Below are 55,856 nucleotides of genomic sequence, written 5' to 3'. Positions count from 1 at the left end.
ATCATTGCGGGTAGAGCAGTTGGCGTCAAAACGTTAGATGAATTACTTGCAGCTCCTTTAGAGTCTGTTACACACACAGCAAGAGATATGGGAATAACAGAGGGAATGACTGGAGAACAAGCATTACGCAAGATGATACATTAGTATTTTTTTCGTTTTCGTAGTTTTCGTAATACGATTGGTAACACATATTTAGCAGCGAAGCGAACAATATTTGATATCATCCGTTTTTTACTCATCATGAACCTCCCATTTCTATTCGATTTCTATCTTTCTTCTAGTATAAAGCAAAAAGAAAAGGAAGCACAAATTTGTGCTTCCTTTTCTTTTTATGTGATTATTATCCGTTTACACGAACAACGTTAGCAGATTGAGGACCACGATCGCCGTCAACGATTTCAAATTCTACAGCTTCGCCTTCTTCTAAAGTTTTGAAGCCATCGCCTTGAATTGCGGAGAAGTGTACGAATACATCGCCACCATCTTCACGCTCGATAAAACCATAACCTTTTTCTGCGTTAAACCATTTTACTTTACCCTTCATTCTCTTGGGCCTCCTTTTGTGTATTAAAAAGCGGATCCTAAGAAACTGGATCGATGAACCTACTTACAAGAGGCCACAAGACCATACTTGGGTATTCCACTTTTTAATTCTGATACCTATTATGCCACAAAGAGGATCAATCTAGCAAGTGTCCATAAGGTTTTAGATCAATGTTTTTCTTTTGTAGCGTTTTCAAAAGCCACTTATGATCACGTTTTGGAGTTGCAAGAATGTATCCCTCTATAATATATGCTTCTGTCATTTTATTTGCGTTATGTTGAAGTGCGATTTCACCAATTTTGCCAGCAATTTTTTGTTTCGCTACATCACGAAACAGCTCAGGAACTGGCGCTACCAACTCATTTAACAATAATTTTTGATCCGTATCCCACAGGTGTATCGTTTTTTCTATATAGTGGTTTTGCCAATCCAATTCAGATTTTCCATCTGCTTTTGGTAAGCTTTTTAGGAATTTCCGGAACATAAAGTAGCCGCCAATGGTCATAAGCCCCATTAACACGACCCAAAAAAACTGATAAAAAATGGATAAAAAATAAGGAGTATTCACCAATCATTCACCTCTATCCTTATTATAAGGATTTAAATCGCAAAAATGAACCATTTTGTTCACAGGGTTCAGCACAGACGAAAAGTTGGAAGATATAAGAAAATTAGGTTCTATTTCAGTAATATTAAATGTTGTAGTAAATCTGTAAAAGAATTTTTTCCTTTTTGTAATGAATAGGTGCCACAATAGGGGGATAGTAAACAGTATAGTAATGTGTATAATATATAATCGTTAGGAGAGGAGTTTTTTATGAGCTGGACCAAAAACCACAATCGATTTAGACTGATTACTTCCCTCCTATTAACACTAATCTTAGGTGGAATACTCTTAGCAGGACAAAAGCTAATTTATACAGATAAAATGAAGGTTTTTTATTTCCAAGGAAAACCAGGCACTTTATTTTTTGCACTATTTGCCTGTACAATTGCCGTCTACTTTTATCTGCTCACCAAGAGAAATAAAGAATCGGGAAAAGTAATGCAGAAATGGTGTCTGACGCTAAATACTATTTTATTTGTCATTTTACTCCCCCTGCAGATATTTAGTATGGATTCTTATTTCTACATCTCGGATCGAGCTGTTGTCGAATCCAAGTTTTGGAATGTGGGCGATAAAGAGACGGTAAATTGGAAAGATCTGAAAAAATCAGTGCTCACGGTTTTGGGAGATGCAAATGGTAACACCGTATCTATCATCAATCATCTGGTTTTCCAAAATGGCAAAACATATGATATCAATATATCCACAATAGGAAAACATGAATTTAGCAAGTTACTTACTTATATCAAGAAACAAAATCTTTTGGTAGAGGTTAAAAAGCCAAGTGAAGAACAGCTGCAATTGGTAAAAAGTAACTACGGATCACAAGTAGCGAAATTGTTTACGACAGAAAATAGTTAAACGAACGAGAGCTTAAAAAATGAACCAAAATCGCCCCTTTCTGGAGTAAAATTTTGGTTCAAAAAAGCAAATAAAAAAAAGGCCTATGGCCTTTTTTTTATTAGAGACAGAGTTGAATAATCGCGTAGATGGATGCCCATAATGGAATGCTCATTAGACTTGCGTTTAAAATTCCGACCGTTGCGTTCATAATTTATTTCCCCCTGAGGTTTGATTTTTAATTCATCTATGTAAGGTTTTTAAAAGTCTTGGTTAACTTGATAAATTTAGTATACAGATGAACATGCTATTTGTCTTAAAAATTGCTACAATGTAATCTACATGTAAAGTTAGGGAGAAACGGCTGTAATTAAACAACAATATGTTGTTATTTGTTACAATAGGGTCTTCAAAAGATAGGAGAGGAATGTCTAAATAATGATTCATGTCAGTAATGTGAGCTACCGCATAGGTGGTCGTAAATTATTTGAAGATGTAAATTTGAAGTTTACTCCTGGAAACTGTTATGGGGTTATCGGTGCAAACGGAGCAGGTAAATCAACTTTTTTGAAAATACTCTCTGGTGAAATAGAAGCAAACACAGGTGAAATTTCCATTGGTTCTGGAGAGCGACTCGCAGTTTTAAAGCAAGATCATTTCCAATACGATGAGTATCCTGTTATGGAAACAGTAATCATTGGTCATGAACGTCTCTATCATATAATGAAAGAAAAAGATGGATTGTATGCCAAAGCAGATTTTTCGGAAGAGGATGGAATGCGTGCTGCAGAGTTAGAAGGGGAATTTGCGGAACTCAATGGTTGGGAAGCTGAATCAGAAGCAGCGATTTTGCTGTCTGGTCTTGGTATTACAGAAGAATTACATCAGAAAAAAATGGCTGATTTATCAGGACCTGAAAAAGTAAAAGTTTTGCTCGCTCAGGCTTTATTTGGTAAACCAGATATTTTATTGCTAGACGAGCCTACTAACCACTTAGATATCGCAGCAATTCGTTGGCTAGAAGAATTTCTAGCGCAATTTGAAAATACGGTTATCGTTGTTTCTCACGATCGGCACTTTTTAAACCAAGTATGTACCCATATGGTTGACATTGATTTTGGTGAGATTCGCCTTTATGTTGGAAACTATGATTTTTGGTATGAATCTAGTCAATTAGCTTTAACACTCGCAAGAGAAAAGAATAAAAAGCTAGAGGAAAAACGGAAAGAATTAGAGACCTTTATTGCGCGATTTAGTGCAAATGCCTCTAAATCAAAACAAGCTACTTCTCGAAAAAAACAACTTGAGAAAATTACATTGGAAGATATTAAACCTTCTACTCGACGCTACCCCTTTATCCACTTTGAACCAGAAAGAGAAGCCGGTAATGATATATTGCGAGTAGATCGGATTGTGAAAGAGATAGAAGGAGAAAAAGTATTAAACCAAGTTAGTTTCACTCTCAACAAAGGAGATAAGGTCGCTTTTGTTGGAGATTTGGAACTAGCCAAAACTACTCTCTTTCAAGTGTTAATGGATGAATTAGAAGCTGATTCTGGAGAGGTGCACTGGGGGATTACGATCAAAAAAGCTTATTTCCCCAAAGATCATGCTGACTATTTCCTGGGAAATGAGTCGAACCTCGTCGATTGGTTACGTCCTTATTCTTCTGATCAAACGGAAAGCTATCTACGTGGATTTTTAGGGAGAATGCTATTTTCAGGTGATGAGGTATTAAAGAAACCAAGTGTATTATCAGGTGGAGAAAAAGTTCGTTCCATGTTATCCAAGATGATGTTAAGTGGAGCTAATGTTCTCATTTTAGATGAACCTACCAACCACCTTGATTTAGAATCTATTACTGCTTTAAACAAAGGTTTGTCTAATTTCTCAGGATCTATTTTATTCGCTTCACATGATCATCAGTTTATCCAAACGATTGCAAATCGGATTATTGAGTTTACACCAGATGGAATCATCGACAAACAAATGAGCTATGATGAATACTTAGATTGGCGTTTGTCTATTTCCTAAGAAATAAATTGTCGAATGAACCACAAGAAGGTGTAAAGAAATGAAATTGCCAATTTCCCCGCAGTGGGACCCATGGGATGCTTGGAATACCATTCAAGCAAAACATCGTTATGAGTTGACAAGTATTGAGTTCACGGTTACGAATCTCTGTAACTTACGCTGTGAGCATTGTGCAGTCGGGGAAACACTCCTCCATAAAGAAGAGCCATTTATCTGTTTTCAAACAGTTTTTGACCGTTTGGATGAGCTTGAAACACTACAAACCATTAGCATAACAGGTGGTGAGCCAGTTTTTCATTCAGACACGGTGGAAAAGGCGATCAAACCAATCTTGCAGTATGCAAAAAAGCGTGGAATCTATATACAGCTAAATACCAATTTGACCCTGCCCTATCATCGTTACGAGGGATGGATCCAAGATGTAGATGTTGTTCATATTTCATACAACTACCGCGATTATCATGATTTTCATCGAATGGTTTATGCCAAAATGAATCGGACAGTTTCTGAAGCCGTTGCAGAAAAAACGTTTCAATTGATGAAGGACAATGCAAAAAAATTAGCAGAGCAAGATGTGTTTGTATCCGCAGAAACATTTCTTAGCCCTTTCACTGCTTCTCATATTTTGCAGATGCATGATGATATCGTAGAGATGGGTTGTAAACGGCATGAGGTACATCCTCTGTATCCCAGTGATTTTGCAAAAGGAATGTCGTTGCTATCCTTAGATGATTATCGAAATGCAGTGGAGCAACTGATTGAAAATCCAAAAGCATGGATATTATTTGGAACTCTTCCCTTTTTCCCTTGTAGTAATGAGAAAAATGATCAGTTGTTATGGAAAAAACTACATTACCAAAAAAATGTAACGGTTCGTCAAGATCCTGATGGAAGAAACAGATTGAATATTAATCTATTCACAGGAGATGTTACCATAACAGATTTCGCGGATATTCCTTCATTTGGAAATATTTTCACACATAAACTTGCTGATATTTTTGCAGCTTGGTTACAACATCCAATGGCGAAAAAACTGCATTGTATATGCCCAGCTGCAAAGTGTACCGGTCCAAATCTTTTAGTTGCAGATAGTTATTATCCAGAGTGGAATTTTTCAGAGAGAAAAGCCCATATTGAAGTAAGTTAGCCCCATAAGCGGGGTTTTCTTACATTTGTAAATGTAAATATATTCAAAATGAGGTGTTTTTTATGCGGTTATGGAGTATCCATCCCAAATATTTGGATACAAAAGGGTTGGTTGCGTTATGGAGGGAAACACTGCTCGCGCAGGCTGTACTTCAAGGAAACACCAAAGGTTATAAAAACCATCCACAGCTAGATCGTTTTAAACGACACCCGTCCCCTTTATCGGCTATAGGAACTTATTTAAGTGCCATTCATCAACATGCTTTGGTGAGAGGGCATGATTTTGATGAAAGTAAGATAGGCTCTCCTCGTACATCCAGTTTGATTCCAGTAACAAAAGGACAAGTAAAATATGAAAGAGACTGGCTTTTAGAGAAATTAAAAGGCAGAGCTCCTGAACAGATGGGAGTTATTATTTATGAGGAGGAGATGGAAATACATCCATTATTTTTCCTAGTAGAAGGGGAAATAGAATCATGGGAGAAAATATAACATAGGATATTTTGTCATAATTAGGGAAAGTATGGGAAATTGAAAAGTGTGATATGGAGGGGATTTCTTGAAAATTGCAATCACTGGTTCTACGGGAATGGTAGGACAACGTTTGGTTCACTCCTTACAGGAACAGGGACATCATATTTTTCGTGTGATTCGTTCACGAAATGCAAATTTTAAAGAACCTACCATTTCATGGGACCCCGAAAAACAATTTATCGATTTACAACAACTAGATGGTATGGATGTGGTGATCCATCTTGCAGGAGAGAATATCAGCAAGCGATGGAGCAAAAAGCAGAAAGAGAAGATTGAAAAGAGTAGAGTGGATGGTACACACTTACTATCTACTTCTTTAGCTCGTTTGAAAAATCCACCAAGATGCTTGCTTTCAGCTTCTGCGATCGGTTATTACGGTAATCATCCTGGATCCTCTTCCCTAGATGAGAATAGCGAACAAGGCAAGGGTTTTTTACCAGAGGTAGTAACGAAATGGGAAAATGCAACCCAGTCTGCAGAAGAGAAGGGGATTCGTGTTGTTCACATGCGTTTTGGAGTGGTTTTAGATACACATTCCGGTGCACTAAGAAAGATGCTATTTCCCTTTCAATTGGGATTAGGAGGGAAAATCGGAACCGGACGACAAATTTTGAGCTGGGTTGCTTTGGATGAGTTACCTTCTATTATTCAGTTTTTGATCGAAAAAGAAGATGTGGTAGGGGCAGTGAATGTAGTAAGTCCTGAACCTGTTACCAACTATCGATTTACGAAAACATTAGGCAAAGTACTCAAGCGACCTACGCTGTTGCCGATTCCAACGTTCTTGTTAAAGCTGTTATATGGTCAAATGGCAGATGAATTATTGATTGAAGGAAGTAGAGTTTCGCCAAGAAAATTAAAACATAGCGGATATACTTTTCAGCATTCGGACTTAAAACGAACCCTGGAGCATATGTTTAACAACTAGAAGGGGGAGGATGATGAAGGAGCATAGGCATGCGATACTCTCATTTGTAGCTTTTTTATCTATCTGTTTTCTAGTTGCACTCTCAGGGACGTTATTTACAGATGTAGCCGATAAAAGCTGGTTTGACAGCTTGCAAAAACCGACATACCAACCACCGGCTTGGGTATTTGGTCCTGTATGGATGGTTCTTTATATTCTTATCGCAATTTCCGGTTGGCTTGTATATACGCGAGAGAAATCGCCTATCCGCAAATTTGTTTTACAAGTTTTTGTCGCTCAGTTAGCCTTAAATCTGTTATGGACGGGCTTGTTCTTTGGATTGCATTCACCTGTACTAGCGTTATTTGATAGTGTTTGTTTGCTGTGTACGATATTTTATTACATTGTCATTTCCCGAAATCTATCGAAATGGTCAGCTCTGTTATTTGTTCCGTATGCCATTTGGGTACTATTTACAACGTTATTAAATTTATCAATATGGATGCTAAATCCAGTCTAAAAGGAGTGACAAATGAAAATATATCGAATGGAACATACACAGCATTTAAATATTTCATTGGATGAGGCATGGGCTTATTTTTCTAACCCTGTTAATCTTTCAGAGATGACACCTAGTTGGTTAAAATTTCGATTAACGAGTTCTCTTGCTGAGAAGATTTATCCGGGGCTTATTATTACATATCAGATAAAACCGATTGCACGGATCCCTCTTACTTGGGTCACGGAAATAACACAAGTCAAAGATAAAGAATATTTTGTAGATGAACAACGTTTTGGACCATATGCTTTTTGGCATCACCAGCATCATTTTAGACAATTACATAGCAGTGTGGAGATGACAGATATTGTTCATTATGCATTACCACTAGGTCCAATTGGAAGATTGTTTCATCCACTATTAGTGAAAAATAAAGTGAACGATATATTCCAGTACAGAAAAAAGAAAATAAAAAAAATATTTTTACCAATTGGCGAAAATTAAGTTTTGTCCAATAGCCTTCTTAGTAAGAAAAGGAAGGCTATTTTCATGTTTAATAAGAACACAAGAAAAAAATTGTCGAATGAAAAGGTCATTTGTCAAGTCCTAATCTCCAAAAAATATGAAAAAGTGTTGAAATAGGGTCTTGATCTGTAATAATATAGAGAAAAGACGCACATTTAGTTCTACTTTTTTCATAATTCAAAGCAGGATAGATGAAATTTGCTGAATGATGACAATTTCAAGATTTGGTTTCATTTACCAAATCTTTTTTCGCTCAGATTTTGAAGGAGGCATTCTGTTGCAAAAGGATCCAAAACGAGTATTGGAATCATTTCGAGTGGAAGAAGAAGATCCGCTATTACATCATCGCCCCAGGAAGTTTCGCAAGCGAAAAAATGAATTGAGTCAGGTATCTAATACAGCAATTCTTTCCCTTTGCTTGGTTACTGGATTGACTTCTAGTGTGGGTAGTGCATTTGCCAATTCTTTAGATGATCAAGAAAATCACAAAGCCCCATTAGATGAACCGCCTTCGAAAGTGGAGTTAGAGAACAAAGCTCCATTGCAGCAACAGGAGACTCCACAAAACAAATCGGATGAGATTATACCAACAAATCCACCATTAGATGAACCTGCATCAGATGTGAACAAGCAGCAACCCGAAAACAGTAATAATAAGCAAAAACACATAGAAGAGGGTAGTAGCGAAACTTCCAAACAAAAGGAAACAAAGGTTTCTGAGAAAGAAAAAGTACCACAAAAAGCTGAAGAAAAAACGAATTCAGATGAAAAAGCATCAACATCTAACAAAAAAGAATCAAACAAAACACCATCTGCCGAACAAAAACCAGTAACAAAGGACTCATCTAAATCAAAACAAAAAGAAGAAAAGTCAGCTATACCTCCTACAAATGAAAAAGAAGCAAAAACAGATGTTATCAAAGAACAAAAAGTGGAAAAACAAGAAAAGAAACCAGCAGAAAACACACCTACTTCACAAAATGATGTAATACTCCCTGTGACAGAGGAAGGTGGAGAGCTTCCAGAGACAGCAGGAGATGATCTAAATCAGGTTGCTCTAGGTGCAGGGATGGCATTAGCTGGAGCATTATTATTGAAACGTAAGCGAGCAAAATCATAAATGAAATGGGACCGTATAATTGCTCTGATGTTTGTTACAGCAGGAGTAGCATATGGAAGCTACTCGCTTATTCTTTACTTCCAAAAATTACAAAATAATGAATCTAATTTATCATCTGCGGAGATTGTAAAACAAGAAAACATTACCAATCTAACAACAAAAGAAACTCTGCCTATCGTTGTTCCGAACGATCAAAGACCTACTAAAGGCCAGCATTTTGCTGATTTAATCATTCCTCGATTACAGGTGAAAATTCCAGTAATAGAGGGTACACATGAAGATGAGTTGAGTGTAGGGGCAGGTCATTATGCAGGAAGTGTACTACCAGGTGAAGGCGATAACTGTGTTATTGCTGGTCATCGCGATACCGTTTTCCGAAAGATGGGACAGTTGAAAAAAGGAGATCTACTCCAAGTTTCGACAAAGCAAGGGGTATTTACTTACCGAATTCGAAAAATGTGGATTACTGATTCAGATGATCGTACGGTAATTGTTTCTCGAGATGAACCGATTTTGACTTTGGCAACCTGCTACCCATTTACTTTTATTGGACCTGCTCCGAAACGTTACATAATGGAAGCAATATTAGTGAAGTAAATTTAGAGGAGAATTTTCATCCATGAAACGTTTAAGCAAACAGAGGATGACTCGTACATTGTTTTGGGGGTTGCTAGTATATACTGCTCTGAGTTCGACCATTGCTTGGTCTATTCAGTTTGGTCTCATACCAATAGAGCCAAGGAGAGTACAAGCAACAGACGAGCAAAAAGCTCCCGTTAATAATACAAAAGAACTTGCTTTTGCCGAACAGTTTACCAAGGAATACTTCTTCTGGACCCTTGGAAAAGAAGAGAGTCGAAAGCAACGACTACAATCTTTCTTGATTAGCAGCATTGATTCACAAGCTGGATTGAATATGAAAACAACGAAATATAATTCGTATACTCAAAATATAAACGCATGGCAAGTTAAAGATCGTGGCGACGGTGTAAAGGAAGTCACTGTATATGCGGAAACCATATTGACAAATACAACAAATCAGTCAGATCAAAAAAGAGTGGATCGTTATCTTGTTGTTCCGATCAAACAAGCTGGTGACTCATTTCGAGTTGTTGATTTTCCTTATCTCATTCCACCTCCTGTTGCTCGGGATATTGCAGCAAAAGAGCCTGTCACTAGTGGAAGTCCAGTTTCTGGAGAAATTGCCAATCAAGCGGAAAATTTTATGCAAACATTCTGGAAGGTGTATACGAACGGTGAACCGCAAGAGATTGCTTATTATTTCAAAAATAAACAAGCTTCTGCTGGGTTAACGTCGATTCAGAGCTTTGTCAGTATGGATGGTTTGTCTGTCTCCCAAGTCGATGATACCTATATTGTTAATTGTGACGTTACGTTAGAAGATGTACAGACAGGAGTACAGCTGGTAAGTCACTATGTATTTACGTTAGTGAAAGAAACAGATCGTTGGTATGTTATATCCATGAAACAAGGAGAGATATAAAGGTATGAATACCCTAATATGGTTGGCTGCTCAGGGGCCCGGTAAGAAATTAGAAGAATCATTAGGCAATGAGATTGGTGCTATTTTTATGCTTATTGTTATATTTGTCAGTGTAACTCTTTTTTGGAAAAGAGCATTTACAGCTTTTTTAGGATTTGTTCTCTTTGCAATGCTGGTGAGCGTGTTTGTATTTAGACCTGATTTTGTAACACAGTTAGGAGAAAATGGATTCCAATGGCTATTTGAGGCTTATCTAAAATGAAACATATCCGGATATACAACCAAGTATTTCGCATAGAGAAGACTGTCTATAATATACAAGGAATTCCTTTGCCGATTCCTGTTTCTTATCGGCAATTGGCTTTTTTTGTAGGGGCACTATTCGTCATGTTGCTTTTAAATACGTTACCAATTCTCAGTTGGTTTGGTAATTACTATCTCTTAAAATTTGTAGGGATTCCCATTCTGGTTTCATGGTTTTTTACACGTAAAACTTTGGATGGTAAAGCACCTCATCGTTTTCTTTTTCGTTATTTTGAACATCTATTATCTCATCATCATTTTGCTCGTTATCAAAAATTAGAGAAGACACCTAACGAAAAGTACCAATATGAAGGTGAAGTTTCTTTTCGTTTTGACAGTGGAGGTGACAATATTTGAGCACCTTTCCTTTTCCGCTTAAATATTTTGAAAAAAATATTGTTTTTGCCCAAGATGGAACAGTTACAGCCTATTATGAACTTGCAGGCTATACCTATGATTACCTCAAAGTTGATGACAAACTTAGCCTCCATGGGAAATTGGAGGCTTTTTATTGGAATATGAATGTGGATATTCATTCGTTAATGATTCCCGTCTCGCAGGATTTAGAAGAGAAAAAACTATTCATGAAACAATCGTTGGCATCGAATCTCCTCCAAGCTGGGGAGGATCATATTCAAGCGAGTGTCAATCATCTGAAAGAAAAAGAATTAAACCAATATCGATTTTTTATTGGCATAAAATTAAAAGAAACGCAAGTATCTGGACTATCTCTGTTAAAAGAAATGTCATATGCATGGAAAGATTTTAGAAGATATCTCCTAAATAGTTCCGGAACAGATTATCCAGAGATTTTAGAAGAGGAAATGTTAGCATATCAGATTCAGGAGGAAACTATTTTTTCTCGTTTAAATGGTTTTTTGTCTGTACAAAGATTAAAAACAAGTGAGCTGGAATGGCTGATACGCAGAGGGTTTTATCGAGGAATAGGTGATCCACCCGGCAGATACCAATGGAAACCAAAAGCAATTCCTGTCGAAGTGAAAGGGAAGAAAGCCATTCGACCAACCCGCGATATTTTGACGCTGACAGAAGGACGTTTTGATGGATCCGGTGGTCGGCAATTGGTAGTAGAGCAATTTGTATCTGGAAAGCCGCGTCTTGGTTATATGGCATTTCTGACGATCTCTCATATTCCAGACAAAGCTCCGTTTCCTGGTACAGAATGGCTTTATTCACTCGGAAAATTACCATTTCCTGTTGAGGCTTCTGTCAGAACAGAGACGATTGAATATCGAAAAGCACTCTCTCAAGTTCAAAACAAGAAAAAAGAGTTAAAAGCAGAAGATGAACATGCGACGGAAAGTGGAGAAGCTACCTCTTTTCATATATTAAATAGTAGGCAAGAAGCATTGGAGCTTGAAAATAATCTGCGTGTAGATAAATTTCCACTACTGACAACATCAATTGTTTTATGCGTTTCTGCTAAAAGCAAAGATGAATTGCAACTTCGTATCCAATTAGTAAAAGATCTGTACAGTGAGATGCTGGTGCAAATCGAAATACCTTATGGTGATCAGTGGCGTGGGTTTAATGAATTTTTACCTGGGAGTAAACGTTATATAACGGATTATATTCATCATATGGACCCAACAGCAGCTGCAGCAAGTATGTTAGGAGCCGTAAGACAATTGGGAGATAACCAAGGATTTTTTATTGGGATGTCTAAAAACTTACCGGTCTTTTTTGAACATGATCGTGGACCAAAAGATAAAAAATTAAGCACTACAGCTTCTGCTGCTTTTATTGGTTCCTTAGGTGCAGGGAAGTCATTAGGAGCCAATCTATTAGCATATCAAGCCTTACTAAAAGGTTCAAAAGTACTCATTTTCGATCCAAAAGATGAGAGAGCACACTGGCCCGATGTGTTACCTGAACTAGCTCCTATCACAAACACGATTACCCTTCGTTCTGGCGAAGCGGATCGTGGAAAATTGGATCCACTTATGGGTGCAAAAACACAATCAGACAAATTTGCTGCGGCAGAGACGGCAAAGCGAATACTTCAATTTTTAGCACGTGCAGCTGATGGTACTTACGAAGCGATTGTGTTAGGAAAAGTAGTGGACCAAGTAATCAAAGCAGATAATCCCTCCATGACTATGGTATTAGAAGTTTTGATAGAAGGTGTACAGAAATTACCTGAGAAAAGACAAGATAGTTTAGAAGAAATCATTGATGTGCTCGGTTATCTGGCTACCTCGGGTCAAGGACAACTTTTATTTGGTGATGGTACCCAAGAAGCAATCGATCTGTCGAAACCATTGACCATATTACAAATTGAAGATTTACAATTACCAGAAGAGAGTCAGACGGATTTCGGTAGAATGGGAATTGCTTTGTTAATGGCCATCTCTGATTTTTCCCGTCGTTTCTCTAATCAATCTTCTGATCAATTTAAGATGGTGTTATTTGATGAGTCATGGCGATTAGCGAAAGTACGTGAAGGACGGACTATTTTAGAAGAATTAGTAAGAACAGGGAGAAGTAAAAACGCAGCGATCTACCTGATTAGTCAAAATGCAAAAGATATGTTAGGAGAAGAGATTCGCTCTAACTTAGGTTGTCGATTTGTCTTCCGTTGTCGCGATAACAAAGAAGCAGAAGCAGCATGTCATATCCTCGGTATTGAAGCAAATGAGAGCAACATCCAAAAAGTGAGAAATCTTCCAACAGGTACATGCTTGATGTCTGATCTTGAAAAACGAGTGAATGAATTGGAGATTTGCATCATGGAAGATAGACTTCTACAAGCTTTTGATACCAGACCCGGATCGAAAAAGCTACATATCGAGACAAAGACGATGAAAGTATAACCTATGGGTGGAGAGATGTTATGAAAAAAATAAACAAGTGGTTGGCGATAGGTTTCCTCGTTTGCTTCCTATGGTTAACCATGCAAGGTAGAGTTAGCGCAGAAACCGCTGCCCCTCCTAATCAGACGGGTTACAATTTTATGTTCGATACCCTTGTTCATTTTCCAGAAGAGCGAGTCGAACAAGCAAAACAAAAAAGATACGAAGTGAAGTATACCAAATACAAACCAAGTCGTTACTACTTAGAAATTCAATTCCCGGATCATGATAGTTGGGATCTCAACAGTAACTTTTATGATTCAGGTTATGCGTTAATCCATTCGTTTATCGTAAATTCTGTTTGGCAGCTGCTGTTGATTTGGGATTTCTTGGTTATTTCTGGAGTGGAAAGCGGATTTTCATTGGATATTGTCGATATTTTTGCAGATAAAGTAGATGCGATTATTCAAAAGTTTGTTGGATTTAACGGATCTGAGATTGGCAATACAGGCATCTGGGGAAATTTCATCACATTTGTCATTTTGCTGGCAGGTGCTTGGATTGCATACAAAGGCTTGTATAAACGGGATACATCAAGTGCATGGACAGGAATTATATCCACCATCTTCATCTTGATGGCCTCACTCGCCTTTTTCAATAACTCCAGTGGTGTGATGCATTATCTAAATGATATCAGTAGTGGGATTAGTCAAGAGATCATGGGTGTTGGTTTGCAGGCTGATATGGTTAGTACTAATCAAGTTGAAGAAGATTCAGAGAAAAATGAGAAGCTTTCAATCAAAGGAATTAATACCAAAGTTGATGCAAGCCAGTATTCCTCTCAAGTTTCATCCTTTGTAGTAGCCGATAAAATGTACGATATGCTCATTTACGAACCTTATCTCATGTTACAGTACGGTATGACATCAGGTGATCCCAAATTAACTCCTGAGAGAATAGGACGTATTTTAAATAACAAACCTGGAAGTGAAGCACGTATACAAGCAGTGAATGAAGAACGGGTAGGAAATACATCGCTTGGGTATGAGCCAAATGTGATGGTTACCAGTTTGGGTGTGTTTCAAAGACTTACCCTGCTCGGACTGCTTGTTGTGTCTCATCTCATATTAGGAGCAGTATTTTTATTTGTTGCAGGAGCTATTTTGGTCTACCAATTTATTTTTGTCATTTTTGCCCTTTTTGCCCCATTTGCGCTTTTAATGGCACTATATCCGGCGTGGTCAGGTTTAGCGATGGATTGGACCAAAAAGTTCATTGGATATCAGATATTAAAGATAGTAGTTGGTGTTTTACTCAGCATGATTTTAACGTTATCACAAATTTTGTATAACTTAACACCACCAGAAGATTATGGTTATGCTTGGACGATTATTATGCAATTGATCCTGACTGTTGGTATTATTTGGAAAAGAAATGAGCTTATAGGCATTGTGAATGGATCGTTAGGTAAATTTACACAGTATACGGATAATTCGAAAGATATTTCGAAACAGTTTAGTAAATATTTACAGAATGCAACAACTCGAATTGAGAAGATAAGATTTCCAAGATAGGTGGGGGAAAAATGAGTTGGTTAAAGATGCCAAAAGGTGGTCCTGATGATTTGGCAAAAATACCTTGGTATTTCTTGTATGTTGTTTTAGGAATAGCTTTTCTCTTTCTCCTTGCGAAAATCTGGGAGTTTTTGCAGCCGAGATTGGAAGGGAAATCACCAGATACATCTGAAGCAGTGGACACGGTTAATGATACAGTAGCATCATCCGGTAACTACATTTTATCGTGGTTGCCAACCGTGATCGCGATTCTTATATGTATACCGTTGTTGTATATCGCTATTCGCTGGCTGATGATTATGTACTATCGTCGACAAGCAGTTAAAGGAGTGCGTTATCTTCGGATCTTGCCGTCCGACAATATTGAGCTGGAAATCGATAAAATCACCATGATGACGCGTACGTTTGGTGGTATGATCAGGCATTTAACAAGACGAATACGGTTTGGTAATCCATGGTTCCGCATTCGTTTTGCTATCCCGGCAGGCTCTAATGAGATAGGTATCTATATGTCTTATCCAAAAGATAAAGGGAACAGTGTCTTTGATACGATTAAAAGTGTGTACCCTTCCGCAGAAATACATGAGATCACCAAAGACCAGTTTCCAGAAGCAGAAAATGGTGGATCAGGGGGGATCTTCACTTTTCAGTTAGGAAAGAGAAAAGGACTGCCATTAGCTTCATTGGAACAGAAAAAAGAAAGTCCAATCGGAAATATTTTAAACTCATTAAGACCTGGGACATATCTCGATTTGCAATTTTCGCCAGTTAGTTGGTCGCAGCTAGAAGATCGATCAGAAGATGTAATGGATAGCTTTAAAGATAAAAAGATTTCCGAAATGGAGCCGGAGGAAAAAGCCCGTAGAATCAGCTTAATGAAAAGACTTACAGGTCGTGAGCTCTCGTTTAAAGTAAGACTTAGCCTGTGGTCGAATCATGAGAATTCGGTTTCTATTGTTCGATCTAGCGCAAATGCGATTGAAACTGCGATGAATTATGATGGAGCTATTCGATTTTGGCCTCAAAAATGGTGGAATCCGATAAAAGATCAAAATCCGATCCCATATCCCTATCCTTCAACCTTTATGGTGTGGGATGGAAATGAATTAGCTAATTTGTTCCATTTGCCTCCCTCCTCCCATTGGATCTATAAGGAACCAGAAAAAACGGATAAAAATAGTCGCGGGTATTTAATGCATTTGGTAAACGATCAACGAACACTTGAAGATAATGAACTAAATGAGGGGATTTTAATCGGTGTTGCCAAACATCCTTTGCACACAAGAGAAGTGAGAGTGAGTCATAATCAACTCACCAAACATTTTCTTCTATCTGGTACAAGTGGAATGGGCAGATCTAGTGCTTCAACGCAGATCATACAATCTATGATTGATGATTGGCTAAAAGATCCAGATAGTCATCCTGGATTTACCATTTTAGATCCAGCACGTGAAATTATTGCTATTATTGAAAACCGCTTACGTTTCTTAGAGGAAAGTGGAGAAAAAATTCCAAAAGATAAGATTCACCATTTTAATCTTTCCAGTGATACATCGCATGTGGTTGGTCTTAACTTATTGGCAAACCCAAATAATAACCCAATCGATCAGATTGCAGAGCAAATCGCAGAAGTATTGTTGCATAAGCACGGAAAAAGTGAGTCTCTTACTAGAATGAAACGATTGCTTACACTTGCTGTTCATAGCCTGATGGAGCATGATGAGCATCATACGGTTTTATGTGTTGATGAATTTTTCCGTGATCCAGCATTTCGAGCGCAGATTGTGCAAAAAGGAAAAGACCCTTATGTGAAACGATTCTGGACAAAATTAGATCAACAGGAACTCAAGAAGGAAGTAGAAGGGATATTAAATCATATTGATCCATTGCTTCAAGATCCTACGATGCGCAGGATGTATCTTCAAAAAGAGATGACGCTCGATATCATGAAATATATGGATGAAGGTCATTTGGTATTTATTGATCTTGATGGGATGAAAGATCACGAATTAAAAGTTACGGTTGGTCAATTGGTCAATCATTATTATCAAGCTGCGATCAAACGTCCAGTTGGATCTAAGTTTCATCTTATGATGATCGAAGAAGCCCATATGATTCAGATTCCTTTATTTACAGAGATTTTCTTGAGTGATACAAAATGTGATCTGGGATTAGGTCTGATCACAAGAGAGATTGATCAATTTAACAATGAGGAACTAGTGCAAGCAATGAAAGGCAACATTGGAATGGTTATCAGTTGTGCTCAGTTGGAAGGTGCAGATGAAATTGAAGAACTTACTCGTAAACACATAAAAGCATCTTTTGTTGAAAAATTAGCGGAACGCACAGCAGCAGTGTACATTCAATCGAAGAAAAACCAACGTAAAACGGTTACTACTTGTGTTGTCTCTAATCTTCCTCCATCGGTATTCCTACCAGATGGAAGTACAGCAAATTACAAAACGAATGAAAGAATAGAAGCGTTCCAATGGGGATTGGATTGGGGTATGAAAAGAATGATTGAATCAGGTGAAGCTAGAGAGGTAGAAGAATTAGACGAAGAGATCTCTCATTACATGGAGCAACAACGACAAGAACTAACATAGCATATCGTCTATGTTTGAATGGGGGGAGAAAAGGTGTTCAAAACGCTCCGTGGGTTTTCCCGTTCGGTCTTACCTTTTATTGAGATCATCATTCTTAGCTTTGTTGCAGGAATTGCGCTAGGCAACTCTGGAACAGCAGTAGTTACCTTTCTATTGTTAATCGTGATCGTTTATATTTGGCCTACCGCTGTTCGTTCGATTGCTTGGGGAGTTATCACCATCTTTATATTGAATAACTTAATACCAAATCAGTCAATTTACTTTCAAATACTAGTAGGTGTGATTATTGGTGGTTTGCGATATCTTGTTATAAGATTTACCAGATAAAACGGCTTGAAAGTTTGTACCTATCAGATATATGTATCAGAAACAAAAGTCTATCTTCGGATAGGCTATTTTTTTATAAAGAAATGGATAAGCTAGGAAAAAAGCAAAAGGGGTTCATTGTAGTGTCCAAAATTGTTGCAGTTGGAACAGCAGTGCCGCCATATGTTTTGTCTCAATCAGACGCGAAAACATTTGCTCAACAACTATTTCCTATCTCTTATCCTCAAACAGAAAAATTAATGAATATCTTTGACAACACTGCCATTGATAAACGATACATTAGTTGCGAAGTTGATTGGTTTCGTAATGAGCATACATTTACACAAAGAAACCAAATATATGTAGAGACGGCATGTAAACTTGCCGAAGATGCAGTAAGGTCATGTTTAGAACAAGCAAATATCAATCAAAAAGACATTGATCATATTTTTTTCGTTTCTACAACAGGACTTGCTACTCCTAGTATAGATGCGTACTTAATAAACCAACTGGGAATGAGAAAACATATTAAGCGCACTCCTATTTGGGGACTAGGCTGTGCAGGTGGTGTAGCAGGTCTTTCAAGAGCTTATGAGTATACCAAAGCATTTCCTGATTCTCGAGTGCTATTTGTCGCAGTCGAATTATGCAGCTTAACTTTTCGTCCGCAGGATCTTACGAAAAGTAACTTTGTGGCGACTTCTTTATTTGGAGATGGTGCAGCGGCTGTTTTGATCGCAGGTGATGAAGTGAGCTTAACCGGCCATGCACCAAGCGTAATCGACAGCATGAGCACCATCTGGCCAAATTCGTTAGATGTAATGGGCTGGGAAGTAGTAGAAGACGGTTTGAAAGTTATTTTTTCACGTGATATTCCAAAAATCGTTCAACGGCAAGTGAAAGAAGTAGTGGATACTTTTTTGGACAGATGTAAACTAACTATCGATCAAATTGATTATATGGTTTCGCATCCTGGAGGGGTAAAGGTTTTAGAAGCATATGAATCTGCGTTAAAAGTTTCAAAGGGGAAATTCTCATTTGCTTATGATATTTTACAGAAGTTTGGCAACATGTCATCTGTGACAGTGCTCTTTGTTTTACAACAAGTATTACAAACTGAGCCTACGAGAGGATATGGATTGATGACCGCTCTAGGACCAGGTTTTAGTTCAGAGTTATTGCTTTTAAATTGGAATAAAGGAGGATAGAAGATGTCATCTTGGATGATTCTCTTATGGTGGATTGTAGTGGTGCAAAGAATTGCAGAACTAGCTATTTCAAAACAAAATAGTAATTGGATGGCAAGTCAAGGTGGTTATGAAGTTGGTCAAGAACATTACAAGTTGATTCTTTTTATTCATACACTACTTTTTGTAGGAATTTGGGCAGAAGTACTGTTTTTTCGCGCAAAACCCCCAACATGGGCTTGGGCACCTTTTCTTCTGTTTGGAATAACACAAGTATTACGTTATTGGTGCATTAAATCATTAGGGAAGTATTGGAATACTCGCATCTGGGTCGTTCCGGGGCATAAGCCAAAAGTGGAAGGTCCATATCAATATTTGAGACATCCTAATTATGTTGTAGTAGCAATTGAGTTGCTTGTTTTTCCAGTCATATTTGGAGCATATTTAACAGCTGCTATGGTCACATTTATGAATACCCTGACAATGGTATTGATTCGAATTCCGATGGAAGAATATGCACTAAAAGATGCTACTGATTATGAAGAAGAAATGGGAGAAAAGCGACGTTTTCTCCCGAATTGGGATCGATGATCCTAAAATTTTGCGGATGCCTTTTGGTAATGATAAAAAGTATGGGGGTAGACATTTTTTTCATTTTCTATCCCTTTTTCTTGTGTAAGCAAACGATACTTTTCTTCATCCCATTCGGGGAAATAAGTATCCCCTCTGAATGCATGGTGAATTACCGTGATGTATAAGTGATCTGCATATGGTAGAAATTGTTTATAGACGGAAGCTCCCCCGATTATGATGACTTCCTCTCGTTGCAAAATGTCTTCTAAATGATGTACTACTTCTACCTGATCTGCATGGAATGTTCTAGAATGTGTCAGTACGATATTTTTTCGATTTGGCAATGGTCTTCCGATGGATTCATAGGTTGATCTGCCCATTGCGATTGTTTTTCCAGTTGTAATGGTTTTAAAATGTTTCAGATCATTTGGAAGATACCACGGTAATTCATTTTGATAACCGATTACTCGATTTTCATCGTATGCAACGATTAAAGAAATCATACAGATACTTCTCCTTTAATATGAGGGTGTGCTTCATAGTTAATGATGGATATATCCTCATATTTAAAATCAAATATGGAACTTATTTCTGGATTTAATTTGATTTTAGGAAGGGGAAAAGGTTTTCTCTTCAATTGTTCTTTTACTTGCTCCAAATGATTTAGGTAAATATGTGCATCTCCTAAAGTATGAACAAAATCTCCTACTCCAAGTCCAGTAACTTGAGCAACCATATGAGTGAGCAAAGCATAACTAGCAATGTTAAATGGAACACCTAAAAAAGTGTCTGCACTGCGTTGATAGAGTTGGCAAGATAGCTTTCCATCCGAAACATAAAATTGAAAGAGTAGATGGCAGGGAGGAAGCGCCATTTTGTCTAGTTCTCCTGGATTCCATGCGCTCACAATTAATCTTCTAGAGGTTGGATTTTTTTTTATTTCATCAATAACCCAACTGATTTGATCGATTGACTTTCCGTTTGTACTGGGAAAAGAACGCCATTGTTTTCCATAGACAGGCCCAAGCTCCCCCTGTTCATCGGCCCATTCATTCCAGATGGATACTTGATTGTCTACTAAATATTTAATATTGGTTTCTCCACGTAAAAACCACAATAGTTCGTAAATGATAGATCGCAGATGTACTTTTTTTGTTGTAATAAGTGGAAATCCCTGTTCAAGTGAAAATCGCATCTGATGTCCAAATACACTAATTGTACCTGTACCTGTACGATCCTCTCTCTTTTCTCCATTTTCTAATATATGTTGCAGTAAATCTAAATACTGTTTCATATTTATCCCCCTAACATGCCATACTTTTGTACTTCCATGAATAAGCTGTTTAAAACAAAAAACAATGTATCGTCAAACTACTTTACTAGTTTCAGCTTTCTTTGTGTTTGTGTCAATTCCTTTTCTTAGGAAGGATGTTTAGGGGTGAGTTATTCATGTTTCGCTATCGCATGAGAAAAAAATCAAAAATATATATCGTTTGTTTTTGTGTTTTTGCTCTTCTTTTTGTGTCTATTTGGCTGGTTGATCGCAATGTACACCCAATTCTAGTACAGATTGCTAAGACAGAAGCAAAACGTTTGGCACAAGAGGCAATTGTCGAAGGTATTGAAGAACAAGTGAAAATGGGTAATCAGCTAAATCAAGTAATGAGTATTCAGAAAGATGATCAAGGAAATATTTCGTTTATACAAATAAATCCGCAGGTGCAAGCAAAGATTTATCAAAATACTACTAATAAAATTCAAGAGTCGCTGAAGCATCTGAAAGATAAACCAATTGAAATCAGCTTAGGGCAAGCACTTGATAGTAATATATTTGCTAATTATGGGCCTCCGCTATCCGTCAATTTATGGCCGAAAGGAACCGTGAAAGTGAGTCTCGTTCCAAAGTTAGAATCACAAGGTATCAATATGGTGATGGTTACCCTCATAGCAAAAATAAAAACAGAAATGGACTTGATTATACCCTTTACAGAAGAACTATTACATGTAGAGGTAGATTATCCAATAGCACAAGCTCTAGTGGTGGGGAAAGTTCCCAACTATTATTTTTATAATGATCAAGGCACTGTAAAACAAATGCCAGTTCCTCCTGTAAAATAAAAAAGTGCTAGTTGAGCACTTTTTCTAAGTAATATTATATTCTTTCCATCGGGAATCAACCGTATTTTTAACTTTTGGATCAACTTCAAGTTCATCCGGATAATCTGGTTTCATTCTTGCATCCACAATAATAGGAAACTCATAACTAGGGCTGTGTTGAACAAGTTTCATTTTTGCATAGATATCATAAGCGGGATCAAAGCGTGTGAAAATGGTCCATAAGAAGGATGTTTGATCCTCTACCGCTTTTTTATCATCTACTAAAAAGACGAATGGCCAATTTTTTAGCTGATCTGCATGAGATTCTAACAATTCTTCTGCAAGATGGGGATTTAATGCAAAGCTTTTTTTCGCCTCTAAAACTAAGACTCCTGGGATATAAGAAACAATATGGGATATACCATGGAGTGCTGTACCTTCATAACCACGAGGAAGCTCTCTTTTTTGCTCTCCAATTCCAAGTAAAATAGCTTTGCTACCATGATTTAACCTACGACCTGTGTAATCCAGTGTATCCATAGATGTATTGCCTAAAATCAAAAGATCGCATGCCGGGTCAAAACGCTCTAAGATAGCAGTGAATAGAGCTGGGAAGTTTTCTAGGCTTACAGCCTGATCGGTAATCATTAAAAATTTGGTGAGCGTTAGTTGGCCTTCGCCTAATATACGGAATGCATGTGCCAAAGCCTCGCGTCTATAGCTTTCTCGAACACGAGCAGCAGCTAATGCATGAAATCCAGTTTCGGCATATGTCCATAACTCTTTTACACCTGGCATCACCATAGGAAACGCAGGAGATAGTAATTTTTGTAAAAATTCTCCTAAGAAATAATCTTCTTGTCGAGGTTTCCCAACTATCGTAGCAGGGTAGATCGCATCTTTTCGATGATAAATTTGATTCACTTGAAAGATAGGAAATGGATGTGCTAATGAGTAGTATCCATAGTGATCGCCAAAGGGTCCTTCCATCTTTCTGTCATGAGGTGCTACTGTTCCTTTTAATAAAAATTCTGCTTCTGATACGATGTGATAACCTGTTTCCTCATCTGTTACAACTGGTAGTTTGTTACCAAGGATCAAAGAAGTAAGTAGCAACTCTGGTAAAACTTCAGGTGCTGGTGCTATTGCGGATGCAATAAGTGCAGGTGGACCTCCTAAGAAGACATGCACAGGAAGTGGATTATTTGCTTTTTCTGCTTCATGGTAATGAAAACCGCCGCCTTTGTGAATTTGCCAGTGCATCCCTGTAGTCGAAGCATCGAATATTTGCATGCGGTACATGCCTAAATTATGTTGATGTGTGACGGGATGCTGGGTATAAACAAGTGGAAGCGTAACAAAGGGACCACCGTCTTCTTGCCAAGAAGTGAGGGCAGGGAGTTTTGTCAAATCGACTTTCGCTTGTTTTGTTTCTAATACAGGTGCTTTTTCGGGCTTAATGGAACGAAATCCAACTTTCATCAGTTCTCGAAGCCATTTTTTTTCTCCCCAGAGAGCACCTAAGGTTGGTGGCATTAATCGATGAACTAACTGTACTGCTTCTTTCATCAATTGTTCTGGTCTTGGACCAAAGGCTAATTCCACTCGTCTGCTTGTCCCGAATAAATTCGTAACTACTGGAAATTCACTTCCCTTTACATTGGTAAAGAGAAGTGCAGGTCCACCTTCATCTATAACTCTGCGATGAATTTCAGCGAGTTCTAAATAGGGGTCCACAGGGGCGGAAATGGTATGTAATTCACCCTCTTGGCGAAGTTGCTTTAGAAAAGACCGTAAATTAAGATGCATATAATTGTAATCTCCTATATGATAGTTTTAAAAAACTATAAGCTTATTATATATGAGACAGGAGGCAGTTTCTATGGAAGTGATTGTTTATACAAAGCCACATTGTATTGAATGTAATATACTGAAACAATTTCTAGATGATCATGATATCTCTTATGAATTAAGAGATTGTGGGCATAATGAAGAACGGATAGCAGAAGTGAAAGCAATGGGTTTTCTGGGAGTACCTGTAACAGTTATTGGTAAAAAAAAGATTCAAGGTTTAAAACCTGATGAAATTTTAAAAGCTCTAGGTCGTTAAATAGTAATAAATAAAAATCACCCCTGAAAAAAAGGGGGGATTTTTATTTTGTTTTATATTATTTTAAAATAAATTATATTCATAAGAATAGTTTATTTTCCATTTCCCTTCCAAAAGTAGTCCCAGTTTCGATATAATGACAATACCTTGACAAAAGTAATTGTTTTTTAATTCTGAATTTAAAGACTGGGGGATGAGAATGAGTTTATTCCGTAAAAAGAATGTTCATGAGATGATTGCGAAGCAATCACATACAGATTTAAAGCGAGACCTAGGTACTTGGGATTTAACGTTGCTTGGCGTGGGAGCAGTGGTGGGTACAGGCATATTTGTACTATCCGGCACTGGAGCGATAATGGCAGGGCCTTCTGTTATTCTTTCATTTATCATCGCAGGCTTAGCGTGTTTGTTTGCAGCTCTTACCTATGCTGAATTTGCTTCTACCGTGCCAGTGTCCGGTTCAGCATATACCTATTCCTATGCAACACTTGGTGAGTTTTTTGCTTTTCTCATTGGATGGGATTTGATTTCAGAGTATTTGCTCGCTGTAAGCGCTGTATCTACCGGATGGTCAGGATATGCACAAGCTTTTTTAGAAAGTGTTGGAGTGCATATACCAGCTTTTTTGACAGGAGCACCAGGTTCGGTTGAAGGTGTTACAACTGTATTCAATTTACCGGCTTTCTTCATTGTCATGGTAATCACGTTGCTGCTCTCATTGGGTGTCAAAGAATCAAAACGATTAAATAATGTAATGGTAACCATTAAAGTAGTCGTTATTGTACTCATTATTGCTGTTGGTGTCTTTTATATTGATCCTTCCAAATGGCAACCATTTATGCCTCACGGATGGGGTAATGTATTTAGTGCTGCAGCACTTGTTTTCTTTGCATATTTAGGATTTGACGCTGTGAGTACAGCAGCAGAGGAGACCAAAAATCCTGCGAAAGATTTACCTAGAGGAATCATCTATTCCTTGCTTATTTGTACTGGACTATATATTTTAATTACTCTGATTATTACTGGTTTAGTGCCTTCTGAAAGCTTTGTCGGGCATGAAGATCGTTCCGTAGCTTATGCTTTGCAAGCAACAGGTCTGAGTTGGCTTATCATCTTAGTCACTATCGGTTCGGTTTTAGGAATGATGACCGTTATCTTGGTAATGTTGTATGGTTTAACTCGCGTTATCTTATCTATTTCCAGAGATGGATTATTTCCTAAAGCACTGTCGAAAGTAAATAAAAAAACGCAAGTACCTACTCGGGTAACTTGGTTTTGTGGGATTGTCTCGGGCTTAATTGGTGGATTAGTTCCATTAAATAAAATAGCTACGCTTGTAAATATTGGAACCTTGGCAGCGTTTGTATCGGTTGCTATTGCGGTATTGGTGCTGCGGAAAACAGAGCCAAATCTACCAAGAAAGTTTCGTACGCCGTTTGTACCTTTGATTCCTATTTTAGCGATTGTTAGTTGTGGATATCTCATGTTGCTGTTGGATCGGACAACTTGGTTATTTTTTGGCATTTGGATTTTATTAGGAATCATTGTTTATTTTACTTACTCCAAGAATCATTCACTGTTGAAAAAAGAAGAAGAAAAATAATCAATGGACCGACTGTGAATATGGCAGTCGGTCCATGAACTTGTAAGAGGATTGAATTATGGGTATATGGTTCATTCGTTTCTATATCTCGAAGAACACGTAGAGGCTCAGTCCAATCTGCATGCAACTTTTTACCATCTCTGGTCTTTACGTATTCTGCTTTTCTGATTTCGGATGAAGCCAAACTACCATCCTTCCCAAACCACGGTTGTCAGGAGGACGTGGGGGGGAACTCACGCTTTCATCATCCATTAGATCCTTTTCCAAGTTCAGGTGACATTTGTTGACATTATTATATAATGAATGTTTATAAGCGTTATTCATTTACTTTCTTTTTCTATCATCTCTTTCCCATTTTTTTAGTAAGGAAAAGGGATCGTACGAATAAGTTTTTTTACCATTAAATTTGTAGACTCCATAATGTAAATGTGGTGGAAACTTACCAGAAGTTCCAGGAGGTCCATATCCTGATGAACCAACATAACCTATCCGTTGACCAGGATAAACGATGTCGCCTTTTTTTATTCCTTTTTCAAAGCCGTTTAAATGCCCAAAGTAATGGTATCGGTTGTTGACATCTCGAATTCCTAATCGCCATCCGCCAAAGCGATTCCATCCTTTTAATTCAATATATCCATAACAGGTGCTTAATACAGGAGTTCCATAATGTGCAAATATGTCGGTACCTTCATGGATGCGTAGTCCTCCCCAACCCCGCCGATCGCCCCAAGTACTGCGGTATGTATAGATATACCCTTTTTGTATCGGAAATGCATTGCCTTCCAGTTTTGTTGTCTTATACTTGCCATAAATTTTTGCGATGTGTGTGATCACATCTACAGCCATCGGCTGTTGATAATACTGCCAGATTCTCTCTCGTATATGAGAAATAGATGGTCCATGAGAAGTGAGATAGCGGGAAAGCGTATATAACACATCTCGATCACTGGCTGCACTAGCTCGGCCATCTCCATCTCCATCGAGACCCATGCCTCCAAAGTAGCGGATAGAAACGAGAGATACATCATCTGGATAGGGGTTGCTTACTCCAGCCCATAGATAAGAAGGAACCTTAATATGGGTTAATCTGTTTTGTAATTTTTCTTTATGGATATTTGATTCATAACGATCAATCGCAGCTAGATACTCCCATGGTACACCTGTTAATGTCTCCATCGATTCAAACAGCTGTTGAATCTCAGGTTTTTCAGCAAATGTTTGCTTAGGAAGAAAATAAGTAGATAAAAGCAAGACAAATAACAAATAACGCATATGTCAACTCCTTTCGCTGTTAGTTTGTAAAAAAAGAATTGCAAGTATACCCATTTTTAACGAAGGAAGATGGATGGCAAAAGCATTCTTGTGTTTATGTACAACATCGATCTAACTTAGAAGTATAATTGAAGATTTTGGATAAAAGCGTCTAGTCGGGAGGGAATAATATGGAATTTTTTCTTTTTCGTGGGTTTTGGAAACAGAAATACATAGAAGGACAGGTTCTGTGAACACTGTCTATTTTAATTGGATAAAGTTATTAACTAGCGTAATTAATGTCTACCAGAGAGACGCTGATCAGATTAGGAGAAGGTACATCTGCTGTAGGTTTGGGGAAGACCATACGAAGTTTATATTTTCCCATATGGTATACGACGAAATGTTGATCTAAGTTCATATGATCGTATTCTTTATCTGGTATACCAGCATCTTTTAGTTGCTCTAAAGTTATTTTTTGCAGTATTGGATTAAAATATCGAATATCGATAATGCGATTTTTGTGTATACCTATAATCATATGGCGTTTATATTCCCAATATTCAATTATACCTACATCAGATTTATAGACAGGTTGTCTTCACTCGTTCCGAGCGGAAATTCGCAGTTTGGAATTCTTCCATTATAAGACAATTGATTTAATTTAATCAAAATAGCTTCATCTGATTGTAATTTCTTTTAATTAAGAGTAGCAGAAACTGAATTTGTATTCGTTCTACTAAATAGATTTTTTATCCATTTAGAAGTGGTATCTTGGTAAGCTGACAGAATAACAGGAATTAGGATCGTTGTGATGATAATTCCTAAAAACTTCAGAGATACTTGTACTTTTTTTTTGCATTGTTTTGTCTTTCGGAAGTACTTGTTTCATTTATTGTTTTTGTATTAGGAAGATCAGCTTCATTTCTAGTTGTTTGTACTTCTGAGTGGTTTCTATCATTCGTCGTTGTTTTTATATCAGACTGGCTTGATTCACTTGTAGGTGCTTTTTTCAGAGTCACTTTTTTCATCAAGAATAGGTTTATTTTGTTCCAAGCAGGACATCTCATTACTACAAAATACGTTATAGCGTTCCTAATTCTAAAAGATAACACAAAGAGAAAAAAAGAATGTTAAACAATACATGTGGGTTAAGCTTGTTTTGAAAAATGAAAGAAACCATTGGGATTGGAATTTTTTGAACAAGGCAATTTTACTTGAAAGATGAAAAATAATTTCGTTGAATATTGGAAAACAAAAAACCGTTGGTTTTATCATCCAACGGTTTTTTTTATTATTTCATTTGTTTGGAGAGTTCCACAAGTTGATCAAGCATCTCATTTGCGGCTAAAATTCCACCTGCTGTATTCCAAATAATATCATCAACTTGGAAAGCATGCTTTTGTTGAACGACGTTTAAGCTTTTCCAAAGCGGATCATTTGTAAATTCTTTTTCGAGTTTTGTTCCACCTTTGTCGTCTGGCTTATCGTAGGTCAAATAGAATAATATATCTGCATCAACTTCCGGGATTTGTTCTCGTGTTATTTGGGTTGCGAGATCTTCTTTCATTTGATTTGCTGGTCTTTGGAAACCAAGTTGTTTAAAAATAACTCCTGTAAAACTGTTTAGTTGATAAAGACGTGTTTGCCCAGGTATAAATCGTACAACAGACACTTTTTTACTCAATAAATCACCTAATTCTTGCTTTGTTTGTTCAATATGTTGGTTATATGCAGCTAGTACTTTTTTTCCTTCTGCTTCTTTGTTTACTGCTTTCGCATATAGTTGAAAATTTTCACTCCAGTCTCCACGAAGCTCTTCAGCAAAGACAGTTGGTGCAATAGCAGAAAGCTGGCTATATACTTTTTCTTGACGCATTTTGTTTCCAATGATGAGATCTGGTTTCAGACTTGCAATTGCCTCTAGGTTAGGAGCACTTTCGATTCCTAAGAGTTTCACACCTTGTAATTGTTTACTTGTATGAGGATACCAAGGAGTTCCGTTATATGGTTGAACTGCACCAACGGGTTTAATTCCGAGAGCCAAAAGAGCTTCTGTTCCTTCACTCGTCAGCACAACGATACGTTTAGGAGCAGTTGGTACTTTGGTAGTGCCCATCGCGTGAGTAATCGAGATGGTATTAGATACAGGCTGCGTTTTTTCTGGTGCACAACCAGCTAAAGCGAATATAAACAATGACATAATGATAATAGATGTAAATAGTTTTTGCATGAAGTGGGTGATTCCCTTCTTAATAGTGATAATCATTCTCATATAAAATGTATCTAAAATAAGTAGATACGTCAACATATTTGTGATTTATTATTCGTTTTTTATTTTATTTTATTTCATTAAGTGAAAAACTATTCATAGATAGATTATTAAGACTTATTGAGAATGAAAATCATTGACCATTAACCATCCTTTTTTTAAACTGAGAAAGGGATCAAGTAAATGAAAAGGTTGAGATAGATGGGGAAATGGTTTGGTTTTTTTGGAGGCTTAGTCTTCCTTATATGTTTAATGTGCTTCAGTTTACTAGTTGGGACAAGGGATATTCCAGTTGAAATGGTACTGGATACCTTTCGAGATTACCATGGAACAGTAAATCAATTGATTATTCTTACAGATCGGCTCCCGCGTACGTTAATTGCGGTTATGGTAGGCGCGAGTTTAGCAGTTGCTGGTGCTATTACACAAGTTATTTTTCGAAATCCTTTAGCCTCTGAAACAACGCTGGGAATAAACGGCGGAGCTAGTTTTATGATGGTTTTGTCCTTATCGCTATTTACGAATTGGACGCTCAGTGAATTAATATGGGTCAGTTTCATTGGGTCTGGTTTAACTTTTCTTTTCGTTTTTTCTATTGGCCGCGGACATTCTCCACTACAATTGACATTGGCCGGGACCAGTATTGCAGCACTATTTAGTTCAATGACTCAAGGTTTTCTCGTACTCAACGAGCGAAGTTTGGAGCAGATGTTGTATTGGTTAACAGGATCTGTGGAAGGAAGGAAATTATCAGATATTTCTCCTGTCCTGCCATATATGCTAATAGGAGTTGTTTTGGCTTTCTTTCTCGCTCGTTCGCTTAATCTGATGGCACTCAGTGAAGAGGTTTCCAAAAGCTTAGGTTTACCTGTCACCATATATAAATTATTAGCAGGTTTAGTTGTTGTTTTGCTCGCGGGAAGTTCCGTAGCGATCGCTGGACCTATTTCGTTTGTCGGATTATTAGTTCCTCATTTAGCAAAAATGTGGGTAGGGCAAGATCATCGATTGATTATCCCTTTTGCAGCGTTATTTGGAGCGGTTCTACTCTTAGTTGCAGATATCATCAGTAGAGCAATCATGATCGATCAAGTCATACCAGTAGGTGTGATGACAGCAGTAATAGGTGCACCAATATTTCTCTACCTCGTCAGAAAATCGTGGGGGCAAAGTCTATGAAACGTTATATATGGATGATACTTGCGATTGTGTTGTTCGCGGTTATGGTGATAAGTGTAGGAGTCGGAGAAGCAACCCTTTCCCCTTTTACGGTAATAAAATCTTTTTTAGGATTAGGTAGTTCTTTTGATTCTTTGATTATCTTTCAATTACGTTTGCCTAGGATCATACTTGCAGCACTAGCAGGTATGGCTTTAGCAGTGGCAGGTTGTATTCTCCAAGCGATTACTAGAAATTCGTTAGCAACCCCTGAGATGATGGGGATCAGTGGAGGTGCATCCGTAGCAGCTGTTTCTATCATTATGATATTTAGTACAAATAAGGACTCACTATCGATTAGCCTGCATTATTTACCTTTGCTTGCGTTTCTGGGATCTACGATTGTAGCATTGTGTATCTATTTGATTGCTTGGAAACAAGGAGTTTCTTCTTTACGATTAATCCTTGTTGGTATTGGATTTTATACGTTGATGAATTCTTTTGTACATTTGATTGTTCTTGTAGGTCCATTGTTTCGAGCTACTCAAGCAAAAACGTGGTTAACTGGAAGCATTTACGGTACAACATGGAAAGAAGTGGTTGTTTTACTACCTTGGTTAGCAGTGTTAATTCCGATTGTGTACCTATACGCTCGCAGCCTTACTATTCATGAGTTAGGGGATAATACAGCTATCGGTCTTGGTGTAAACGTAAAACGAGAACGCTTTATTCTATTGTTACTTTGTACAGGTTTAACAGGTGCCGCTGTTGCTTTTGTAGGAGGCATAACTTTCATTGGTTTAATTGGACCTCATCTTGCAAAGCGTTTTGTAGGGAATAATTATCGTTATGTTATACCAGTAGCAGCACTCATTGGTGCTATCATGGTTGTAGGTGCTGATTTGATTGGTCGTACACTCATATCACCAAGAGAAATTCCAGCAGGTGTATTTACTGCATTGGTCGGTGTACCGTATTTTCTTTATCTAATCTATCGCAATAGAGGACAAGTATCTTCCTAATTTTCTAGGCAACAATGTGGTAAGATAGGGAAGATGCTGATGGGAGTGATCAATATGACAGAGCGTAAACCAGAGTGGTTAAAAGTAAAACTAAGTACAGGTGAGAACTTTCAAGAATTAAAAAAAATGATGCGAAGCAAAACTTTACACACCGTTTGTGAAGAAGCTCGTTGTCCTAATATATATGAGTGCTGGGCAAATCGAACAGCTACCTTTATGATTCTTGGCGATATTTGTACAAGAGCATGTCGGTTTTGTGCAGTAAAAACGGGACTGCCAACAGAGCTTGATTTACAAGAGCCAGATCGTGTCGCAGAAGCCGTGGAACAAATGGGAGTTCGTCATGCAGTGGTGACTTCTGTTGCCCGTGATGATCTACAAGATGGTGGGGCATCTATTTTTGCTGCAACAATTCGAGCTATTCGGGAACGTAACCCACTCACTAGCGTAGAGGTGTTGATTCCTGATTTCCAAGGGAACTGGGAGGCACTCCAATTAGTGATGGACGCTAAACCAGATATTTTAAATCACAATATCGAGACAGTAAGAAGACGCTCTGATCGCGTCCGTTCCAAAGCAAAATACCCTCGCTCCTTGGAGTTACTAAAAAGGGCAAAAGAGATGCAACCAGAAATACCTACCAAATCCAGTATTATGGTTGGAGTTGGGGAAACATTTGATGAAGTGATTGAAGCGATGCAAGATTTACAGGCACATGATGTAAACATCGTAACAATTGGTCAGTATTTACAACCAACTAAAAAACATATGAAAATCGAAAAATACTATACTCCTGATGAATTTGCAACATGGAAAGAGATTGGATTAGAGCTTGGCTTTTCCCATGTAGAATCAGGTCCGCTTGTTCGCAGTTCTTACCATGCACATGAGCAAGTGAAATCTGCAGAAGCTAGAGTGTAGGTACTAGTGAATTTAATCAATTAGCTTTATAATAGTGTTGTAATAACCATTCAACTCTGGGGTTAATATGGCTGATAGGCATGTGCATACTATTACACAGAAGACGCGTAAGCCTATTTGCATCCGAGAGGATGAAAACAATATACTGACAGTTACCGTAGACGGTCAAGTTCTCGCAGATAGTTACCAGTCGGATGATAATAGTGTCAAAGCTTCATTCGGTGATCTCATTGGCAAGAATAAGCCAAGGAATGTAAGCGGTAGGTGTCCTGCTTGCAAAAACAGTTAGTATTCAGGTTGCATGGGAAACCATGCAACCGCAGAAAAATATTTATATGAATATAAAGAACTAGCCATGACTTGGCTAGTTCCATTTCTGTGTAGGGAGCGGAGAACAATGGATATCTTCCAAGTTGAAGAGAACCAATACAAGTTGATAAAAAGTTACCGCAAAGGTTGGAAACAAAATGCTTTCCGAAAACGATATGTGGATTTGTTGGAAAAATACGACTATATTGTTGGTGATTGGGGTTATGGTCAGCTTCGCTTAAAAGGTTTTTATGAAGATACGCATGAGTTAGCAGAACGGGAGACCAAATACAGTTTTTTAGAAGAATATCTATCCGAATATTGTAATTTTGGATGTGCATATTTTATTTTGAAGAAATTATCATAAAAAACCTGCTAACCTACAAAAGTTGAAGGAGGAGAGGGTGATTTTTTATTCAACCCAAAAAAGCTAACCTCAGGCTAGCTTTCTACTTCGTCATGGGTAGGATGACTACCAGGCATTTGGCGTTCGATTCCTTCGTGTAATTTTCTGTTTTCATAGGTGAATCGCGCAGAAGTATGTTGTCCTGGAAGCCAAGGAGAGTTCTTACCCAACTTTTCTTCGTTATGTGCAGCGCCATAAGGGCCTTCGGGAAATTCTTCTAAAGCCATCTCGGAATGGTATGCAATGACCGTATCCAATTCTTTGTACTCTTTTTTTTCTTCATCCATAACTAGGTCACCTCATCTTTAAAGTGCCCCCAACTATACAAGAGTATGTAAGAAAGAATGAAGTTCAGCCGCTTCCGCTTCTGACAAAGAGTATGCTTCTTCTAGATATCCTTCTTCTTCTAAATCATCAGGACCTATGATTGCAAAATTATTGGACTGCAAGTGCATGATCAAATGTTTTCCATAAAAACGACCTGACATCATAATAACGAGATCATAGCGATTTTCTTTTCCGACAAAACTAACAAAGCGTGTTTTTGTTTCTTCGGTATCATCATACAAAAACTCAAATTCTTCCATGTTTAAAAAGCTCCTATCTAAGGTGTAAGTATTCTCTTAGTATACTAGAAAAAGAACAGAAAACGACTTTTTTTCTGACGACGTGGCAGTAAGCCTTGTTCTGATGTTGCAGATGTTAAACGCTGTGTAAAGTGGACATTTCGCAGTTCAATTTTAAGCTGGTCTTGTTTTTTGCGTATTTCATCGAACATCTTATGGACTTCGCCAGAAGAAACTGCATCTTGTGCCACTAATCCCATTTTTTGTTCCATGTCTTCAAAGGAATCATAGATGCCATAGAGATGTTCTTCCATTCTTTCCATACGTGTAAACAACTCTTCCATCATGTGCCCCATTTGATTCATGGAACTAATCATTTCATCAAAAGTTTGTTGGTTATAGTATGTCTCCGTAGGCTGAGTTAATTTGCCTTCTGCTATCATTTCTTCTCGTAGTTTGCGCATTGATTTGTTTGGAATTTGCAATTGTTCTTGAATTTCTTTTAACCGTTCTAAACTTTCCTCCGATAGAAGGTAATGGCCCTTTTCGTTCACGTCATATCCTACATACTCACCATACATATCTATCCATTTTCGTATGCATCGCGCATTTACTTTCAATCGATCTGCTACTTCTCGAGTAGAGATGGAGAATACCTCTTGTTGATCCATGATAGAATTACCTCCCATAAAAAGATGTTAATACCTTTTTCTACCATTAGATCTGTCTATCCTGCTCTATGACAAAGGAAGTCATGACTTGACAAAGGAAGCCATAAAATCCAAAAAAGAAAGCGATTATGCTTCGATAATCGCTTTTGTAACTCAATATGGAAATTGGCTGGAATAACCTGCGAATTGTGTTGCTTTTTGACTGATTTTTTGACTTTCGGCTGGTTCTATTTGATACCAACCTTTTTGTTGCATGATTTTATAAAGTTCTCTACCAGCTTGATGCGTATCGGTCAAGTGTTTGATTTGAAGTTGGTAAAGTTCTTCGGTACTAGCTTCATTTACTGCCGTATTATAGCTGTTTGTTAGATATTTTTCCGTCGCTAAAATATCATTGATAAAATCTCGATCAGACATTTCTGGAGTTTGCATTTGGTTAGCTCCAGTTGATTGTTGTTGCCCCATTTGTTGCTGATTTTGCATATGACTATTCTCCTTATTGCATATAAGAATTGGATTGCATTTGGGATTGCTGTCCATTTGTACCAGTAGCAGACTGTAAACATTGAAGTAATGCTTGATAGTGCTGCTGGTGCATAGCTCCCATTTTATCGATCACCGCTTTGATTTGCGGATCTTGAATTTCACCTGCAAAATGATGACATTTCTTGAAGGCGATCAGTTCCCAAGACATTTCATCAGCGAGGTATTGGAGATCTTTTGATGAGATTTGCATGAAATAAAACTCCCTTCATGGTATACAGTCATTACTGTAACCAAGAAAGGAGCGATTATGCATATTACGATTTGCGTTTTTTTCGAAGGACAAGGATTGCAACAAGCGAAATAATTCCTATAAGTATCAAATATGGGAGTGCTTGTGCTAACCAGATTGCAAATAGTTGCAGACCAATCCACATATTGATACAAGAGTCTAAAAATTCTTTTGAAGCTTGGTTGATAAACGAATATTGGGTTTGTAAAGGTTGATAGGTAGAGGAAGTTATTTCAACTGTAATGGTAGAAAAAGCAACACGGTGTTGAAGATACTTCTGTCTGCCAGTAAGTTGTTCTAATTGTTCTTGTACATTACCAAGTGTATTTTCAATATCCAATAGATCGCTTGTAGTGGTAGCTTTGTCCATCATGGCGATCAGCCTTGCTTCCATCGCTCTTTTTGCTTTTATCCGCGATTGTAGGTCAACTAACTCTTCACTAACATCTTCACCTGCAATTTGTATATCTGGTGGAATATCTGATATCTTTTTACTGTGTTCCAAAAAAGTCTCGAATTGATTTTGTGGTACATTATATGTAACACGAATGTATCTTTCATCAGCTTTTTCAGAATTGGAGCTACTTACCATGGAAGCCGAAGTTTGTTTAGCGATGTGATCTAGTTGTTTTTTTGCTGTTTGAAGTTGGTTAACTTGGATTTGAATATCTGCATGGTAAACCATTTGTTGTTTTTTTTCTGTTGTATGGTCACTAGTAAGTACTTGATTCGTACTTGAACTTTTTCCTGTGCTCTCTTGCATATTTCCATTGGAAGAAGGGGATGAGAAGCTTGTCTTTGAATTGGAGAAATCCTCACTATTTAAATTTCCGTTTTGGTACGAATGAAAGAAATAGCTACCAACTACAATAAACACAACAATCGTAGCCATAATACCGATTACTAACCAGATCTGTTTTTTACTCAAAATGAAAACCCCTTTCAAAATTGGAGGTACTACTGTTGTACGAGATAAATCTTGCCCGAATACAGAGTCAAGGAGAATACTTATCAACTTGCTTACAAGTCATTCAAGAAATCGGCAATCCTACAAACAGAATAGAAAAATTTGCAATTATGCGTTCGTTTCATATAGGTGTTGAATGTGTGATTGATATCGGAAATACGATTATTGATGGTTTTATTATGAGAGATCCAGGGGGATATTCTGATATTATAGATATTTTAGAAGATGAACAAGTAGTTCCTGTTTATTTAGCAAAAAGTCTAAAACAATTTGTGAAATTAAGAGAACAATTGGTTAGGAGATATGATGAGTTTGACGAAAGCCAACTGCAGACATATGTCCAAGAAGCAGCCCTATTTCAAACTTTCTTAGATCATGTTGATTCCTTTCTGCAAAAAGAAAAAGAGAACGGGAATTTGTATGTTTAACAAGCAGGATCAAATCCATCGTATTTCTTTGCCGTTACCATTTTCTTTAAAACAGATAACTGCATATGCGGTGGAGTCAGATGGAGAATTAACACTCATTGATGCAGGTTTACATACAGAGGAAACAAGGGATGTGTGGCAAACATTTTTTCGAAACCATCATTGGACATGGCAACAGGTAGAAAAAATTATCATTACTCACTACCATCCTGATCACTATGGTTTTGCAGGAGTGCTTCAGGAATGGTCTGGAGCGACAGTCTATATGGCGGAAAAGGAATATAACCAAATTCAGTTTCTCTGGAATCGCAGCGCTGGTGATCCTGCTATGGTGTCTTCCTTTTTTGCAAACTATGGATTTCCGACCGGCAGATTGACAGAGATCACTAAGCATATGGAAAGTTTTAGATCTATCATAGAACCGCATCCAATAGATTTCGAGTGGTTAGAGCCCGGTAACACGATTCAAATCGGAACAAGTGATTATCAGATCATCGAAACACCTGGTCATTCGGATGGACATCTTAGTTTTCTTCACGAAAACGAAGGTTCTTTTTTTGCTGGTGATATCATCTTACCGAAGATAACACCTAATATACCACTGCTCCCTGGCGGGGATGAAAATCCACTTGCTACGTTTTTTACGACATTGGATAAAATAAATGATCTAGAGATCCGCTTGGTTTATCCCGCCCATGGTGAACCATTTTATCATGTGAGCAAACGGATAGCTGAAATAAAAGAACATCACGATCAACGCTTACAAAAGATAGTAAATATGATGAAAGACAATCAAGTTATGACCGGATTTCAGGTGTGTGAGCAGCTGTTTGTTCATCGGAATTTAGATATACACAATTTGCGTTTTGCATTTTCAGAGACATTGTCCCATTTGGAGTATTTACGGCACATCGGGGAATTACAGCGATCTGTTTCAGATGGAGTTGTGGTTTACTTGATATAAAAGAGACATCCGTTATGATAGACGGATGTCTCTTTTATTCTAAGATTGTAAGTAAATGACGAGTATGAGCAAGTCGTGATGCTGCGGCAGATGCTACTGCTGCTACCAAATCATCTAGATAGGTATGTATTTTTCCATCACTCTTACTGTTGAGTCTACATAAAATCCCCGGTTTTAAGCGATCGATATAGCCATAGTTAGTAAAGCCGATACTCCCGTATACATTTAATATAGCTAATGACATTACTTCATCTATTCCATACAAACTCTCATCAGACCGAAGCATTTGAAGCAGTGGTTCGCGAAGAATTTCTTTCTCTGCGAGTATATCCAGTTGAATACCTGTTAGTATTGCATTTTGTACTTCTCGCTTTGTAAGAACAGTTTGTACGTTTTCGATACATTCTTCCATGGTAACGTCCGGAATATAGTTAATTTGAAGAAAAAATGTGAGCTCTGCAATTTCTTCGATTTGGACACCTCTTTCTTCTAACCATAAGTAGACTGTTTGCTCTAGCGGTGTCATCGAACATCCACCTTCCATTTTTTTATTATTCTTGCCTGCTACAAAGAGGATATCCCTTAGAAACATGGAAAAAGATGGTTTTCTAAATTGCTAGTTTATTATACGATTAGAGATAATTGGAATATGAAGAGAGGTGTTATATTGAGCAAGAAGAAAAATTTTGTGCCTTATATTTCTGCGAATAATTCGCTACCAGAATTAACAATAACGGCAGTTTTAATTGGATTTGTGTTAGCGATAGTATTTGGTGCAGCAAACGCATATTTGGGATTAAAAACAGGATTGACAGTAAGTGCTTCTATTCCAGCTGCCGTCATATCTATGGCTATTTTACGTGGGATATTTAAACGACAGTCCATTTTGGAAAATAACATAGTACAGACGATGACCACAGCTGGTGAAGCACTTGCAGCTGGAACCATCTTTACTCTGCCAGCACTTTTTTTTATTCACGCAGCCCCAAGTCAAGCAACGATAACATTTATTGTTCTTATGGGAGGTTTTCTTGGTGTATTTATGATGGTTCCATTACGACGTATGCTAATCGTGAATGAGCATGAAGTTCTGCCGTATCCAGAAGGGACAGCATGTGCTGAGGTGTTAAAATCAGGAGAACAAGGGGGAAGTCAAGCTAAGTTAATTGGATACGGTTTTTTAATCGGAGGTCTTTTTAAGATTGCAGGTGATGGGTTTCATTTATTTAAAACAACAATTGAGACAGGTTTAGGAAAATTTAAATTTGCTACTCTTAGTATGGACACCATGCCAGCATTATTGGGAGTAGGTTATATTATTGGTCCGCGAATAGCAGGGCAAATGATAGCTGGAGGATTATTATCTTCTGTCGTTCTTATACCTTTGATTGGATTTTTTGGTTCTGCTAATCCTGCTGCTATTTTTCCAGCTATTGCTCCGATCGGGAAACTTACCGCTCATGATATCTATGTAAATTATATTCGATACATTGGAGCTGGAGCGGTAGCTGCAGGTGGTCTCATTACTTTAATGAAAACGCTGCCTTTGCTGATTAGTACGGTCAAAGATACTTTTACTGGTTTACGTGGGAGAGGTTCTACTAATTTCAGTGATTTAGAAAGGACAGATCGAGATATACCTAGTAAAATGATACTGATAGGGGTCATCTTGCTAGTGCTCATTATTGCCTTTTCGCCATTGGTTAATGTCGGTTTTCTTGGTGCTTTATCTATCGCAATATTTGGTTTTCTGTTTGTTACTGTAGCTTCACGGATTGTTGGTATTGTTGGGAGTACTACTATGCCTGTATCTGGAATGACAATCGCAACATTGCTGATTGTTACGATCCTTTTCAAAGCATCTGGACACATTGGACAAGCAGGGATGATTGCATCTTTGATTGTCGTTTCCATCGTTTGCGTTTCACTTGGAGTAGCAGGAGATATATCCCAAGACCTGAAAACAGGTTTCTTGGTCGGTGGAACACCATGGAAACAACAAGTCGCGATGATGATAGGGGTTTTATCTAGTGGTCTTTTTATCGGAAGTATTCTTATTCTTTTTGATCAGAGTTATGGGTTAGGATCAGATGCTCTGCCAGCACCGAAAGCTGCATTGATGCAAATTGTTGCTCAAGGGATTATGTCTAGTGATTTACCATGGGAATTTATTTTTATTGGTATAGCATTGGCGGTAACTATCGAATTTTTAGGATTAAACTCGCTAACCGTCGCAGTTGGTTTTTATCTTCCCTTGTCTGTAAGTACCCCCATTATGATCGGTGGAATCGTTCGAGTGGTTACTGAGTTTTTCGCACAACAAGAAGTAAAAGAGAAGAGAGAGAGAGTAGGTACTCTTTTTGCTAGTGGTCTGATAGCCGGAGAGGCTCTAATCAGTGTTATTATTGCTCTTCTCATTGTTCCAGGTTTTATCAATCCAGAAGCCCCAGTGATTTTTGATAGCAACTTATTATCCTGTTTGCTCTTTTTAGCGTTGGCAGTATTATTTATCTCCATCATATGGAGGCAGAAGCGTACAGATGGGGAATAAAAATTTGTTAACTATGATACCAGTACTAAAAGAAAGCATTACCTTAAGACAAAATCGAGATAACAAAGAAATTTATCAGGTATGTGTTCCAAGAACGAATCTACTTGAACGATTTTCTATCAAATTTTTAAAACAACCTACTCATCATTCTATACGGTTAGATCAGTTAGGAAGCTTCGTAATTGGTATGTGTGATGGTCAGCATCCTGTGGAAGAACTCGAAAAAAAAGTCGAAGATGCTTTTGGACAGAGTGCTTCTCCTGTGAGAGAGAGATTACTTACCTTTTTATCAATTTTGGAAGCAAATGGGTGGATTGAGTGGAGGGAATCCTGAGGGTTCTCTTTTTTTGGGGAAGGAAACGAAGTTTCAGACTGCGCAAAAGCTTGTCTTCAACAAGTTTTCTTTCGCAGATTGAGATAGAAGAGGAAAGTATTATCTAATCTGCATAAGTGCAACTAAGTTTCAGACTGCGCAAAAGCTTGTCTTCAACAAGTTTTCTTTATCCTTTTGTTCGTCTATAATGAAAATAATAAAATTCACAAAGGAGGCACAATTTTGTATATCAGGAAGAGGTGGCTATATCTTTCGTTAGCAATTTTGATTGTCGTTGCCGGGGGATATGTGTACATCAATTTTTTTCAAGAAGATGAGGCAGATGAAGTCTGTTGTGCAAAACACGAACTAACCCCTCCAAAAGTTTTGACGATTACCGAATCAACTCCTATCCCCATTTTGGATAGTTCCAAAGCGAATCAGCAAATTACATATAATATTTTAAATCAAGTACAAGAAGGCTTGATGAGACTAGGTCCTAATGCTAAGCCAGTTCCTGGTTTAGCAGAATCGTATCAAGTAAGTCCTGATTATCGCACATATACCTTTATCATTCGAAAAAATGCTGTTTGGAGCGATGGCAAAGCTGTTACCGCCCATGATTTTAAATTCGCATGGGAACGTGCTCTTTCGCCAGCAAACGAGTATGAATATTCGTTTTTATTTTATCCAATACACAATGCAGAATCTTATTCCAATGGAGAAGTACATTCAGATCAGATCGGTATAACAGCAACAGATGATAGACACTTAACCATCAAATTGGATAAACCAGATCCCAATTTTTTAAGTCTCGTGACACTTACCCCATTTTTGCCATTACGAAGTGATTTGATTGAAAAATATGGAGAGGGATATGCATCTTCAGCCGAAAAGATGAGCTTTACAGGTCCCTTCAAGTTAACAGCATATAATCCCCAAAGTGCAGGTTTGGTGAAAAATGATCTTTATTGGGATGCTAATGCTATTAAATTGTCACAAGCAATTATAAACGTTGAAGTAGATCAAAAGAAAAGGATAAGTTTGTATAAATCTGAATTAATGGCTATGTCTAAAACTTTTTCATCTTATTCTAATGGTATGAAAAGTAAAGATATGAAACTCTCTCCAAAAGCTATTTCTAATTATATTGTAATGAATCAAAACAAAGAAATTTTTTCGAATGCTAAGATTAGAAAAGCTATACAGATAGCCATTAATAATAAAGAAATCTCATCTGATTTTAAAGGTGAAACAACCCCAATCAATAGTCTGGTTCCACCTGTATTAATAACAAGTAATCAAGAAATCTTTAGAACTAATATTTCATCCAGTTCACAAATTTCTAAAGCTAAAGAGATTTTAAATAAAGGATTGTCAGAATTAAAAATTGACAAGTTTCCACCTGTGAAACTTGTCACAACAGAAGGTGATGTACGATTAACTACGCAAGCTAACTTATTAAAGAGGCAGCTTTCTATGGTTGGTATAACTGTTAATATCTATAAGTATCCTGTAAAACAAAAAGGACGAATATTGTTGGACGGAGATTATGATTTATCTATCAATGAATGGTCGGCAGAATATCATGATCCAAGTATTTTCTTAATGATAGGACATTCAAGGGTAAAAGATAATATATCAGGATTCTCAGACCCACATTATGATTCACTTCTCGACAAAGCATCCCTTGAAGCGAATCCAACGAAACGGGATCAACTTCTCCAACAAGCGGAGCGATATCTTATTGAAGAGAAAGCTGTGGTTGTGCCACTTGTACATGTGAATGATCTAAGACTACAAAAAAGCTATGTAAAAAATGTGTTGTACCACCCTTTTGGAGCTGATTACACCCTAAAGTGGGCAACTTATCAGCCTCCTAAAAAAATAGCGGCGACCAAGTAGGTCGCCTGCTTTTTCTTTATAGTACTTGTTCTACTTCCCGTACCTCTGGAATTTCTTCCATCAATGCACGTTCAATCCCAGCTTTGAGGGTAATAGTGGAACTTGGGCAGCTACCGCATGCACCTAAAAGGCGAACACGAACGATTCCTTCTTCTACTTCGACTAGTTCCACATCTCCGCCATCACGTTGGATATATGGACGCAATTTATCTAAAATTTCTTGTACTTTCTCTTCCATCATTTTTATTCTCCTTCCTGGTGTTAAAATATATCATTGCTATTGTATGCCTTCTTTGCAAAGAAAGCAATGTGGTAAATGTATTGTAATTCCTGTTAAAATAAGAATACGTTTTTTAGGTTATGATCAAGGGAGTAGAAAATGTAATGGGCATAATTTACGAAGGTATTCATGATTTGATTGGAAATACACCAATTATGAGGTTAAAATCATTCTCATCTCATGCGAATATACTGGCAAAACTTGAATTTTTTAACCCCGGAGGAAGTGTAAAGGATAGACTTGGGGTTGCTTTGATCAAAGAGGGTGAACGTACAGGGAAGCTAAAGCCAGAAGGTACCGTGATAGAACCAACAGCTGGTAATACTGGAATAGGGCTTGCTTTAGCTGCGATTGGTACTTCTTATCGTGTGATTTGTGTTGTTCCTTCAAAGTTTTCCATGGAAAAACAAGAAACGATGAGAGCCCTTGGTGCAACTGTGATTAATACTCCCACAGATGAAGGAATCAAAGGAGCTATTGCGAAGGCAAACTCATTGGCTGAGGAAATTCCTAATAGTTATGTTCCACAGCAATTTCATAATCCCGCAAACCCTATTGTTCATTATGAAACCACTGGGCCGGAGATCTGGGAACAAACAGGTGGAAAGGTTGATATTTTTGTTGCTGGAGCTGGATCATCTGGTACATATATGGGAGCTGCACGTTATTTAAAAGAACAAAACCCCAATATCCGCTGTGTTATTGTAGAACCACAAGGTTCCATCATCGGTGGTGGTCGATCAGGTCCACATAAAACTGAAGGTATCGGAATGGAATTTTTTCCACCGTTTTTTGAGCATTCTTATATAGATGAAGTTTATACGGTTGAAGATGTAAATTCTTTTGCAATGGTGAATAAATTAGCAGAACAAGAAGGTCTGCTAGTAGGTAGTTCTGCTGGTGCTGCATGTTATGCTGCTGTCCAAGAAGAATCAAATGCAGCCAAGAACGCTAACATTGTGGTACTATTTGCAGATGGAAGTGATCGTTACCTCAGTAAAAAAATCTTTCAAGGAGGAGAATAAAATGAAAATCGATACAAAATTGATTCACGGAAGTCACTTAATAGATGAGCAAACAGGTGCTGTGAGTATCCCAATTTACCAAGTATCCACATACAAACAAGACGAGGTAGGAAAACATCGAGGGTTTGAATATTCTCGTACGGGAAATCCGACTCGTCAAGCTTTGGAAGATTATATTGCAGCACTGGAGAATGGAGCAAGAGGTCTTGCTTTTTCATCTGGTATGTCAGCGACTGGAACCGTATTATCCTTATTTGAACAAGGGGACCATATTATTTGCAGCGATGATGTTTATGGTGGAACCTTCCGGATTATGGATAAGGTATTTACCCGTTTTGGACTTCAAGTCTCGTATGTGAATACGAGTGATCTCTCAGCGGTGGAACATGCCTTTCAAACCAATACAAAGGCTCTTTTTGTCGAAACTCCGACTAATCCGCTCTTAAAAGTATCCGATATTTCGGCATTGGGTAAATTGGCAAAGTCGAAAAACGCAACTTTTATCGTGGATAATACATTTTACACGCCATATTGGCAAAATCCACTGGATTTAGGTGCTGATATTGTTGTTCACAGTGCAACGAAGTACTTAGGTGGTCATAGCGACGTTGTAGCGGGTTTAGTCGTAACCAAAGAGGCAGAACTCGGAGAGAAGCTTCACTTTTTCCAAAACGCGATTGGCGGAGTACTTGGACCTCAAGATTCATGGTTGTTGATGCGCGGTATGAAGACATTGGGTCTGAGAATGAAACAACATGAATTTGGAGCAAATAAAATAGCAGAATGGCTAAGCACCAAAGTAGAAAAAGTATATTATCCTGGGTTGCAGTCTCATCCAAATCATGATATTGCTAAAAAACAAGCACGAGGTTTTGGTGGCATGATATCATTTGATGTGGGAGACGGTGAAAAAGCTGCGAATGCTTTAACCAAGGTTAAATATTTTACGCTTGCGGAAAGTCTTGGTGCAGTAGAAAGTTTAATATCTATCCCGGCTAAGATGACCCATGCTTCTATTCCTCCTGAGACGAGAGCGAAGCTTGGGATTACAGATGGACTTATCCGAATCTCCGTTGGGATTGAAGATGTGGAAGACTTGATAAATGACTTAGAAAAAGCTATCTTTGCATAAAAGAAGGTTATAATATCATGATAGATTTATATGTTTATGGTGCAGAACAAATATGTCCTAGTTGTGTATCTTTTCCATCTTCCCAAGAGACAGCTTCTTGGTTGAAACATGCGCTAAATCGTAAATATGGGGAACAGGTAGCTGTTCACTATGTTGATATTTATTCTCCAGTAGGAGAAGATCAAGTAAATTTTGCAAAGCGAGTACAAGAAGAAGATTTATGGTATCCTGTGGTAGTAATACAAGATGAGGTAATTGCAGAAGGCAATCCTAAATTAAAAACTATCTGTGATAGACTGGAAACATTAGGGTTAGGAAAAGTGATTGATCATGAGGCCACTGATTGAGTTTTGTGTGAACAATTTAACTTCGGATGTATTGGAAATCAAAGCAAAGCTAGAAAGTAATCTTGATTTCGATGTGTTGGAATATGGATGTTTAGGCAATTGCGGTTTATGTGCTAGAGCTCCGTATGCTTTGGTAAATGGCGAATTAATTACAGCTGAGACAGCCGAAGAGCTATATAAAAAAATACTGCAAGCATGTGAAGAAATGGAATTTCGCTTTTAAAATAATCCCTTGGTCCTAATGACCAAGGGATTATTTCTAGGTCTTACAAAAAACTTTACTGCACGAGTACCATCTTCAAATCGGATACCTGCTTATGTATGTTAGGATGTAAATAGATAACAGAAAAGGAGTAGGTAAGAAGATGAGTCGCAGGGAATCGATTATCATGCTTGCATGTGTTTTGGGGTGTAGCAATCTTTTTATTTCAAGTGTTAACTTGGTGGAAAGCTCATATCTTTTTTACCAATACTGATCACTACTTTTCATCAGGCAATTATTCTTTTGTTTTTATGATAATTTTCATCATTTTACTTTTAATAAGTAGTTTTATTTTTTTTATAAAGCAGAAAAGGATATATGCGTTAATTCCAGTTGTTCTTTTAGTTCTAGTTTCTTTTACCTATCTAACCAATTACACTGTCATTAAAGATAAGGGATGGGAGTCTTATTTATTTTTTATCAGGACAGACAAAGTTAGTTGGGAAGAAATTGATAAAATTGAAACGAATTACCAAATGAACACAACAAGAGGTACCTTTTCTCCCTCGTTTTCCGTTACTACCGCAAAAGATAAAGAGTCTATTGATGTAGGGAAATGGGGAAATATTATTACGAGTAAACCTGAGATATGGGATTTTTCTGCTAGTGGTTGGGTATCTGGAGAAGAGGGAGTTATTCTTCGCTTGAGAGAAGTAAAAATGATGGAGTTTATTTACCAGCATGCACCTGACAAATTAGATTGTGTACAACGCGAATTTGAGACGGAAAAGCCTAATAAGCAAATAGAAGCTTGGGAGATATTCGCTAAAAACTTTGTTGAACCAGAGATTTGTGAGTTTAAGTAAGGTAAAAGGCACCTGAATTTAGGTGCCTTTCTTTTATGCATACACTTTTATTTCATTGTAGAAGGTGTCTCGCTCAACAGGAATCCGGTTTGCCCCTTGGATCATCCATTTTAGTTCATCACGTGTAATACCTGATTGAGTCAAAGCACCTACTGCGTGGCTAATTCGTTCTTCTACTAGTGTCCCATGAATATCAGATGCTCCAAAGTGGGTAGCAAGCTGAGTTAGTTGTGGTCCTATATTGATCCAATATGCTTTAATATGTGGGAAATTATCCAACATCAAGCGACTTATTGCAATTGTTCGCATATCATCCATTGCAGATGTACGTCGTTTAAGGGAGGCAGATGTTTGTCTAGGTTGCATAGCAAGTGGAATAAACACCATGAAACCATTTGTTTCATCTTGTAATTCACGCACTCGCATCATATGAATCAGTCTTTCTTCTAGGCTTTCGATAGAGCCGTACAGCATAGTAGCATGTGTTTTTAGTCCAAGTGAGTGAGCAATACGATGTGCTTCTAGCCATCCATCTGTACTTGCTTTGTCAGGACTCATTTTAGCCCGGTATCGTTCCGTTAATATCTCGGCGCCACCACCTGGAAGGGTATCTAGGCCAGCATCAATTAATTCACGCAAAATTGTTTCAGGTGATCGACCTGCGATTTGAGCAAAAAACTGTATCTCTGCTCCTGTATAAGCTTTGATCGTGATATCAGGATAATTTTTCTTTAGGATAGAAATAGTATTCAAATAATAATCAAAAGGAACTGTATGGTTATGACCACCAACAATATGGAATTCTCTTGTACCTTTGGTGATACGAGTTTCGACATAATGTAATAATTCATCTGTTGACATGGTGTATGCGCCATCTTCATCAGGATCTCGGCGAAAACCACAAAATGCACACTTTGCTTCACAAACGTTAGTGGGATTAATATAGAGATTTTCAATAAAATATACTTTGTTGCCGTTTTTCTTCAAGTTTACCTCATTAGCTAGCGATGCTACTTGAAGGAGGTCAGGTGACTTGTAAAGGGCTAAACCATCTTCTAAAGTTAATCTTTCTCCTGCTCTGATTTTTTCCGTTATTTCTTGTAACATAATTTTTTCTCCTCTCTCTTTTTCTAACTATTTATTTGAGCAAAATAGATGAGAGATCAATTGGGGGAATCAAATTTTGTTCCCTCGCACGATCTAATAAAGCGTACACAGCATTATACCCTTCTTCTCCCAAGTCCATAGAAAATGAATTGACGTATAACTGAATATGCTCTTGAGCAATGTTCCAATCAAGCTCTTGTGCATGTTCCATGACATAGGCTCGAGATGCTATTGGGTGTTCCCAAGCATGCGCGAGGGAAGCTCTAATCCAATTGGATATATCTTGAAAATTGAGCGATTTTTTCGCAATAATTGCTCCAAGTGGAATAGGAAGGGAAGTATCTTTTTCCCACCAATCTCCTAAGTCAACGACTAATTGGAGTCCATAAGAAGGATACGTAAATCTGGCTTCATGAATGACTAAACCTGCATCTATCTTACCATCACGAATAGCTGGCATAATTTCATGAAAAGGTAGTACACAGATCTCCTCCACACCTTCAGGCACATTTTGTGCAATCCATAAACGGAAGAGCAAATATGCAGTCGAACGTTCGCTAGGAACGGCAATCCTTTTTTTACCTATCGACTTGGATGCATGCTTTGCAGTGAGAATTAATGGACCGCAACCGCGTCCTAATGCACCGCCACATGGCAGTAATCCATAACTTTCATCAGCCCAAGGAAGTGCAGCATAAGAAATTTTCATTATATCTGGTCCATCGGATTGCTCAGCTAATTTGTTTGTTATATCAATATCTGCATATGTTACGTTTACTTTTGGAGTATTGGGCAAGTACCCATTTACCCATGCATGAAAGATAAATGTATCATTAGGACAAGGTGAAAAAACGATATTCATGGTTTACCTGCTTCTTTCTGTAGGATGATTTTCCACGCATTAGTAAAGTCTTTCATGATAGAACCCAGCTTTGTTAATTCATCAAGCGCTTCTCTTATCCGCCACTTTGATTTGTCTCTTGGACCAATGTGATTTGATATCGCTCGTATTTCCATTGACGGAATGTTATAGCTGTGAGCAGCAGAAGCAACACCAAATCCTTCCATAGCTTCTGCGACTGCATATGGAAAACGATTTGCTAACTGGTTGCAAGTATTATCTGTTCCAGTAACCGTTGATAAAGTCAAAATAGAGCCTATCATCACGTCACCATATGTCTGACTAAAACTGGTTTTCATGCAATCAATCGCAGATGTGGGAGAAGAAACACAAGTAGTCCCGAGTTGTAAATCCTCCAATGATAAAAAGCCATCTGGTGACTGCGCTCCTAAATCAGCAGCGATAATCTTATCGGCAATAACCAATGACCCTATCGAGGTATGTGTGGCAAAACCTCCAGCGATGCCTGCACATATAACAAGATCATATTTTGTATTTGCTATGTGTTTGGCTGTTTCTACAGCAGCTGATATGGGACCTACTCCAACTATCTTTACATCAACATACGATAGATTACCCAGACCTTTTTCTATCGCATTTTTTTCTGCCTCGACAGAAGTAACAATCAGTATGTGTATATTTGTATTTATGGGATTGATGGAGGTATCTACAAGCCTTTCTTGTATCATTTCTCTCTCCTTTTACATTTCCTTAGAAAGAAATAATTTTCGAGTTCCTAAATAAATAATAAAACAACTCTACACCAAAATGATAAGTTGCTTCACTCATTTAATCACGTTCATTTTATCACAAAGTTATAAACCTACCTATCCCTAAATAACATGATAGGAAGAGACTAAATTTGATTATGTAGATATTTGTCAGAGTTTTTATCGATTAAAACATACAAAAAGAAACAAAGATGAAAAAAATGTAAAAAAATAGCTTACAAAATCCGTCTTAACATGTATACTAAAAATTGGTAGCAGATAAAGAATGAAGGAGGGCTTAAGATGGGAGCGTGGGATTTAGAAGAGCGCATAGAAACATTGCGTGTAAAGATGGTTGAGTCTGCATTGCTTTTAGGGATTGGTCATCCTGCAGTGTATGAATTAAGTGTCGAACTGGATAATCTTCATAATGAATGGCAAAAAAATTGGCAGCAATCCAAACAAGATCGAAACTATATGCGTACTCACCCAAAACATCAGATAAGAGAGTCCTTGGATGAAAAATACCGTACTGTGGTTTGAAGTATGGTAAACTAATAGGTATCAACAGTCACAATTGGAGTGATGGAAGATGATTACCTTAACAGAACAAGCAGCATTTAAAGTAAAAGAAATGCTTCAAGAAACGGAAAATCCCGAAAAGCAGTATCTCCGTGTTGGTGTACAGCATGGTGGATGTAGTGGATTTTCTTATTTGATGGGCTTTGATGAAGATAAGTCAACAAATGATTTAGAACTTGAACAGCATGGCGTTCGAGTACTCATAGATGACGAAAGTCAGAGATTGATGAAAGGTACTGTTGTCGATTACAAAGAATCATTGATGGGTGGAGGATTTCAAATAGACAATCCAAATGCATCAGCCACCTGTGGATGTGGTTCTTCCTTCCGTACTGCGGTAGATGAAGGTAAACCAGATACCGATTGCTAGTAGTATACATCCCTCTTCTAGGAGAGGGATGTTTTATGTTTCTTGTTCTGAGATGAAGTCGATTTTATCAAAGCCACAGTTAGGGCAGTATACTTCATGTGGACATTTGTGGGTTTGATTATCTATCCAACCATCGTTTTGTTTCATATCATCAATTGGGCGATACGGGCTATAATCTGCTAATAAAAATGAGGCTGGTCCATAATCTACCATTTGTTGGTGACATTTGGGACAGTTTTCTGTATAAGTGGTAAAACCATTGCATAGCGGACATTGATAGGACTTTTGGTTCATTTTTAATCATCCTGTTTTTACCTTTAGCATAAGAAAATTCGCTGAAATTCATGCATGATCACAATAAGAAAGTTATAGAATAAGTATTGTATTCCAGAAATCTCTTGTAAAAAGTTCGTGAAATACATATCATAATATTGTTAGCGTTTTGGGAAAACCTAAGGAGTTACCTCCAGTAAGATTGTGATCTCTCACACATAGTGTATCGATTGATCATAAGAAGTAAGTAAATACAATGAAATTAGATGGAAGTGATGACAAAATGAAAGTACCTAAAATACTTATTTTAGGCGCCGGTTATGGTGGACTGATGACAGCAAAAGGTCTACAAAAGCATCTGCGTCCTGGAGAAGCAGAAGTAACATTAGTAAACCAAAATTCCTACCACTACATTACAACAAAATTACATGAGCCAGCAGCAGGCACGTCCCATCATGATCATGCAAGACTCTCTATTTTATCTGTTATTCATCCACATCGTGTTAACTTTATTCAGGATCAAGTAACATCTATTAATACCGAAACAAAAGAAGTTACTTTAAAGGATCAATCAGAGCCATTATCTTATGATTATCTTGTCATCGGCTTAGGTAGTGCTCCAGAAACTTTTGGTATCAAAGGGTTATTAGAAAATGCTTTTTTCATTAGAAGTATTGATAGTGTACGTATGATTCGCGAACATATGGAATACATGTTTTCTCGATATGCTGAAGAGAAAAAAGATGAGCTTATTACCATCGTGGTAGGTGGTGCTGGGTTTACGGGGATTGAATATGTTGGCGAATTGGTAGACCGTATGCCAGAACTTTGCCGTGAATATGATATTCCTTTAGAAAAAGTAAGAATTGTAAACGTGGAAGCAGCACCAACAGTTCTACCTGGTTTTGATTCCGATTTAGTCAGCTATGCTACGGATTACTTAAAGAATAAGGGTGTCGAATTCCATATCAATACTCCTATTGCAGAATGTACACATGAAGGTGTAATTCTAAAAGGTGGAGAAGAAATCAAAGCGGCCACTGTTGTTTGGACTGGTGGCGTAAGAGGAAATAAAATAGTAGAAGATGCTGGTATTGAAACGATGCGCGGACGTGTAAAAGTAGATGGACAACTACGCGCTCCAGGACATGAAGAAATTTTTATTATTGGAGATAGCTCTCTTGTGTTCCCTAGTGAAAATGAACGTCCATATCCACCAACAGCGCAAATCGCGACTCAACAAGGTCAGTTCTTAGGTAAAAACTTGGTTTCCTTAATTAGAGATGGAAAAATGGATACTTTTGCATATCATGCAAAAGGTACTGTTGCCTCATTAGGAAGAAAAGAAGCAATCGGTATTGTGGGGAAAAACAGCAAATTAATGGGTATGAAAGCATCACTTATGAAAAAAATAATCGAACTTCGTTGGTTATATCTACTGGGTGGAATTTCGCTTGTCTTACGTAAAGGAAAATTTTAGTATTCATATTTTGACTTTTAAGGTGTAATGAATCGGTCTATTTATGTCATTGTTGATAAGTTGTATGAATGTTTTTAGATACTAAAAAAGAGCAATCCGCCTTACCTTAGGATTGCTCTTTTGCTTCGTGATATACATCAGGCATTGACCGTTTGTTACATTTTTTGTACCATAAAGGCAACTTGTGGAAGGAGATAATTCCAATGACAATGTTAGCAGTGCCACCTATTAGCCTTGTTCAGCTAATTATTTCTGTCCCGTTACTGCTGGTTTTCTTTTTTGGGATAGGATTTATTTTAAATATGATTTTAAAAACCACTTGGTTACCTATTTATTTATTTCTTGCTTTAATTATTTATTTTGCATTTAAAGTAAACACGGTACATGTTGCAGATATTACATGGTTAGTTGCTAGTTTAGTTGGTGTTGTCGGTAGTGGTTTAACCATACGTTTTTTACGGGCAAACGGCTATCGAATGTTTTAATACCAAAAATAGTAATTAATGATAGCGACGATAACTCCAAACCAAAGACCTACAAAAACCTCAATCGGTTTATGACCTAATATCTCTTTTAATTTTTCCCTTGTTTCAGCAGGGGATTTTTCTTTTGCTTCACTTAGAAGTTTTGTCATATCTTCTACTAAACGGTTTAATACTTGGGCATGAACACCAGCTTGACGTCTTACACCTGTTGCATCATACATGACAACAATACTTAAAATAGTGGCAATTGCAAATGTTTCAGAATCCCATCCTTGAGTTAAACCAATCGCAATTGACAAAGAACTAACAGCAGAGGTGTGTCCACTTGGCATTCCGCCAGAGTGATAAATCCAGATCCAATCCCATTTTCCTGTCATAGACAGGTTCCATAAGATTTTTAAAAACTGTGCGAGTAGGATCGCTAATACCGAGGTCCATAATGGAAAATTTGCAAGTAAATCACTTACCATGAATTTAGAGGCCTGCCTTTCAAATACAACTATACACTTCTTCTTATTCTCTCATATTCGGGATAAGAAAAACCAGCTTTCATTTAGAAAGCTGGGATTGAAAATATTAGAAAGAAATGTTTTCTTTTACTTTACGATTGAAATCCTCTTGATTCAGTGTTGTCCAAGAATTATTGAATGCATCAATTTCTTTGTTGAATTTATCGACTAAGGTTCCTTCTTTATCAGAGTATTGCTGATATTGAGTTGTATCTGGTGTATTGCCTTGTGAAAGGGAAACATAGACAGTTTTATAGGAATCAATTAGACTTTGAAAATTATTGATATAGTCAACTTGTGATTGTGTTGCTTGTTTAAAGTCTTGTAAGTATTTGGTAGCACGAGATTTTGCTTCTTCATTTTTTAACTCATTTGCTTTTTGTTCAACTGCAGGGATTTCAGCAAGTAGCGAATCTACATTTTTCTTATATGTAGCTAAATCATTGTTGGCTTTGTCGATATCAGCCATTAATGTGTTGTACTGATCACTACTCATCGTAGATCCTTGATTCATTGCTTGTGTGATTTGAGTACCAGTATCATATGCTTTATTGAAATCATTGATCAAAGTACGTTGATCGCCCATATTTTTGTCATGGTGATCCATTAATTTGTCCATTTGATCCATCAATTCTTTTTTTGTTCCAGAATCTGCCAAAAGAGAGCAGCCAGAAAGTAATAAAAGGCAACTAAAAATAATAAGAGCTTTTTTAAACATAATGTTATAGACTCCTTTAAAATTTGTAGTGAAACTAGTGACTATTGTAACAAACTATGTGAAAAATTCAAGAAGAACAGAGTGGAAATGGCAAAATAACGAATGAAAAGTTATATTTTCTAATCAAATAAAACAACCCATATCTGGGTTGTTTCACTCACCTGGGAAAAGTGCACTCCATGTCTGTTGATCCACCACCCCTGTTATAGCTAGACCTTTTCCGTCTTCTACAGGTCTGCCGTTCTCATCATGGTTTGTTTGCCAAATTCTTACAGCTTCATCTGTTACTTCACCAAAATATCCAGTAGTTGGAACATTCAGTCGTTTTTGAAGACGTGACACATCTACACCTCTTTGTAATGGTGTGACATATTGCAGTTTACGATGATAGAAGCGATTGTTATCTTTCTTAGAGATATGCTGAAATAGAGCATCCCATACCCCATAGTAAACTCTGCCAGTATCTCTCATGTCATGAGTTTGTTGCCACTGAATTACTGCATCACGAGTATTTGGTCCAAAAAGATGATCTTGGGTTATTTGTAATCGTTCTTGAAGAGCTAGTACATCATTTCCTTTTAGCATGGGTACTTTATAGGATAGTGGTCGATTGTAAAGCTTGTGATTAGCAACTTTTATAACATAGTCATCTTCTGGAACAGGAAGCTGGGTTTTCTCTCTGACTAAATTTAAAAACCAAGCTTTATTTACTCCTGTACCTGGGCAACTTTTGGGTGATTTACCATTTTGCAATAATTCTCGATGAAATAATATTTTTTTGCCCTTTTTGTCAAAATATCTGGCAATTTTAACTGCAGTTTCGAGCTGTTTTCCTTCTAACGTGTCGTTACCTTTATCAAAATCACCTATCATTTCAAACATAAAAGGGTGTTTGGCATTATTCTGGTTGTATCCAACTGCGGAGGCAGGGGTCAAATTTACGTTTCTTCCTGTCATGATTTTGCCGTCAGGAAATATCGTGATGTGTTGAGCAATAGTAGAGAAACCACGAGCTTTATGTGCTTTTTTCATCGTATCTTGTAACTTTTTGTGATTGTTTCCTTTAAAATTTTTGTGTTCTGGTCGATATGTGTGATGAACATGGCACCCATCTAAACTTGTAGATAAGTTATTCTGCATATACGATAAAAATGCTTCAGCATTGTCAAATAACAGTCCGTACGACCAAGCCATTTTGATTCTCCTCTCTAACATGGATTGGTAGTCCAATTATTTTTACTATATGCAGGTAAAAAGAATAGATAGAGTATATATACCCTAAAAGAAGTATTTTAGGCACTATATAATACAAAATTTAGAAAAATTAGAAATTATTTGCAGAAAACATAAAAAAATGTCATACTAAATTCGGAAGAATGGAGGTAATTATGGATAGCAATAACGAGTTGAAACGATCTATGAAAAGCAGGCATCTGTTTATGATTGCCTTAGGTGGAGTAATAGGAACTGGTTTTTTTAATGGCTCAGGTTACACCATTAGTCAAGCAGGACCAATAGGAGCAGTTTTATCTTATATCGTTGGTGGCATAGTTATGTATTTGGTTATGTTATGTCTTGGAGAATTAACCATAGCTAATCCATCATCTGGTTCATTTCAAGACTATGCAACCAGATTTATTGGACCTGGTACAGGGTTTATGGTTGGCTGGTTATATTGGTTTGGTTGGGCGGCAACAGTGGCATTAGAACTGTTAACTATTGGCGCTACGATGAAACGATGGTTTCCCTCCGTAGACATATGGGTATGGAGTTTACTTTTCGGAGTTATCTTGTTTTTAGTAAACGCTTTCTCTGCACGCAGTTTTGCTGAGACGGAATTTTGGTTTGCAATTATAAAAGTTTCCATGATTGTGCTCTTTATTTTAATTGGTGCGATAGCCATCTTCGGCATTATTCCATTACGTGGAGAGAGTGTTGGATTTAGTTATTTGGTAAAAGATGGAATTTTCCCGAATGGATTTGTACCTATTCTTATGACCATGATAGCGGTTAACTTTTCTTTCCAAGGAACAGAGCTGGTTGGGATTGCTGCAGGAGAAAGTGAAAATCCTAAGAAAACGCTTCCAAAGGCGATAAATCAAACTGTTTATCGGACCATCTTATTTTTTGGATTAGCTATAGCTGTCCTTGTCTGTTTGGTTCCATGGCAGCAAGCGGGTGTTGTAGAAAGTCCCTTTGTTGCTGCGATGGATAAAATAGGTATACCATATGCAGCAGATATCATGAACTTTGTTATTATCACTGCTTTATTATCTGTTGGTAATTCTGGTTTATTTGCAGCAACCCGAATATTGTATTCGTTATCGAAAAATGGCATGGCTCCAAAAATGCTAGGAAAAGTAACAAGTAGGGGAATACCGTTTTGGGCATTAGTAGGAAGTATGTTTGTTGCAGGTTTATCACTGCTTACTGCTAAATATGCTGCTGATACCGTTTATATGTGGATTCTTTCTATATCCGGTACAACAGCGGTAATCGCTTGGATGGCAATTGCTGCTTCTCAATACTTCTTCCGTCGGAAATACTTGGCCGAGGGAGGAAAGGTAACAGATTTATCTTTCCGGACACCACTATATCCCTTTGTTCCAATTGTAGCTTTCATTTTGAATGCGATCGTGATGCTGAGCCAAGTTTTAGATCCTGAAACAGCTTTATCTGTATATCTCGGTATTCCAGCAATTGTATTAATGTATATCATTTATTATGTGTTTGTCGATAAGAGAAGAAAGAGAAATCTTAACTTTGATAAATAAGTATGGGAAAAAGAAGATGCTACTTTTTCGAAGAGGTCTGTATGTGTAAAGACATTTATGAGGATCTGCACATAAAATTTTGGTTATAAAAAAACACTACTTTCCATAATGGAAAGTAGTGTCAGACCGAAGAAAAAGCACTTCTGAAATTCGTTTCAGAAGTGCTTTCGTATGGGAAAGGATA

65 protein-coding genes (1 of these 65 running past the window's edge) are annotated in these 55,856 nt (G+C 37.5%); 42 read left to right on the top strand and 23 right to left on the bottom strand.

The features are described from left to right. Nucleotides 1-144, top strand: the 3' portion of a protein-coding gene (locus GSM42_RS17785; RefSeq protein WP_160802890.1) for a YunC family protein. The gene continues 165 nt to the left of window position 1, outside the view; the window shows 144 of its 309 coding nt (coding positions 166-309); its start codon lies beyond the left edge, outside the window; its stop codon occupies nucleotides 142-144. Nucleotides 145-340: 196 nt separating this feature from the next. Here GSM42_RS17785 and GSM42_RS17780 read toward each other — a convergent pair whose 3' ends face one another. After that, nucleotides 341-544 (bottom strand): cold shock domain-containing protein, encoded by a 204-nt coding sequence (locus tag GSM42_RS17780; protein WP_028776793.1) that lies wholly within the window; start codon nucleotides 542-544, stop codon nucleotides 341-343. A 136-nt stretch (nucleotides 545-680) separates the two neighbouring features. Then, nucleotides 681-1,112 carry a DUF2621 family protein gene (locus GSM42_RS17775; RefSeq protein ID WP_160802889.1) on the bottom strand — a complete coding sequence of 144 codons (432 nt, stop codon included), beginning with the start codon at nucleotides 1,110-1,112 and terminating at the stop codon, nucleotides 681-683. 249 nt (nucleotides 1,113-1,361) lie between these two features. On the opposite strand from GSM42_RS17775, the gene GSM42_RS17770 reads away from it, so the two are divergent. From GSM42_RS17770 to GSM42_RS17685, 18 genes are all read left to right on the top strand, one after another. Further along, nucleotides 1,362-2,012 carry a hypothetical protein gene (locus tag GSM42_RS17770; protein ID WP_160802888.1) on the top strand — a complete coding sequence of 217 codons (651 nt, stop codon included), beginning with the start codon at nucleotides 1,362-1,364 and terminating at the stop codon, nucleotides 2,010-2,012. 417 nt (nucleotides 2,013-2,429) lie between these two features. Beyond that, nucleotides 2,430-4,025: an ABC-F family ATP-binding cassette domain-containing protein gene (locus GSM42_RS17765; protein WP_160802887.1), complete on the top strand. Its 1,596-nt coding sequence runs from the start codon at nucleotides 2,430-2,432 to the stop codon at nucleotides 4,023-4,025. Nucleotides 4,026-4,065: 40 nt separating this feature from the next. Then, a complete protein-coding gene (gene yfkAB, locus GSM42_RS17760; protein WP_160802886.1) occupies nucleotides 4,066-5,172 on the top strand; it encodes a radical SAM/CxCxxxxC motif protein YfkAB in 1,107 nt (368 codons plus the stop codon). Between the two features lie 62 nt (nucleotides 5,173-5,234). Then, nucleotides 5,235-5,663, top strand: coding sequence for a pyrimidine dimer DNA glycosylase/endonuclease V (locus tag GSM42_RS17755; protein WP_160802885.1), 429 nt, complete (start codon nucleotides 5,235-5,237; stop codon nucleotides 5,661-5,663). Between the two features lie 67 nt (nucleotides 5,664-5,730). Continuing rightward, nucleotides 5,731-6,633: a TIGR01777 family oxidoreductase gene (locus GSM42_RS17750; RefSeq protein ID WP_160802884.1), complete on the top strand. Its 903-nt coding sequence runs from the start codon at nucleotides 5,731-5,733 to the stop codon at nucleotides 6,631-6,633. Nucleotides 6,634-6,643: 10 nt separating this feature from the next. Next, the gene (locus tag GSM42_RS17745; protein ID WP_160802883.1) at nucleotides 6,644-7,132 is read left to right on the top strand and encodes a TspO/MBR family protein; all 489 of its coding nucleotides are present in this window, start codon (nucleotides 6,644-6,646) and stop codon (nucleotides 7,130-7,132) included. A 12-nt stretch (nucleotides 7,133-7,144) separates the two neighbouring features. Continuing rightward, a complete protein-coding gene (locus GSM42_RS17740; protein ID WP_160802882.1) occupies nucleotides 7,145-7,615 on the top strand; it encodes an SRPBCC family protein in 471 nt (156 codons plus the stop codon). 298 nt (nucleotides 7,616-7,913) lie between these two features. Next, nucleotides 7,914-8,756, top strand: a complete 843-nt coding sequence (locus GSM42_RS17735) for a hypothetical protein (RefSeq protein WP_160802881.1) — start codon at nucleotides 7,914-7,916, stop codon at nucleotides 8,754-8,756. Beyond that, nucleotides 8,757-9,353 (top strand): class D sortase, encoded by a 597-nt coding sequence (locus tag GSM42_RS17730; RefSeq protein ID WP_160802880.1) that lies wholly within the window; start codon nucleotides 8,757-8,759, stop codon nucleotides 9,351-9,353. Nucleotides 9,354-9,375: 22 nt separating this feature from the next. After that, complete coding sequence (locus GSM42_RS17725) at nucleotides 9,376-10,260, top strand: conjugal transfer protein (protein WP_160802879.1); 885 nt, start codon at nucleotides 9,376-9,378, stop codon at nucleotides 10,258-10,260. A 4-nt stretch (nucleotides 10,261-10,264) separates the two neighbouring features. Next, nucleotides 10,265-10,522 (top strand): hypothetical protein, encoded by a 258-nt coding sequence (locus GSM42_RS17720; RefSeq protein ID WP_160802878.1) that lies wholly within the window; start codon nucleotides 10,265-10,267, stop codon nucleotides 10,520-10,522. Next, on the top strand, nucleotides 10,519-10,920 hold the full coding sequence (locus tag GSM42_RS17715) for a TcpE family conjugal transfer membrane protein (RefSeq protein WP_160802877.1): 402 nt from the start codon (nucleotides 10,519-10,521) through the stop codon (nucleotides 10,918-10,920). Before GSM42_RS17720 ends, GSM42_RS17715 begins: the two co-directional genes overlap by 4 nt. Further along, the gene (locus GSM42_RS17710) at nucleotides 10,917-13,397 is read left to right on the top strand and encodes an ATP-binding protein (RefSeq protein ID WP_160802876.1); all 2,481 of its coding nucleotides are present in this window, start codon (nucleotides 10,917-10,919) and stop codon (nucleotides 13,395-13,397) included. The genes GSM42_RS17715 and GSM42_RS17710 overlap by 4 nt, the downstream gene beginning before the upstream one ends. A gap of 20 nt (nucleotides 13,398-13,417) precedes the next feature. Then, entirely contained in the window at nucleotides 13,418-14,950 is a 1,533-nt protein-coding gene (locus tag GSM42_RS17705; protein ID WP_160802875.1) for a CD3337/EF1877 family mobilome membrane protein, read from the top strand. Nucleotides 14,951-14,961: 11 nt separating this feature from the next. Beyond that, entirely contained in the window at nucleotides 14,962-17,556 is a 2,595-nt protein-coding gene (locus tag GSM42_RS17700; RefSeq protein ID WP_160802874.1) for an ATP-binding protein, read from the top strand. Nucleotides 17,557-17,589: 33 nt separating this feature from the next. Continuing rightward, nucleotides 17,590-17,883, top strand: a complete 294-nt coding sequence (locus GSM42_RS17695) for a hypothetical protein (protein ID WP_160802873.1) — start codon at nucleotides 17,590-17,592, stop codon at nucleotides 17,881-17,883. A 122-nt stretch (nucleotides 17,884-18,005) separates the two neighbouring features. After that, the gene (locus GSM42_RS17690; RefSeq protein ID WP_338055333.1) at nucleotides 18,006-19,070 is read left to right on the top strand and encodes a type III polyketide synthase; all 1,065 of its coding nucleotides are present in this window, start codon (nucleotides 18,006-18,008) and stop codon (nucleotides 19,068-19,070) included. A gap of 3 nt (nucleotides 19,071-19,073) precedes the next feature. Next, nucleotides 19,074-19,640, top strand: coding sequence for an isoprenylcysteine carboxyl methyltransferase family protein (locus GSM42_RS17685; RefSeq protein WP_160802871.1), 567 nt, complete (start codon nucleotides 19,074-19,076; stop codon nucleotides 19,638-19,640). Nucleotides 19,641-19,642: 2 nt separating this feature from the next. On the opposite strand, the gene GSM42_RS17680 is transcribed toward GSM42_RS17685, so the two are convergent. Together GSM42_RS17680 and GSM42_RS17675 are read right to left on the bottom strand one after the other, a co-directional pair. Then, nucleotides 19,643-20,125, bottom strand: coding sequence for a dihydrofolate reductase (locus GSM42_RS17680; RefSeq protein ID WP_160802870.1), 483 nt, complete (start codon nucleotides 20,123-20,125; stop codon nucleotides 19,643-19,645). Next, nucleotides 20,122-20,916, bottom strand: coding sequence for a thymidylate synthase (locus GSM42_RS17675; protein WP_160802869.1), 795 nt, complete (start codon nucleotides 20,914-20,916; stop codon nucleotides 20,122-20,124). The genes GSM42_RS17680 and GSM42_RS17675 overlap by 4 nt, the downstream gene beginning before the upstream one ends. A gap of 155 nt (nucleotides 20,917-21,071) precedes the next feature. Between GSM42_RS17675 and yunB the strand changes: the two genes are divergently transcribed. Beyond that, a complete protein-coding gene (gene yunB, locus GSM42_RS17670) occupies nucleotides 21,072-21,740 on the top strand; it encodes a sporulation protein YunB (RefSeq protein ID WP_160802868.1) in 669 nt (222 codons plus the stop codon). A 24-nt stretch (nucleotides 21,741-21,764) separates the two neighbouring features. Here the strand turns inward: yunB and GSM42_RS17665 are convergent, their stop codons facing one another. Continuing rightward, the gene (locus GSM42_RS17665; protein WP_160802867.1) at nucleotides 21,765-23,528 is read right to left on the bottom strand and encodes a menaquinone biosynthesis decarboxylase; all 1,764 of its coding nucleotides are present in this window, start codon (nucleotides 23,526-23,528) and stop codon (nucleotides 21,765-21,767) included. A gap of 73 nt (nucleotides 23,529-23,601) precedes the next feature. On the opposite strand from GSM42_RS17665, the gene GSM42_RS17660 reads away from it, so the two are divergent. Beyond that, entirely contained in the window at nucleotides 23,602-23,829 is a 228-nt protein-coding gene (locus GSM42_RS17660) for a glutaredoxin family protein (RefSeq protein WP_160802866.1), read from the top strand. Nucleotides 23,830-24,022: 193 nt separating this feature from the next. After that, on the top strand, nucleotides 24,023-25,432 hold the full coding sequence (locus GSM42_RS17655; RefSeq protein ID WP_160802865.1) for a branched-chain amino acid transporter BcaP: 1,410 nt from the start codon (nucleotides 24,023-24,025) through the stop codon (nucleotides 25,430-25,432). Between the two features lie 324 nt (nucleotides 25,433-25,756). Here GSM42_RS17655 and GSM42_RS17650 read toward each other — a convergent pair whose 3' ends face one another. The 3 genes from GSM42_RS17650 to GSM42_RS17640 all read right to left on the bottom strand — a co-directional run bounded on the left by GSM42_RS17650 (nucleotide 25,757) and on the right by GSM42_RS17640 (nucleotide 28,916). Then, on the bottom strand, nucleotides 25,757-26,704 hold the full coding sequence (locus tag GSM42_RS17650) for a M23 family metallopeptidase (protein WP_160802864.1): 948 nt from the start codon (nucleotides 26,702-26,704) through the stop codon (nucleotides 25,757-25,759). A 262-nt stretch (nucleotides 26,705-26,966) separates the two neighbouring features. Then, complete coding sequence (locus tag GSM42_RS17645) at nucleotides 26,967-27,251, bottom strand: DUF4309 domain-containing protein (RefSeq protein ID WP_338055334.1); 285 nt, start codon at nucleotides 27,249-27,251, stop codon at nucleotides 26,967-26,969. 726 nt (nucleotides 27,252-27,977) lie between these two features. Further along, nucleotides 27,978-28,916: an ABC transporter substrate-binding protein gene (locus tag GSM42_RS17640; protein WP_160802862.1), complete on the bottom strand. Its 939-nt coding sequence runs from the start codon at nucleotides 28,914-28,916 to the stop codon at nucleotides 27,978-27,980. A 240-nt stretch (nucleotides 28,917-29,156) separates the two neighbouring features. Here GSM42_RS17640 and GSM42_RS17635 point away from each other — a divergent pair, with 240 nt between their 5' ends. The 5 genes from GSM42_RS17635 (at nucleotide 29,157) to GSM42_RS17615 (ending at nucleotide 32,732) form a co-directional block, all read left to right on the top strand. Then, nucleotides 29,157-30,134 carry a FecCD family ABC transporter permease gene (locus GSM42_RS17635; protein WP_160802861.1) on the top strand — a complete coding sequence of 326 codons (978 nt, stop codon included), beginning with the start codon at nucleotides 29,157-29,159 and terminating at the stop codon, nucleotides 30,132-30,134. Beyond that, complete coding sequence (locus GSM42_RS17630; protein WP_160802860.1) at nucleotides 30,131-31,135, top strand: FecCD family ABC transporter permease; 1,005 nt, start codon at nucleotides 30,131-30,133, stop codon at nucleotides 31,133-31,135. Before GSM42_RS17635 ends, GSM42_RS17630 begins: the two co-directional genes overlap by 4 nt. A gap of 54 nt (nucleotides 31,136-31,189) precedes the next feature. Next, nucleotides 31,190-32,056 carry a lipoyl synthase gene (gene lipA, locus GSM42_RS17625; protein ID WP_160802859.1) on the top strand — a complete coding sequence of 289 codons (867 nt, stop codon included), beginning with the start codon at nucleotides 31,190-31,192 and terminating at the stop codon, nucleotides 32,054-32,056. Nucleotides 32,057-32,123: 67 nt separating this feature from the next. Then, the gene (locus GSM42_RS17620; RefSeq protein WP_160802858.1) at nucleotides 32,124-32,345 is read left to right on the top strand and encodes a hypothetical protein; all 222 of its coding nucleotides are present in this window, start codon (nucleotides 32,124-32,126) and stop codon (nucleotides 32,343-32,345) included. Nucleotides 32,346-32,453: 108 nt separating this feature from the next. Further along, nucleotides 32,454-32,732, top strand: coding sequence for a YutD family protein (locus GSM42_RS17615; protein ID WP_160802857.1), 279 nt, complete (start codon nucleotides 32,454-32,456; stop codon nucleotides 32,730-32,732). A 74-nt stretch (nucleotides 32,733-32,806) separates the two neighbouring features. On the opposite strand, the gene GSM42_RS17610 is transcribed toward GSM42_RS17615, so the two are convergent. The 6 genes from GSM42_RS17610 to GSM42_RS17585 all read right to left on the bottom strand — a co-directional run bounded on the left by GSM42_RS17610 (nucleotide 32,807) and on the right by GSM42_RS17585 (nucleotide 35,711). After that, nucleotides 32,807-33,058 (bottom strand): hypothetical protein, encoded by a 252-nt coding sequence (locus GSM42_RS17610; RefSeq protein ID WP_160802856.1) that lies wholly within the window; start codon nucleotides 33,056-33,058, stop codon nucleotides 32,807-32,809. A gap of 33 nt (nucleotides 33,059-33,091) precedes the next feature. Next, the gene (locus GSM42_RS17605) at nucleotides 33,092-33,358 is read right to left on the bottom strand and encodes a DUF3055 domain-containing protein (protein ID WP_160802855.1); all 267 of its coding nucleotides are present in this window, start codon (nucleotides 33,356-33,358) and stop codon (nucleotides 33,092-33,094) included. Nucleotides 33,359-33,402: 44 nt separating this feature from the next. Further along, nucleotides 33,403-34,008, bottom strand: coding sequence for a MerR family transcriptional regulator (locus GSM42_RS17600; protein ID WP_160802854.1), 606 nt, complete (start codon nucleotides 34,006-34,008; stop codon nucleotides 33,403-33,405). 153 nt (nucleotides 34,009-34,161) lie between these two features. After that, nucleotides 34,162-34,491 carry a spore coat protein gene (locus GSM42_RS17595; RefSeq protein ID WP_160802853.1) on the bottom strand — a complete coding sequence of 110 codons (330 nt, stop codon included), beginning with the start codon at nucleotides 34,489-34,491 and terminating at the stop codon, nucleotides 34,162-34,164. Between the two features lie 13 nt (nucleotides 34,492-34,504). Further along, the gene (locus GSM42_RS17590; protein ID WP_160802852.1) at nucleotides 34,505-34,744 is read right to left on the bottom strand and encodes a hypothetical protein; all 240 of its coding nucleotides are present in this window, start codon (nucleotides 34,742-34,744) and stop codon (nucleotides 34,505-34,507) included. Between the two features lie 64 nt (nucleotides 34,745-34,808). Continuing rightward, nucleotides 34,809-35,711, bottom strand: coding sequence for a DUF4349 domain-containing protein (locus GSM42_RS17585; protein WP_160802851.1), 903 nt, complete (start codon nucleotides 35,709-35,711; stop codon nucleotides 34,809-34,811). A 35-nt stretch (nucleotides 35,712-35,746) separates the two neighbouring features. Here GSM42_RS17585 and GSM42_RS17580 point away from each other — a divergent pair, with 35 nt between their 5' ends. Both GSM42_RS17580 and GSM42_RS17575 read left to right on the top strand, forming a co-directional pair. After that, nucleotides 35,747-36,178, top strand: a complete 432-nt coding sequence (locus tag GSM42_RS17580; protein ID WP_160802850.1) for a DUF86 domain-containing protein — start codon at nucleotides 35,747-35,749, stop codon at nucleotides 36,176-36,178. Continuing rightward, the gene (locus GSM42_RS17575; RefSeq protein ID WP_160802849.1) at nucleotides 36,171-37,142 is read left to right on the top strand and encodes an MBL fold metallo-hydrolase; all 972 of its coding nucleotides are present in this window, start codon (nucleotides 36,171-36,173) and stop codon (nucleotides 37,140-37,142) included. The genes GSM42_RS17580 and GSM42_RS17575 overlap by 8 nt, the downstream gene beginning before the upstream one ends. A gap of 34 nt (nucleotides 37,143-37,176) precedes the next feature. Here GSM42_RS17575 and GSM42_RS17570 read toward each other — a convergent pair whose 3' ends face one another. Beyond that, complete coding sequence (locus tag GSM42_RS17570) at nucleotides 37,177-37,668, bottom strand: phosphatidylglycerophosphatase A family protein (protein ID WP_237446692.1); 492 nt, start codon at nucleotides 37,666-37,668, stop codon at nucleotides 37,177-37,179. A gap of 123 nt (nucleotides 37,669-37,791) precedes the next feature. Between GSM42_RS17570 and GSM42_RS17565 the strand changes: the two genes are divergently transcribed. From GSM42_RS17565 to GSM42_RS17555, 3 genes are all read left to right on the top strand, one after another. After that, nucleotides 37,792-39,693: an OPT family oligopeptide transporter gene (locus GSM42_RS17565; protein WP_202404984.1), complete on the top strand. Its 1,902-nt coding sequence runs from the start codon at nucleotides 37,792-37,794 to the stop codon at nucleotides 39,691-39,693. Next, nucleotides 39,683-40,027, top strand: coding sequence for a PqqD family protein (locus GSM42_RS17560; protein ID WP_160802846.1), 345 nt, complete (start codon nucleotides 39,683-39,685; stop codon nucleotides 40,025-40,027). The genes GSM42_RS17565 and GSM42_RS17560 overlap by 11 nt, the downstream gene beginning before the upstream one ends. A gap of 366 nt (nucleotides 40,028-40,393) precedes the next feature. Continuing rightward, entirely contained in the window at nucleotides 40,394-41,911 is a 1,518-nt protein-coding gene (locus GSM42_RS17555) for a peptide ABC transporter substrate-binding protein (RefSeq protein WP_160802845.1), read from the top strand. A gap of 16 nt (nucleotides 41,912-41,927) precedes the next feature. On the opposite strand, the gene GSM42_RS17550 is transcribed toward GSM42_RS17555, so the two are convergent. Further along, the gene (locus GSM42_RS17550; RefSeq protein ID WP_160802915.1) at nucleotides 41,928-42,149 is read right to left on the bottom strand and encodes a NifU family protein; all 222 of its coding nucleotides are present in this window, start codon (nucleotides 42,147-42,149) and stop codon (nucleotides 41,928-41,930) included. Nucleotides 42,150-42,295: 146 nt separating this feature from the next. On the opposite strand from GSM42_RS17550, the gene GSM42_RS17545 reads away from it, so the two are divergent. The 5 genes from GSM42_RS17545 (at nucleotide 42,296) to GSM42_RS20830 (ending at nucleotide 45,763) form a co-directional block, all read left to right on the top strand. Then, nucleotides 42,296-43,216 (top strand): PLP-dependent cysteine synthase family protein, encoded by a 921-nt coding sequence (locus GSM42_RS17545; protein WP_160802844.1) that lies wholly within the window; start codon nucleotides 42,296-42,298, stop codon nucleotides 43,214-43,216. Nucleotide 43,217: 1 nt separating this feature from the next. Beyond that, the gene (locus tag GSM42_RS17540; RefSeq protein ID WP_160802843.1) at nucleotides 43,218-44,348 is read left to right on the top strand and encodes a bifunctional cystathionine gamma-lyase/homocysteine desulfhydrase; all 1,131 of its coding nucleotides are present in this window, start codon (nucleotides 43,218-43,220) and stop codon (nucleotides 44,346-44,348) included. A 17-nt stretch (nucleotides 44,349-44,365) separates the two neighbouring features. Then, a complete protein-coding gene (locus GSM42_RS17535) occupies nucleotides 44,366-44,695 on the top strand; it encodes a DUF1462 family protein (RefSeq protein WP_160802842.1) in 330 nt (109 codons plus the stop codon). 7 nt (nucleotides 44,696-44,702) lie between these two features. Then, nucleotides 44,703-44,918 (top strand): DUF1450 domain-containing protein, encoded by a 216-nt coding sequence (locus GSM42_RS17530; protein WP_420821011.1) that lies wholly within the window; start codon nucleotides 44,703-44,705, stop codon nucleotides 44,916-44,918. A gap of 515 nt (nucleotides 44,919-45,433) precedes the next feature. Beyond that, complete coding sequence (locus GSM42_RS20830) at nucleotides 45,434-45,763, top strand: hypothetical protein (RefSeq protein ID WP_237446691.1); 330 nt, start codon at nucleotides 45,434-45,436, stop codon at nucleotides 45,761-45,763. Nucleotides 45,764-45,796: 33 nt separating this feature from the next. On the opposite strand, the gene mqnE is transcribed toward GSM42_RS20830, so the two are convergent. The 3 genes from mqnE to GSM42_RS17510 are packed head-to-tail and all read right to left on the bottom strand — an operon-like array spanning nucleotide 45,797 to nucleotide 48,460. Next, complete coding sequence (mqnE, locus tag GSM42_RS17520; RefSeq protein ID WP_160802839.1) at nucleotides 45,797-46,870, bottom strand: aminofutalosine synthase MqnE; 1,074 nt, start codon at nucleotides 46,868-46,870, stop codon at nucleotides 45,797-45,799. A 31-nt stretch (nucleotides 46,871-46,901) separates the two neighbouring features. Then, the gene (locus GSM42_RS17515; RefSeq protein ID WP_160802838.1) at nucleotides 46,902-47,732 is read right to left on the bottom strand and encodes a 1,4-dihydroxy-6-naphtoate synthase; all 831 of its coding nucleotides are present in this window, start codon (nucleotides 47,730-47,732) and stop codon (nucleotides 46,902-46,904) included. After that, on the bottom strand, nucleotides 47,729-48,460 hold the full coding sequence (locus GSM42_RS17510; protein ID WP_160802837.1) for a futalosine hydrolase: 732 nt from the start codon (nucleotides 48,458-48,460) through the stop codon (nucleotides 47,729-47,731). The genes GSM42_RS17515 and GSM42_RS17510 overlap by 4 nt, the downstream gene beginning before the upstream one ends. A 324-nt stretch (nucleotides 48,461-48,784) precedes the next feature. Here GSM42_RS17510 and GSM42_RS17505 point away from each other — a divergent pair, with 324 nt between their 5' ends. Next, nucleotides 48,785-49,024, top strand: a complete 240-nt coding sequence (locus tag GSM42_RS17505; RefSeq protein ID WP_160802836.1) for an aspartyl-phosphate phosphatase Spo0E family protein — start codon at nucleotides 48,785-48,787, stop codon at nucleotides 49,022-49,024. A gap of 49 nt (nucleotides 49,025-49,073) precedes the next feature. Continuing rightward, complete coding sequence (locus GSM42_RS17500) at nucleotides 49,074-49,433, top strand: HesB/IscA family protein (RefSeq protein WP_160802835.1); 360 nt, start codon at nucleotides 49,074-49,076, stop codon at nucleotides 49,431-49,433. Between the two features lie 33 nt (nucleotides 49,434-49,466). Here the strand turns inward: GSM42_RS17500 and GSM42_RS17495 are convergent, their stop codons facing one another. Further along, on the bottom strand, nucleotides 49,467-49,727 hold the full coding sequence (locus tag GSM42_RS17495) for a hypothetical protein (protein ID WP_160802834.1): 261 nt from the start codon (nucleotides 49,725-49,727) through the stop codon (nucleotides 49,467-49,469). Between the two features lie 262 nt (nucleotides 49,728-49,989). Here GSM42_RS17495 and GSM42_RS17490 point away from each other — a divergent pair, with 262 nt between their 5' ends. Next, on the top strand, nucleotides 49,990-51,186 hold the full coding sequence (locus GSM42_RS17490) for an NAD(P)/FAD-dependent oxidoreductase (protein ID WP_160802833.1): 1,197 nt from the start codon (nucleotides 49,990-49,992) through the stop codon (nucleotides 51,184-51,186). A 203-nt stretch (nucleotides 51,187-51,389) separates the two neighbouring features. Then, entirely contained in the window at nucleotides 51,390-51,671 is a 282-nt protein-coding gene (locus GSM42_RS17485; protein WP_237446690.1) for a YuiB family protein, read from the top strand. Here GSM42_RS17485 and GSM42_RS17480 read toward each other — a convergent pair. From GSM42_RS17480 to GSM42_RS17470, 3 genes are all read right to left on the bottom strand, one after another. Then, a complete protein-coding gene (locus GSM42_RS17480; RefSeq protein WP_160802832.1) occupies nucleotides 51,668-52,141 on the bottom strand; it encodes a divergent PAP2 family protein in 474 nt (157 codons plus the stop codon). The genes GSM42_RS17485 and GSM42_RS17480 overlap by 4 nt on opposite strands. A 106-nt stretch (nucleotides 52,142-52,247) precedes the next feature. Next, complete coding sequence (locus tag GSM42_RS17475; protein WP_160802831.1) at nucleotides 52,248-52,898, bottom strand: hypothetical protein; 651 nt, start codon at nucleotides 52,896-52,898, stop codon at nucleotides 52,248-52,250. Nucleotides 52,899-53,051: 153 nt separating this feature from the next. Then, nucleotides 53,052-54,092 (bottom strand): peptidoglycan recognition protein family protein, encoded by a 1,041-nt coding sequence (locus GSM42_RS17470; protein ID WP_160802830.1) that lies wholly within the window; start codon nucleotides 54,090-54,092, stop codon nucleotides 53,052-53,054. 194 nt (nucleotides 54,093-54,286) lie between these two features. Between GSM42_RS17470 and GSM42_RS17465 the strand changes: the two genes are divergently transcribed. Beyond that, nucleotides 54,287-55,672, top strand: a complete 1,386-nt coding sequence (locus tag GSM42_RS17465) for an amino acid permease (protein WP_237446689.1) — start codon at nucleotides 54,287-54,289, stop codon at nucleotides 55,670-55,672. Nucleotides 55,673-55,856: the final 184 nt, after the last annotated feature.

The organism is Shimazuella alba, from assembly GCF_009831235.1.
Classification (GTDB): domain Bacteria; phylum Bacillota; class Bacilli; order Thermoactinomycetales; family Thermoactinomycetaceae; genus Shimazuella; species Shimazuella alba.
This window is presented reverse-complemented; position numbering and strand designations above follow the sequence as displayed.

What these genes read in the sequence shown, in the direction of transcription:
- GSM42_RS17620 (WP_160802858.1), top strand. Translation starts at nt 32,124, where the DNA reads ATGGCTGATAGGCATGTGCATACTATTACACAGAAGACGCGTAAGCCT.
- GSM42_RS17485 (WP_237446690.1), top strand. Translation starts at nt 51,390, where the DNA reads ATGACAATGTTAGCAGTGCCACCTATTAGCCTTGTTCAGCTAATTATT.
- GSM42_RS17495 (WP_160802834.1), bottom strand. Translation starts at nt 49,727, where the DNA reads ATGAACCAAAAGTCCTATCAATGTCCGCTATGCAATGGTTTTACCACT.
- GSM42_RS17715 (WP_160802877.1), top strand. Translation starts at nt 10,519, where the DNA reads ATGAAACATATCCGGATATACAACCAAGTATTTCGCATAGAGAAGACT.
- GSM42_RS17550 (WP_160802915.1), bottom strand. Translation starts at nt 42,149, where the DNA reads ATGGAAGAGAAAGTACAAGAAATTTTAGATAAATTGCGTCCATATATC.
- GSM42_RS17745 (WP_160802883.1), top strand. Translation starts at nt 6,644, where the DNA reads ATGATGAAGGAGCATAGGCATGCGATACTCTCATTTGTAGCTTTTTTA.
- GSM42_RS17515 (WP_160802838.1), bottom strand. Translation starts at nt 47,732, where the DNA reads ATGAATATCGTTTTTTCACCTTGTCCTAATGATACATTTATCTTTCAT.
- GSM42_RS17545 (WP_160802844.1), top strand. Translation starts at nt 42,296, where the DNA reads ATGGGCATAATTTACGAAGGTATTCATGATTTGATTGGAAATACACCA.
- GSM42_RS17605 (WP_160802855.1), bottom strand. Translation starts at nt 33,358, where the DNA reads ATGGAAGAATTTGAGTTTTTGTATGATGATACCGAAGAAACAAAAACA.
- GSM42_RS17560 (WP_160802846.1), top strand. Translation starts at nt 39,683, where the DNA reads ATGGGGAATAAAAATTTGTTAACTATGATACCAGTACTAAAAGAAAGC.
- mqnE (WP_160802839.1), bottom strand. Translation starts at nt 46,870, where the DNA reads ATGTTACAAGAAATAACGGAAAAAATCAGAGCAGGAGAAAGATTAACT.
- GSM42_RS17665 (WP_160802867.1), bottom strand. Translation starts at nt 23,528, where the DNA reads ATGCATCTTAATTTACGGTCTTTTCTAAAGCAACTTCGCCAAGAGGGT.
- GSM42_RS17565 (WP_202404984.1), top strand. Translation starts at nt 37,792, where the DNA reads ATGAAGAGAGGTGTTATATTGAGCAAGAAGAAAAATTTTGTGCCTTAT.
- GSM42_RS17685 (WP_160802871.1), top strand. Translation starts at nt 19,074, where the DNA reads ATGTCATCTTGGATGATTCTCTTATGGTGGATTGTAGTGGTGCAAAGA.
- GSM42_RS17725 (WP_160802879.1), top strand. Translation starts at nt 9,376, where the DNA reads ATGAAACGTTTAAGCAAACAGAGGATGACTCGTACATTGTTTTGGGGG.
- GSM42_RS17490 (WP_160802833.1), top strand. Translation starts at nt 49,990, where the DNA reads ATGAAAGTACCTAAAATACTTATTTTAGGCGCCGGTTATGGTGGACTG.
- GSM42_RS17475 (WP_160802831.1), bottom strand. Translation starts at nt 52,898, where the DNA reads ATGTTTAAAAAAGCTCTTATTATTTTTAGTTGCCTTTTATTACTTTCT.
- GSM42_RS17500 (WP_160802835.1), top strand. Translation starts at nt 49,074, where the DNA reads ATGATTACCTTAACAGAACAAGCAGCATTTAAAGTAAAAGAAATGCTT.
- GSM42_RS17730 (WP_160802880.1), top strand. Translation starts at nt 8,757, where the DNA reads ATGAAATGGGACCGTATAATTGCTCTGATGTTTGTTACAGCAGGAGTA.
- GSM42_RS17540 (WP_160802843.1), top strand. Translation starts at nt 43,218, where the DNA reads ATGAAAATCGATACAAAATTGATTCACGGAAGTCACTTAATAGATGAG.
- GSM42_RS17675 (WP_160802869.1), bottom strand. Translation starts at nt 20,916, where the DNA reads ATGAAACAGTATTTAGATTTACTGCAACATATATTAGAAAATGGAGAA.
- GSM42_RS17780 (WP_028776793.1), bottom strand. Translation starts at nt 544, where the DNA reads ATGAAGGGTAAAGTAAAATGGTTTAACGCAGAAAAAGGTTATGGTTTT.
- GSM42_RS17575 (WP_160802849.1), top strand. Translation starts at nt 36,171, where the DNA reads ATGTTTAACAAGCAGGATCAAATCCATCGTATTTCTTTGCCGTTACCA.
- GSM42_RS17535 (WP_160802842.1), top strand. Translation starts at nt 44,366, where the DNA reads ATGATAGATTTATATGTTTATGGTGCAGAACAAATATGTCCTAGTTGT.
- yfkAB (WP_160802886.1), top strand. Translation starts at nt 4,066, where the DNA reads ATGAAATTGCCAATTTCCCCGCAGTGGGACCCATGGGATGCTTGGAAT.
- GSM42_RS17570 (WP_237446692.1), bottom strand. Translation starts at nt 37,668, where the DNA reads ATGACACCGCTAGAGCAAACAGTCTACTTATGGTTAGAAGAAAGAGGT.
- GSM42_RS17465 (WP_237446689.1), top strand. Translation starts at nt 54,287, where the DNA reads ATGGATAGCAATAACGAGTTGAAACGATCTATGAAAAGCAGGCATCTG.
- GSM42_RS17590 (WP_160802852.1), bottom strand. Translation starts at nt 34,744, where the DNA reads ATGCAAATCTCATCAAAAGATCTCCAATACCTCGCTGATGAAATGTCT.
- GSM42_RS17740 (WP_160802882.1), top strand. Translation starts at nt 7,145, where the DNA reads ATGAAAATATATCGAATGGAACATACACAGCATTTAAATATTTCATTG.
- GSM42_RS17640 (WP_160802862.1), bottom strand. Translation starts at nt 28,916, where the DNA reads ATGCAAAAACTATTTACATCTATTATCATTATGTCATTGTTTATATTC.
- GSM42_RS17765 (WP_160802887.1), top strand. Translation starts at nt 2,430, where the DNA reads ATGATTCATGTCAGTAATGTGAGCTACCGCATAGGTGGTCGTAAATTA.
- GSM42_RS17470 (WP_160802830.1), bottom strand. Translation starts at nt 54,092, where the DNA reads ATGGCTTGGTCGTACGGACTGTTATTTGACAATGCTGAAGCATTTTTA.
- GSM42_RS17505 (WP_160802836.1), top strand. Translation starts at nt 48,785, where the DNA reads ATGGGAGCGTGGGATTTAGAAGAGCGCATAGAAACATTGCGTGTAAAG.
- GSM42_RS17595 (WP_160802853.1), bottom strand. Translation starts at nt 34,491, where the DNA reads ATGCAAAATCAGCAACAAATGGGGCAACAACAATCAACTGGAGCTAAC.
- GSM42_RS17635 (WP_160802861.1), top strand. Translation starts at nt 29,157, where the DNA reads ATGGGGAAATGGTTTGGTTTTTTTGGAGGCTTAGTCTTCCTTATATGT.
- GSM42_RS17720 (WP_160802878.1), top strand. Translation starts at nt 10,265, where the DNA reads ATGAATACCCTAATATGGTTGGCTGCTCAGGGGCCCGGTAAGAAATTA.
- GSM42_RS20830 (WP_237446691.1), top strand. Translation starts at nt 45,434, where the DNA reads ATGAACACAACAAGAGGTACCTTTTCTCCCTCGTTTTCCGTTACTACC.
- GSM42_RS17650 (WP_160802864.1), bottom strand. Translation starts at nt 26,704, where the DNA reads ATGCGTTATTTGTTATTTGTCTTGCTTTTATCTACTTATTTTCTTCCT.
- GSM42_RS17600 (WP_160802854.1), bottom strand. Translation starts at nt 34,008, where the DNA reads ATGGATCAACAAGAGGTATTCTCCATCTCTACTCGAGAAGTAGCAGAT.
- GSM42_RS17615 (WP_160802857.1), top strand. Translation starts at nt 32,454, where the DNA reads ATGGATATCTTCCAAGTTGAAGAGAACCAATACAAGTTGATAAAAAGT.
- GSM42_RS17680 (WP_160802870.1), bottom strand. Translation starts at nt 20,125, where the DNA reads ATGATTTCTTTAATCGTTGCATACGATGAAAATCGAGTAATCGGTTAT.
- GSM42_RS17705 (WP_160802875.1), top strand. Translation starts at nt 13,418, where the DNA reads ATGAAAAAAATAAACAAGTGGTTGGCGATAGGTTTCCTCGTTTGCTTC.
- GSM42_RS17610 (WP_160802856.1), bottom strand. Translation starts at nt 33,058, where the DNA reads ATGGATGAAGAAAAAAAAGAGTACAAAGAATTGGATACGGTCATTGCA.
- GSM42_RS17770 (WP_160802888.1), top strand. Translation starts at nt 1,362, where the DNA reads ATGAGCTGGACCAAAAACCACAATCGATTTAGACTGATTACTTCCCTC.
- GSM42_RS17655 (WP_160802865.1), top strand. Translation starts at nt 24,023, where the DNA reads ATGAGAATGAGTTTATTCCGTAAAAAGAATGTTCATGAGATGATTGCG.
- yunB (WP_160802868.1), top strand. Translation starts at nt 21,072, where the DNA reads ATGTTTCGCTATCGCATGAGAAAAAAATCAAAAATATATATCGTTTGT.
- GSM42_RS17630 (WP_160802860.1), top strand. Translation starts at nt 30,131, where the DNA reads ATGAAACGTTATATATGGATGATACTTGCGATTGTGTTGTTCGCGGTT.
- GSM42_RS17755 (WP_160802885.1), top strand. Translation starts at nt 5,235, where the DNA reads ATGCGGTTATGGAGTATCCATCCCAAATATTTGGATACAAAAGGGTTG.
- GSM42_RS17700 (WP_160802874.1), top strand. Translation starts at nt 14,962, where the DNA reads ATGAGTTGGTTAAAGATGCCAAAAGGTGGTCCTGATGATTTGGCAAAA.
- GSM42_RS17510 (WP_160802837.1), bottom strand. Translation starts at nt 48,460, where the DNA reads ATGATACAAGAAAGGCTTGTAGATACCTCCATCAATCCCATAAATACA.
- GSM42_RS17480 (WP_160802832.1), bottom strand. Translation starts at nt 52,141, where the DNA reads ATGGTAAGTGATTTACTTGCAAATTTTCCATTATGGACCTCGGTATTA.
- GSM42_RS17660 (WP_160802866.1), top strand. Translation starts at nt 23,602, where the DNA reads ATGGAAGTGATTGTTTATACAAAGCCACATTGTATTGAATGTAATATA.
- lipA (WP_160802859.1), top strand. Translation starts at nt 31,190, where the DNA reads ATGACAGAGCGTAAACCAGAGTGGTTAAAAGTAAAACTAAGTACAGGT.